Origin of the sequence: [Leptolyngbya] sp. PCC 7376, from assembly GCF_000316605.1 — a bacterium.
Classification (GTDB): Bacteria; Cyanobacteriota; Cyanobacteriia; order Cyanobacteriales; family MRBY01; genus MRBY01.
This window is the reverse complement of record NC_019683.1, coordinates 1,441,788-1,499,458: the sequence shown is the minus strand read 5'-3', so window position 1 is coordinate 1,499,458 and position 57,671 is coordinate 1,441,788. Positions and strand designations below refer to the sequence as shown.

General features: G+C 43.4%; 44 protein-coding genes and 1 tRNA gene (2 of these 45 cut by a window edge). 16 read left to right on the top strand and 29 right to left on the bottom strand.

Annotated features, from left to right (window positions below; translation table 11 throughout):
• A protein-coding gene (locus LEPTO7376_RS06695) for an NAD(P)H-quinone oxidoreductase subunit F (RefSeq protein WP_015133455.1) crosses the window boundary here: on the bottom strand, positions 1-374 show its 5' portion. It extends 1,489 nt beyond the left edge of the window; the window shows 374 of its 1,863 coding nt (coding positions 1-374); it begins with the start codon at positions 372-374; the stop codon falls past the left edge of the window.
• A 556-nt stretch (positions 375-930) separates the two neighbouring features.
• Here LEPTO7376_RS06695 and LEPTO7376_RS06690 point away from each other — a divergent pair.
• A complete protein-coding gene (locus LEPTO7376_RS06690; RefSeq protein ID WP_015133453.1) occupies positions 931-2,607 on the top strand; it encodes a DUF6798 domain-containing protein in 1,677 nt (558 codons plus the stop codon).
• A 25-nt stretch (positions 2,608-2,632) separates the two neighbouring features.
• Here LEPTO7376_RS06690 and LEPTO7376_RS06685 read toward each other — a convergent pair whose 3' ends face one another.
• Both LEPTO7376_RS06685 and LEPTO7376_RS06680 read right to left on the bottom strand, forming a co-directional pair.
• Positions 2,633-3,505, bottom strand: a complete 873-nt coding sequence (locus LEPTO7376_RS06685) for an SUMF1/EgtB/PvdO family nonheme iron enzyme (protein WP_225901182.1) — start codon at positions 3,503-3,505, stop codon at positions 2,633-2,635.
• Between the two features lie 75 nt (positions 3,506-3,580).
• Positions 3,581-4,366 (bottom strand): class I SAM-dependent methyltransferase, encoded by a 786-nt coding sequence (locus LEPTO7376_RS06680; RefSeq protein ID WP_015133451.1) that lies wholly within the window; start codon positions 4,364-4,366, stop codon positions 3,581-3,583.
• A 103-nt stretch (positions 4,367-4,469) separates the two neighbouring features.
• Here LEPTO7376_RS06680 and LEPTO7376_RS26255 point away from each other — a divergent pair, with 103 nt between their 5' ends.
• Positions 4,470-4,697, top strand: coding sequence for a hypothetical protein (locus tag LEPTO7376_RS26255; protein WP_160148399.1), 228 nt, complete (start codon positions 4,470-4,472; stop codon positions 4,695-4,697).
• A 186-nt stretch (positions 4,698-4,883) separates the two neighbouring features.
• Here LEPTO7376_RS26255 and LEPTO7376_RS06675 read toward each other — a convergent pair whose 3' ends face one another.
• Positions 4,884-7,193, bottom strand: coding sequence for a GUN4 domain-containing protein (locus LEPTO7376_RS06675; protein WP_015133449.1), 2,310 nt, complete (start codon positions 7,191-7,193; stop codon positions 4,884-4,886).
• 118 nt (positions 7,194-7,311) lie between these two features.
• Complete coding sequence (locus LEPTO7376_RS06670) at positions 7,312-8,331, bottom strand: NAD(P)H-binding protein (RefSeq protein ID WP_264308989.1); 1,020 nt, start codon at positions 8,329-8,331, stop codon at positions 7,312-7,314.
• Between the two features lie 197 nt (positions 8,332-8,528).
• Here LEPTO7376_RS06670 and LEPTO7376_RS06665 point away from each other — a divergent pair, with 197 nt between their 5' ends.
• Positions 8,529-10,919 carry an ATP-binding cassette domain-containing protein gene (locus LEPTO7376_RS06665; RefSeq protein WP_015133447.1) on the top strand — a complete coding sequence of 797 codons (2,391 nt, stop codon included), beginning with the start codon at positions 8,529-8,531 and terminating at the stop codon, positions 10,917-10,919.
• Between the two features lie 26 nt (positions 10,920-10,945).
• The gene (locus tag LEPTO7376_RS06660) at positions 10,946-11,731 is read left to right on the top strand and encodes a hypothetical protein (protein WP_015133446.1); all 786 of its coding nucleotides are present in this window, start codon (positions 10,946-10,948) and stop codon (positions 11,729-11,731) included.
• Between the two features lie 25 nt (positions 11,732-11,756).
• Here LEPTO7376_RS06660 and pdxA read toward each other — a convergent pair whose 3' ends face one another.
• The 4 genes from pdxA to LEPTO7376_RS06645 all read right to left on the bottom strand — a co-directional run bounded on the left by pdxA (position 11,757) and on the right by LEPTO7376_RS06645 (position 14,335).
• Positions 11,757-12,812, bottom strand: a complete 1,056-nt coding sequence (gene pdxA, locus LEPTO7376_RS06655) for a 4-hydroxythreonine-4-phosphate dehydrogenase PdxA (protein WP_015133445.1) — start codon at positions 12,810-12,812, stop codon at positions 11,757-11,759.
• Between the two features lie 99 nt (positions 12,813-12,911).
• Positions 12,912-13,313, bottom strand: a complete 402-nt coding sequence (gene msrB, locus LEPTO7376_RS06650) for a peptide-methionine (R)-S-oxide reductase MsrB (RefSeq protein ID WP_015133444.1) — start codon at positions 13,311-13,313, stop codon at positions 12,912-12,914.
• Between the two features lie 36 nt (positions 13,314-13,349).
• Positions 13,350-13,499 carry a hypothetical protein gene (locus LEPTO7376_RS26250; protein WP_160148398.1) on the bottom strand — a complete coding sequence of 50 codons (150 nt, stop codon included), beginning with the start codon at positions 13,497-13,499 and terminating at the stop codon, positions 13,350-13,352.
• A gap of 134 nt (positions 13,500-13,633) precedes the next feature.
• The gene (locus LEPTO7376_RS06645) at positions 13,634-14,335 is read right to left on the bottom strand and encodes a phycobilisome rod-core linker polypeptide (RefSeq protein ID WP_015133443.1); all 702 of its coding nucleotides are present in this window, start codon (positions 14,333-14,335) and stop codon (positions 13,634-13,636) included.
• A gap of 565 nt (positions 14,336-14,900) precedes the next feature.
• Here LEPTO7376_RS06645 and LEPTO7376_RS06640 point away from each other — a divergent pair.
• Positions 14,901-15,137 (top strand): hypothetical protein, encoded by a 237-nt coding sequence (locus LEPTO7376_RS06640; RefSeq protein WP_015133442.1) that lies wholly within the window; start codon positions 14,901-14,903, stop codon positions 15,135-15,137.
• Between the two features lie 31 nt (positions 15,138-15,168).
• On the opposite strand, the gene LEPTO7376_RS06635 is transcribed toward LEPTO7376_RS06640, so the two are convergent.
• On the bottom strand, positions 15,169-15,990 hold the full coding sequence (locus tag LEPTO7376_RS06635; RefSeq protein WP_015133441.1) for a TlyA family RNA methyltransferase: 822 nt from the start codon (positions 15,988-15,990) through the stop codon (positions 15,169-15,171).
• A 28-nt stretch (positions 15,991-16,018) separates the two neighbouring features.
• The gene (locus LEPTO7376_RS06630; RefSeq protein WP_015133440.1) at positions 16,019-16,234 is read right to left on the bottom strand and encodes a hypothetical protein; all 216 of its coding nucleotides are present in this window, start codon (positions 16,232-16,234) and stop codon (positions 16,019-16,021) included.
• Positions 16,235-16,462: 228 nt separating this feature from the next.
• Here LEPTO7376_RS06630 and LEPTO7376_RS06625 point away from each other — a divergent pair, with 228 nt between their 5' ends.
• A complete protein-coding gene (locus LEPTO7376_RS06625) occupies positions 16,463-18,064 on the top strand; it encodes an Hsp70 family protein (RefSeq protein WP_015133439.1) in 1,602 nt (533 codons plus the stop codon).
• 64 nt (positions 18,065-18,128) lie between these two features.
• Positions 18,129-18,809, top strand: coding sequence for a two-component system response regulator RppA (rppA, locus tag LEPTO7376_RS06620; protein ID WP_015133438.1), 681 nt, complete (start codon positions 18,129-18,131; stop codon positions 18,807-18,809).
• A gap of 46 nt (positions 18,810-18,855) precedes the next feature.
• Here the strand turns inward: rppA and LEPTO7376_RS06615 are convergent, their stop codons facing one another.
• The 6 genes from LEPTO7376_RS06615 to hemW all read right to left on the bottom strand — a co-directional run bounded on the left by LEPTO7376_RS06615 (position 18,856) and on the right by hemW (position 25,139).
• Positions 18,856-21,471: a transglycosylase domain-containing protein gene (locus LEPTO7376_RS06615; protein WP_015133437.1), complete on the bottom strand. Its 2,616-nt coding sequence runs from the start codon at positions 21,469-21,471 to the stop codon at positions 18,856-18,858.
• A 202-nt stretch (positions 21,472-21,673) separates the two neighbouring features.
• Positions 21,674-21,745, bottom strand: a tRNA-Gly gene (locus tag LEPTO7376_RS06610).
• Between the two features lie 99 nt (positions 21,746-21,844).
• Positions 21,845-22,324 carry a 6,7-dimethyl-8-ribityllumazine synthase gene (ribH, locus tag LEPTO7376_RS06605; protein WP_015133436.1) on the bottom strand — a complete coding sequence of 160 codons (480 nt, stop codon included), beginning with the start codon at positions 22,322-22,324 and terminating at the stop codon, positions 21,845-21,847.
• 131 nt (positions 22,325-22,455) lie between these two features.
• On the bottom strand, positions 22,456-22,644 hold the full coding sequence (gene psbZ / locus LEPTO7376_RS06600; RefSeq protein ID WP_015133435.1) for a photosystem II reaction center protein PsbZ: 189 nt from the start codon (positions 22,642-22,644) through the stop codon (positions 22,456-22,458).
• 248 nt (positions 22,645-22,892) lie between these two features.
• Positions 22,893-23,840: a GDP-L-fucose synthase gene (locus LEPTO7376_RS06595; protein WP_015133434.1), complete on the bottom strand. Its 948-nt coding sequence runs from the start codon at positions 23,838-23,840 to the stop codon at positions 22,893-22,895.
• A gap of 87 nt (positions 23,841-23,927) precedes the next feature.
• Positions 23,928-25,139: a radical SAM family heme chaperone HemW gene (gene hemW / locus LEPTO7376_RS06590; RefSeq protein WP_015133433.1), complete on the bottom strand. Its 1,212-nt coding sequence runs from the start codon at positions 25,137-25,139 to the stop codon at positions 23,928-23,930.
• A 185-nt stretch (positions 25,140-25,324) separates the two neighbouring features.
• Between hemW and LEPTO7376_RS06585 the strand changes: the two genes are divergently transcribed.
• Positions 25,325-26,404 (top strand): PIN/TRAM domain-containing protein, encoded by a 1,080-nt coding sequence (locus LEPTO7376_RS06585; RefSeq protein WP_015133432.1) that lies wholly within the window; start codon positions 25,325-25,327, stop codon positions 26,402-26,404.
• Between the two features lie 95 nt (positions 26,405-26,499).
• Positions 26,500-26,934 (top strand): hypothetical protein, encoded by a 435-nt coding sequence (locus LEPTO7376_RS06580; RefSeq protein ID WP_015133431.1) that lies wholly within the window; start codon positions 26,500-26,502, stop codon positions 26,932-26,934.
• On the opposite strand, the gene LEPTO7376_RS06575 is transcribed toward LEPTO7376_RS06580, so the two are convergent.
• The gene (locus tag LEPTO7376_RS06575; protein WP_015133430.1) at positions 26,911-28,023 is read right to left on the bottom strand and encodes a DUF3747 domain-containing protein; all 1,113 of its coding nucleotides are present in this window, start codon (positions 28,021-28,023) and stop codon (positions 26,911-26,913) included. The genes LEPTO7376_RS06580 and LEPTO7376_RS06575 overlap by 24 nt on opposite strands.
• A 393-nt stretch (positions 28,024-28,416) precedes the next feature.
• Between LEPTO7376_RS06575 and LEPTO7376_RS06570 the strand changes: the two genes are divergently transcribed.
• Both LEPTO7376_RS06570 and pcrA read left to right on the top strand, forming a co-directional pair.
• Positions 28,417-28,845 carry a TerB family tellurite resistance protein gene (locus LEPTO7376_RS06570; protein ID WP_015133429.1) on the top strand — a complete coding sequence of 143 codons (429 nt, stop codon included), beginning with the start codon at positions 28,417-28,419 and terminating at the stop codon, positions 28,843-28,845.
• A gap of 62 nt (positions 28,846-28,907) precedes the next feature.
• Positions 28,908-31,277, top strand: a complete 2,370-nt coding sequence (pcrA, locus tag LEPTO7376_RS06565; protein ID WP_015133428.1) for a DNA helicase PcrA — start codon at positions 28,908-28,910, stop codon at positions 31,275-31,277.
• A gap of 57 nt (positions 31,278-31,334) precedes the next feature.
• On the opposite strand, the gene LEPTO7376_RS06560 is transcribed toward pcrA, so the two are convergent.
• Both LEPTO7376_RS06560 and LEPTO7376_RS06550 read right to left on the bottom strand, forming a co-directional pair.
• Entirely contained in the window at positions 31,335-32,006 is a 672-nt protein-coding gene (locus tag LEPTO7376_RS06560) for a hypothetical protein (protein WP_160148397.1), read from the bottom strand.
• Positions 32,007-32,647: 641 nt separating this feature from the next.
• The gene (locus tag LEPTO7376_RS06550; RefSeq protein WP_015133426.1) at positions 32,648-33,847 is read right to left on the bottom strand and encodes an argininosuccinate synthase; all 1,200 of its coding nucleotides are present in this window, start codon (positions 33,845-33,847) and stop codon (positions 32,648-32,650) included.
• 231 nt (positions 33,848-34,078) lie between these two features.
• Here LEPTO7376_RS06550 and LEPTO7376_RS23285 point away from each other — a divergent pair, with 231 nt between their 5' ends.
• Together LEPTO7376_RS23285 and LEPTO7376_RS06540 are read left to right on the top strand one after the other, a co-directional pair.
• On the top strand, positions 34,079-34,870 hold the full coding sequence (locus tag LEPTO7376_RS23285; RefSeq protein ID WP_015133425.1) for a type IV pilin-like G/H family protein: 792 nt from the start codon (positions 34,079-34,081) through the stop codon (positions 34,868-34,870).
• A gap of 278 nt (positions 34,871-35,148) precedes the next feature.
• Entirely contained in the window at positions 35,149-37,893 is a 2,745-nt protein-coding gene (locus LEPTO7376_RS06540) for a CHAT domain-containing protein (RefSeq protein ID WP_015133424.1), read from the top strand.
• A gap of 51 nt (positions 37,894-37,944) precedes the next feature.
• Here LEPTO7376_RS06540 and LEPTO7376_RS24505 read toward each other — a convergent pair.
• The 5 genes from LEPTO7376_RS24505 to LEPTO7376_RS06515 all read right to left on the bottom strand — a co-directional run bounded on the left by LEPTO7376_RS24505 (position 37,945) and on the right by LEPTO7376_RS06515 (position 47,829).
• A protein-coding gene (locus LEPTO7376_RS24505) for an IS1 family transposase (RefSeq protein WP_015132314.1) occupies positions 37,945-38,639 on the bottom strand; the annotation gives its coding sequence in 2 pieces (ribosomal slippage) (positions 37,945-38,315 and positions 38,315-38,639; 696 coding nt in all).
• 45 nt (positions 38,640-38,684) lie between these two features.
• The gene (locus tag LEPTO7376_RS06530) at positions 38,685-40,391 is read right to left on the bottom strand and encodes a ShlB/FhaC/HecB family hemolysin secretion/activation protein (RefSeq protein ID WP_015133423.1); all 1,707 of its coding nucleotides are present in this window, start codon (positions 40,389-40,391) and stop codon (positions 38,685-38,687) included.
• Positions 40,392-40,458: 67 nt separating this feature from the next.
• A complete protein-coding gene (locus LEPTO7376_RS06525; RefSeq protein WP_015133422.1) occupies positions 40,459-43,773 on the bottom strand; it encodes a DUF4347 domain-containing protein in 3,315 nt (1,104 codons plus the stop codon).
• Positions 43,774-44,021: 248 nt separating this feature from the next.
• On the bottom strand, positions 44,022-44,177 hold the full coding sequence (locus tag LEPTO7376_RS06520) for a hypothetical protein (RefSeq protein WP_160148396.1): 156 nt from the start codon (positions 44,175-44,177) through the stop codon (positions 44,022-44,024).
• Positions 44,178-44,235: 58 nt separating this feature from the next.
• Positions 44,236-47,829, bottom strand: coding sequence for a DUF4347 domain-containing protein (locus LEPTO7376_RS06515; RefSeq protein WP_015133421.1), 3,594 nt, complete (start codon positions 47,827-47,829; stop codon positions 44,236-44,238).
• Between the two features lie 296 nt (positions 47,830-48,125).
• On the opposite strand from LEPTO7376_RS06515, the gene LEPTO7376_RS06510 reads away from it, so the two are divergent.
• Positions 48,126-49,736: an NAD(P)/FAD-dependent oxidoreductase gene (locus LEPTO7376_RS06510; RefSeq protein WP_015133420.1), complete on the top strand. Its 1,611-nt coding sequence runs from the start codon at positions 48,126-48,128 to the stop codon at positions 49,734-49,736.
• A gap of 38 nt (positions 49,737-49,774) precedes the next feature.
• Here LEPTO7376_RS06510 and LEPTO7376_RS23280 read toward each other — a convergent pair whose 3' ends face one another.
• Positions 49,775-51,562, bottom strand: coding sequence for an ATP-binding protein (locus LEPTO7376_RS23280; protein ID WP_160148395.1), 1,788 nt, complete (start codon positions 51,560-51,562; stop codon positions 49,775-49,777).
• 448 nt (positions 51,563-52,010) lie between these two features.
• Positions 52,011-53,303: a Glu/Leu/Phe/Val dehydrogenase gene (locus tag LEPTO7376_RS06500; RefSeq protein WP_015133417.1), complete on the bottom strand. Its 1,293-nt coding sequence runs from the start codon at positions 53,301-53,303 to the stop codon at positions 52,011-52,013.
• 186 nt (positions 53,304-53,489) lie between these two features.
• On the opposite strand from LEPTO7376_RS06500, the gene LEPTO7376_RS06495 reads away from it, so the two are divergent.
• Together LEPTO7376_RS06495 and glp are read left to right on the top strand one after the other, a co-directional pair.
• On the top strand, positions 53,490-54,110 hold the full coding sequence (locus tag LEPTO7376_RS06495) for a DUF4126 domain-containing protein (RefSeq protein WP_015133416.1): 621 nt from the start codon (positions 53,490-53,492) through the stop codon (positions 54,108-54,110).
• 2 nt (positions 54,111-54,112) lie between these two features.
• Positions 54,113-55,324: a gephyrin-like molybdotransferase Glp gene (gene glp, locus LEPTO7376_RS06490; protein ID WP_041765171.1), complete on the top strand. Its 1,212-nt coding sequence runs from the start codon at positions 54,113-54,115 to the stop codon at positions 55,322-55,324.
• Here the strand turns inward: glp and LEPTO7376_RS23275 are convergent.
• On the bottom strand, positions 55,321-57,036 hold the full coding sequence (locus LEPTO7376_RS23275; protein WP_015133414.1) for a sensor histidine kinase: 1,716 nt from the start codon (positions 57,034-57,036) through the stop codon (positions 55,321-55,323). The two genes, glp and LEPTO7376_RS23275, sit on opposite strands and share 4 nt — an antisense overlap.
• 279 nt (positions 57,037-57,315) lie before the next feature.
• Positions 57,316-57,671: the 3' portion of an Hsp70 family protein gene (locus LEPTO7376_RS06480; protein ID WP_015133413.1), read on the bottom strand. Its footprint extends 4,306 nt past the window's final position; only the last 356 of its 4,662 coding nucleotides appear in the window; its start codon lies beyond the right edge, outside the window; it ends in the stop codon at positions 57,316-57,318.

Genomic DNA, 57,671 nt, shown 5'->3' with positions numbered 1-57,671 from the left:
GTCGCAAAAAATCTTGCCCAGCCCCAGTCCATCTCCAGATAGGCGATCGCATAAATCTGCGCAAGAAAATTAATCCCCGTAATCAGCACTAAAGCGCCCACCGTAATACTCGACACATTGAAGTCGAGAGAGAGAGTCAAATCTGCCGCTTGTAACCAAACAAAGGATGGCTTTAAGGCTGGCTGCTTCCAAACTTCCAAGAAAGCAATACAACTATGGGTAAACGCGACAAACGTCAACACAATATTTTGGTAGCCTGCGGGACGCGGCCCAATTCTGCGATTAATACCTGGCATCCATAATGCCGATAGTCCCATTCCCAGCAAGGTGTAACAGGGAATAAGCCAGATGGACTGACTAAAAAAAGTGTTCATATTCTGGATGACGTTGGAATGATGATGGTTTTAAAACAGGTTTTATAAAAAAGATATTAGTGACAGAGTTCTTGTAGATACCCTGACCAAATTAAGGACTGGCTTTCTGTGAAATCTGTAAAGTTAGGTTAAGCTTATCAACCGCATAGACAATAGTCAATGAAAAAAGAATAGTCATAGCTTAAAGCCTATATAGGTAAAGTTAATCATTTGGCAATCATCCGGAAGGCCTATAATCTTGCGGAACAAACCTGGGTAACAGTCAGTGGCGATCGCCAAATCAAGTAAAGAAATCTAGCAGATTCATGAATCCAGAGCTTTGGCAATGAAGAAAACTTGGTGTTTAGCTAGGCTGATTTTTTTCTGATACAACAGATAATGGCATCGTAAAATCATGGAATTTAGTGGCGCCGATATGCCAAATATATTTGCCGTTAATCTCATCACGCTTCATAGTGCAACTCCCAGAAACAAAATCAAGGATTGGAAATAGCTAAATAATGCAGATGAAATAATGTTTTCCCAAACAAAATTTTCTATATAGTTCTTTCAATGTATGCATTCTAAAACCATTAATCCACCCTTAAAAAAAGAGAAGATAAAATATAATCAATCTCTTTTTTTAGAGTTTTTTATATTGCTAGCTTTGCTTGTTTTCAGCCATTTACTTACAGATAACATGGCAGAAAATGAAGTCGGAAAACTGATGCTAGCAAAACAGTTTATCTCTACTGACTGGTTACCCAATGACTGGTATCTTAGTCAACCTCAAAGTTATCAAGCTTTCTTTCAACTTATTTTTGGGAAGAGCATTTTAGCATGGGGTTTTTTAGCCACCTCTATTATCGGAAGAATCGTCTACTATAGTTTGATTTCTTCAAGTCTGATATTAATAGCGCGACAAATCAAGCTTCAGTTTTTACCATTACTGATCGCAATCACATTATTTCTCTACTCTCAACAAGGAATAGTGGTTGCAGGTGAGTGGATGATTGGTAGCTTGGAAACAAAAGGTTTTTCCTATGGGCTAGTTTTAATCGCTATTTGGCTATCAATGAAGAAAAGATATATTTGGACAATAGCCAGTTTAGGTTTAGCAACTTCTCTACATATTTTGGTAGGGGGATACGCGACTTTAACATTTCTCATGTGGGCAGGTTGGCTCGGTTATAAAAACAATTATTTTCAGAAATATTTTTCAAAAGAGCATTTTTCAATTATTGCGTTATCTTTATTTATTTATTTAGTAACGAGTATTTTTGCGACTTTCACTTTAGCCCATAGTCTCAGCCAAACGGTTTCTGTTCCAGATAGTGAGTTACAGGCAACTTATATCTATACATTCCTCCGAAACTCCCACCATTTAAATCCTTTTGTTTGGCAAAAAATAAGGTTTTTTATTGTTGCTATTTATTTATCTTGTTTGTATTGGTGTTGGAAAAAAACAAAGCAAGAAGTTGCTCAAGACTCTCACCTCTCTATACAAAGTCAGTCAAGTGCAGTTAATCGATTGCAATTACTAGAGCTTACATGTTTTAGTCTTGTGCCCTTCTTCTGTGGGTTTGCTATTGCCTTCTTTGATTCCCAAGGAGTATTTCTACAATATTATCCTTTTCGCTTTGGAAGCTTGATGCTTGCACTGAATGTACTTTTGATATCAGCTTATTTAATTCAAGATTTTTTTCAGAAATCTAAGTGTTTTGAATTTCTTAGAAATAAAGGCTTTCTTGTTTGTTTAATATTTTTGGCCACTATCCATACATTTACATTGACGACTTTCACAAAAGATTTAGTGAGTCTATCGAAGTTTCCTATTGGTGTCGAAAAAAACAATGAAAAGAGTCAGGATATATTTGACTGGATACAACAGAATACAGAACAAGATGCAGTCATCATTTCTCCACCAGGTCGCTATGTTGGCTTCAATTGGCTAACTAATAGAGCAACGATCGCCAAATTTAAATTAGTGCCGCCAACTGAGACAAAAATCTTAGAATGGTACGCAAGGCTTAACGATTTGTCTGGTCATCCTCCATCATATATTTGGCCAGAAATGGGATTTAAAATGGCAGCAGAACTGGATAAAGGTTATTCAAATCTCACAACATCACAGGTAATAGCTCTCATGGAAAAATATGACTCTCAATACTTTTTTGATAGTCGAGAGCACAAATTGAATTTACCGATCGCCTACGAAAATGATAGCTACCGTTTATATCGAGCTGAGAGCTGAGATATGGTGGCGATCGCCTCGCTTTTTACTCATAGGCCAACCGAAATCCGAAAAGGATATGGCGTGATGAAATGGGACGAGTATGGCGGTAAGCCGCGCGACAAAACCCGGGGAGATCATCCCAAGAACAGCCTTTCATCACCGAGACTTTTGTAAGTCCGCGTTGTTCTAAAGTACTTGTGTACTCGAAGACATTGCCAGCCATATCTTCAACACCTTCACTGGTAAGGCTCAACGGAAATTCGGCGATTGCACTTGTATGCCACAGACCACTTTGGGCAGCATTAGTTGCATCATCTTGCCACTCATTCCCCCAGGGAAAATAATCACCGTTCACTCCTCGTGCAGTTCTTTCCCATTCTGCTTCAGTGGGTAAACGATAAAGGCGATCACCACCAGAACTTTTCCAGTCAGCATAGGCCAATGCATCCTCATAGGAAATCAATACAACAGGATGATTCGCTTCGCCTTCGGGGTAATTATTGTCATCCCACAAATAGGGTTTTACATCTTCATAAGGATGCACCAAAAAGCCCTGTTTTTGATATTCTTCGGCGCTGATGCCTGGTGGACGATGACCCGTTGCTTCTATGAATTCTTGATACTCGCGGTTGGTAACTAAATTGCGAGCAATACAAAAATCGTCGATGCTCTGGGTTTGGCGATCGCCTTCCCAATCAAACCACTTCTTTTTGCGTAGAGAAGTGTCCCATTCATCAACTTCATCGGGAGTATCAGCTGCGGCCTCTGCTGAAATCCGATAGGCATAATCCCGTTCCATCTGGTCACTACCACCGATAAATTCGCCACCCGGAATCCGCATAAATTCGTCATCTGTTTCGCAGGTACTGGCATGCGCAGTTTCTGCACTAGGGGCGATCGCCTGGCAACTACTCAAAAAAAAGATTGAGGTCAATACAAGTCCTATTTTCAAAGATGATTTAGGTAACATAAATATCAATATTTAGATACTTTATTTGACACGACAAAAATAATATAGCCACAGATCAGGATGAGTTAATAGGTCTTTTTTATCAGAGATTTGCAAACCTGTTTGCCATGAATACACTTCAATATCTGTGAAATCTGTCTCTAATTGTTTTGTCTGTTCTTCTGCTCGGATATAGTAAGTTTGCAAACTAAAATTATGGGATTCATCTTTAAGAATTAGATAGCTGGATTCTGCAAGTTTTTGGCGAGTGATAGATACGTTACAAAGGAAAAGAATAATACACATCACTAAGTTGACATAAGTGCTGATGGGATTGAAACTTAGCTTCGATTTCCAGTCAAATTCTTTGAGCATAGCCTGAAGATTATGGCTGGAAAAAAAGACATAGCAGCCTGTTTTTCCAATACGATTTATCTCCTGCAAAATATTCAGGCGATCGCCATGGGAGACGTAATCGATGCCATTAAAACTAAACAAAATAAAATCGAAAGAATCATCAGCAAACTCTGCCATATCTCTCGCATCGCCGATTTGAAGCGTCATCGCATCAGATGTATTTTGAAAGCGTTTTTCGCAAGCTTCGATCATCCCACTAGAATAATCAATCCCTGTATAAAACTCGACTAATGGCGCAAAATGCTTCGTTGTGCGACCTCCACCAATGCCAATATCAAGCATGTTCATCGTAGGTAATTTGTCTCGAAGCCGATCAAGGATTGTTTGTTCTGCGGGCTGCAACAGTTGGAGTTGGGCGTAGTAATTGACAATATTGGCAGCACTGTAGGTTGCCTCGTTTTTCTCACTCATTCAGTCAAACAATCAAAAATTTATTAGCAGCCTCGTAGTCTAATCCTTTTTCTGCACAGATGGGTGATCACCAAACCATCTTTCATCCCAACGCAAATACCGAATGAGTCTTTTATTACTGCTGAGCCTATTTATGTTGTGTGTCGTTATCTTCGGTATTTGGCAGTTGATACACATCCTTCGCGCTGGCATTTTTCCCGGTAGACGTGGTGCTCCAGATATCCACCGCAAAGATTCTCCCGGTCAGTTCTGGGCGGCGATCGCCATCTACTGCTTTATCTTGTTAGTCATGATTCATTTCACAATACTCTTCCTACAAAATACTTTGTAATTGAAATCAATTTGTAGGGGCGTTTCTCGAAACGCCCACAGGGGAATATAAAACAAACCCATAAGAGTTGTACAAAGAGATAACCGGCTTCGCCAATGAATATTGTCTAGGGTAGAAATCTTATCAGATGAGGTTGAATGATTGTTGGTTGGTTGCGATGCTTATTGGACGTTTCCCGAAATGCTCCTACAATTCACAACGTGAGAAAAGAAATTGAAAGGCTCCAATACCACCAATCCTTACAAAATAGTGGTATGGCAAATGCCCTCTGATTCCTATCCGCCGTCCTTCTAATAACTCATCCCACGACAATTTAAACTCCCCATATTCTCGCCAAGCCACCGCCTCATAAAACTTCAGCAAAATTTTATCGCTTGGAATTATTTCATAGTCGAGTGAACCACCGCACTGCCTATAAATTTCTTTTTGCACGCCGAAACCATAAAAGCCATTACTGTACTTTACCCAGAGCCCGTCAATCACTCTTAACTCATCACAAGGGAACTCTTTTAAGTCATTTCCATAAAAACCCTGTCTTTCCTCTTTACCTCCTGCTGTAATCATCAGTCGATAGGTTTCCTTATCAGCCTCTCGCCATTTCTGCACATCCGTTTGTGCTTCGATAAGGAGTTGCTCTAGCTTCTGATACCGTTCCGCTGTGACTTGTTGCTGCTCATTTTGTAGATAAAGCAGTTCCTCCAAATCTTGTTTGAGATCATCATCGATTCGTTTTGTTGTTTCCTGCATACAGTCATAGGCAAGCTGTGTCGCCCCAGCCTGTCGCATCGCCCGAATAATTTGACTAGGCTTCTTCACTTTCCCCACGTAGAGCAGAATCGTTTGTTTCCACCAATCTGTCCCAAAATGCTCATACAGTAGCTCTTCTTTCCCTAACCGAATCACTTCCATCGCCGCTAGAAACTCTTGAAAACTCAAGTGCGCAAACTCATATTCTTCTTCCCGCCGCACCAGAAGCTCACTAATTTCTTCGACCTCCCCCAAAAACTGTCGCGGATTAACTGTCTCATCCTGTGACCTCAGATATTCTGTGAGTCGCTCTACCAGCAGATCCTTATCGAGACGTTCTTCCTTGCGTTGCATCATCTCCAATGCCAACATTTGCAAAATATCCTGCGCTTCGCAGTTCGGCAGCATCGACTCTAGCTTCCGGGCATTAGGGCGATCTTTGATTTGTAATGTGCAAATTTGTTGATAAAGTTCAGGGCGACGCTTTGGCAACTCTGCACTGGGATAACGCCGATGAAACCGAGCAATCATGGTTAATAGCAATGGATTACTTGCTAACTTCGCTAACTCATCCCGCGCTTCAATTTGTTCTAAGAGTTCTGTCGCTGCCCGTCTCGCCTTTGTCCGAATCGCCTCCGTATCTTGCTGCCCCGCATAATAAAACTCTTGGGATTTATACCACTTCCGCACAAAGGTTTCCCGCTGATCTTTGTTAAAGGGAAGCACAGAAACAACGGTCGGCAACCGCAATTGATTCACCCGTTCTTGGTCGACATCTTGATCGAAGTAAGCCTTTGGTCGAGATGTCAAAATAAACGTGGATTCAGGATAGCGTTTCATCTGACGGTTGAGCCATTTTGCCACTAGAGGACGCTGCTGTTTTGCTACCTCATCAAACCCATCCAACATCACCAGCATACTGCCTTTTTTCAGTTGTTTTTCTGCCCAACCCGTAGGCATATTAAGCGGTTGATCTCCCTCGATATTTTTTAGGTGATATTTCTCGATGAGCGTTTGTAAATCTTCTGGTTGCTCCGTAGTGAGAAGGTCTCGATATTTGCGTAACAGTAATAGGACAGGGAAAAACCGCCGAACCTTATCTCCTTGCTTATCCTTGCCTAGGATGTAAGCGATGTGTCGTAAGAGTGTTGTTTTACCGAAGCCGCCCCAAGCCGTGATAACAATTTGCCGAAAGTTTTTAGCTTGTTTGACCCGCGCCAATAGCTGCCAAATATCCAGCTCATTTTCCTTCCCTATTGGTCTCATAAAAGTCTCTTCATGACAAAAACCCGGAGAAACAAGACCTCGATCCAACGCCAGCGGTACAAACACATCCTCCATCATCAGCGTGTAAAGACCAGAAATATTGCCTGTCCCTTCCGTCTCATACAGCTCACAATCCGTCGCCTGTGCCCTGAAATATCGTTCATCCATAGAGAGAACTTGCGCCACAGCTTGTTCTTTCATCGAACCGAATGCTTTAGTCGTGGCTTCCCCAGCTTCTTCTAGACTTTTCTTTGCTCCTTTGTGAATAGGCTGAAAGAACGAACCAGCGTAGGTGATAGCAAGACCAATTACTGCTGAGGCGATCGCCCTAGGGATGTCATCTTCCTTCAGCAAAAACCAAAATGCACTGATGCCGCCACCGCCAGCCCCTAACACCATAAATCCCTTGCCCATGTAGTAGGTGATTTGGTTCTCTAGGGAGTCTTCTTGGGTCGTAGCGTCTGACTTCTTAGGTTTGGACATGATGGAAGATGTTGTCTATTAACCTTTATCTTGCCCTAAAAAATAAATGGCGATCGCCTTTCAAAATGGAAGCTCCAATCATCGGGCGATCGCTTCATATTTGATTTATGTCGAGAGGTTAATCAGAGAACATCGCGACATCAACACGTTCTGCTTTTTCCTTACCCTCTACCAAACGTTTGTAGTAGTCAAACAAAGTTTCAGAACCTGTTTCGGGTGTTGCATCAGCATCATATTCTTCCGCTTCAGCATCCCAGACCAACATTGATTCCGTCGCGTAGTAGTGACCAATTCGCGCCAGCTCTGCCTTCTCCGCTACAGGAGGAATGACTTTCCCGATAACGTCCATCACCTTTGAGATATTCATCAAAAGGTCAGCCGGAACACTCTTGAATTTAGGTTCACGATCCAAGAGTTTAAAGAGATATTCTCCTTGATTTTTTAGGGTGATAGCTGGGCCAGGGCCACCAATGGGCAAGATTTTATTCTGAAGAGAAACATCATCGAGACAGTCTGCAAGGTAGGCTCCCAAATCAGGATCACTGATGGGCTTACAAGCTGCTAGAGTGCCGTCACCAAACAGCAAAAAAGGCTTTCCTTTTTTCACGCGTTCTACCTGACCAGCCAAAGACTTGAAATAGGCCGTCGGGCGGACAATAGAGTAGGTCAAGCCAGATTCGGCTAACTCTTGTTCAAATTTGAGCTTGGCATGTTGGAAAACGAGTTTGGGTTTTTGCACACAGATTGCCGACAGCAGCACCATTTGTGTCACGCCAGATTCTTTCGCGAGGGCAAGAACATCTGCATGGGCCTGATAATCAACTGCCCAGGCATCTTTCGGTTCACCGGTACGTGAGGCCATACAGGAGTAGATCACATCAAAGGAACGATCGCCGAAAACATCTTTAGCAAGGAAATCTCGGTTTTTCACATCCCCGAAAATCACTTCAGTACCCTGCAATAGCTCTTGGGTTTTATCTTTGGTGAACTTACGGCCAATACCTGATTTTGGTCGAGCAATGCAAGTAACTTTGTGACCTCGGGATAATAGAGCGGCAACAGTTGCGCGACCAATGGTGCCTGTTCCACCTAACATCAGAATGGAGCGTGATCGCCCGGTGCCAGATGTCTGTTGCACAGTCTCCCCTACAGAACTATTCCCACGGCTTTCCAAATCAGTAACTCCCGACAGCTCAATACAGTTGTAATTAACAATCTCACAATTTTAATAGAAAACAAATTGCCTCCGACGACTTCCCAGGCGATCGCCCTGTATTCTTTCCGCACTAGACTTTTGACCTATGATTTCAGAAGACTGAATTATAAACAGTGAGCATGGCATCTCAACCCCGTAGCCAAACTATCTTCAGCGGTACTCCCTACCTCCAACTTGAATATCAGGGCAAACAGCTCACCCTCGATCTCCGCCAAGATCAACATATTCTCGGGCGTGATCCTCAGAAAGCCGATTTAATCGTGCCAGAAGATTGGCTCGTAGTCGGGCGATGTCAGGCCACTATCAAGAAACAAGGCTCCCAATACTTTATTTACGACGGTGATGGCATTACCCCCAGCACAAATCGTCTCTCCGTCAACAATGTCACTATTTCTCCAGACGGAGGCGATCGCCTCCAATGCGGTGTCGAATATCATATCGGCCAAAACCCTGAAAATTGGGTCACCCTTGAGTTTTGTTCGCCCCATGACCCCAGCTATGCCCAAACACCTCAGAAACGCTCTGTCCTCATTCAGAACAAAAAAATCACGATTGGCCGCGACGACAATGCCGATTTAATCCTAGATGCCCCCACCGTTTCCCGCACCCATGCCACCGTCACCCAGCTTTCTCCCAGCAAATTTGTCCTAGAAGATAAAAGCACCAACGGTGTTTTTGTGAATGGTCAAAAAGTTCAGAGCGCCACAACCCTCGACCCAAATTCCACCATTCGGATTGGCCCCTACACATTGGTTTTGCGAGGTAAGCAGATTTTCGTTGCGGATCAAGGCCAAAATATTCGCATCGATGCCAATCACGTCAAGCGCATCGTTAAAGGCAAGAATAATCGCTCTATCACGATTCTCAACAACATTTCATTGCCTATCGAACCGGGGCAATTTGTTGCATTGGTTGGTGGTAGCGGTGCAGGCAAATCAACCCTGATGCGCACCCTTTTAGGCATTGATCCGACCACAGAAGGCGTTGTTTTTCTGAATGGCGAAGACCTCCGCAAAAATTTCAATATCTATCGCACTCAAATTGGCTATGTCCCTCAACAGGATATTGTGCACCGCGATCTCCGAGTCAAAGATGTTCTCGTTTACGCGGCGAAACTTCGTCTTCCACCAGACATTGATATCAAAAAAGTAGTCGATGAGACCTTAGAGCAAATCGAGATGGATGATCGCCGCGATACTTTTGTGCGCAATCTCAGTGGCGGCCAGTTGAAACGGGTGAGTATCGGTGTAGAACTGTTGGCTGATCCGAAACTCTTTTTCCTTGATGAGCCAACCTCTGGACTGGATCCCGGCCTCGACAAAAAGATGATGCAACTTCTCCGTAAGCTTGCAAACCAAGGTCGAACTATTATTCTCGTGACCCATGCCACAAGCAATATCACCCAGTGTGATCGCATTGTCTTTTTAGGGCGTGGCGGTAACCTTTGCTATTTTGGCCCTCCCGACGAAGCAATGAATTTCTTTGATATTCAGTCGGGAGATTTCGCAGATATCTACATCAAACTCGAATCCATCCAGGCCGTCGAAACAGAATCTCACAACTTCCTTGCATCGCCTTATCATCAGCGTTACGTCAAAAATCGTCTTAGCGCGAGTAGCGTCAAAACCAAGAGCCAGCCTCCAGCCAAAGCAAAGCGATCATTTTTCCAGCAAATCAGTATTCTCAGTAGCCGCTACCTAAACCTCATCCTCGGTGACAAAGTGAATTTAGGATTAGCATTGCTCACTGCACCGATCGCGATTGTCCTGATTAACCTTGCCCTCAAAGATCAAGATCCTCTCATTCCAGATCCGGATATCAGTAACCTTGCCCCCTTGGCATTACGGGTACTATTCGTATTTACCTGTACAGCTTTGTGGGTCGGCTTCTCCAGCTCCCTTCAAGAAATAGTCAAAGAATCCGCCATCTATCTCCGTGAACGACTCGTAAACCTGGGACTTTTTGCTTACCTCGGCTCAAAAATCTTGGTGCTCGGGGGCTTGGCGATCGCCCAATCAGTATTGATGAGCATTGTGATCTTAGTCTGTTTTTCATCTCCCGAAAGCACACTTATCTCATGGCCATTGGGCGTGACAATAACCACTTTCCTCACTCTGTTCACCTGCAACAGTATGGGCCTAATGATGTCTGCGAGCGTCAAAAATAGCTCCCAAGCCAATAGCGCCCTCCCAATTTTGCTGTTGCCCCAAATCATCTTTTCAGGAGTACTCTTTAGTATGGAGGCTGGTTTAGGTAAAGTAGCGTCATGGCTAATGCTAAGCCGTTGGTCGGTGGGAGCATACGGTACTTTGGTCGATGTGAATCGTCTCTTACCTGTAATGGAGCCTTTACCCGATGGCACAATTCCAGATTTACCGTTTGATTGGGCAGAAGCTACCTACGATCCAACATGGGATAATCTTGGACTAAATTGGGGAATGCTTGCACTCCATAGTTTTATCTATTTGGCGATCACCTTCTGGCTCCAAAAGAAAAAAGATATTCTTTAAATCTCAATTAAATTAAACAATTTAAAATGACATCATTAAAAAAATTTGAGCATAAAATCTACTCACAAAATGGTGAAGATGGCATTATTGCTTTGCTTTTAGATTGTGTTGGTCGGGATAATAAATATTTCGTTGAATTTGGTGTGCAAGATGGGACAGAATGTAATACTCGTTATTTGAGAGAACATGCCAATTTCACAGGTTTAATGATGGATGGCGGCAATGAAAACCATGCCATCGGCCTCTACAAAGAAATGGTGACTGTTGAAAATATCAATCACTTATTTAACAAGTATAAAGTGCCTACAAAATTTGAGATTCTCTCCATTGATATTGATGGCAATGATCTCTGGGTGTGGCAAGCAATAGATGAAAAGTACCAGCCTAAAATTGTTGTGATGGAATACAATCCCCACCTTCCTCCTCCTATCAATGCAACAATTCCTTACTCTATTGAACATCGTTGGGATGGCACATGCTTCTATGGCGCATCTGTTGCAGCATTAAATCAATTAGCACAGGAAAAAAATTACACTTTAGTTTATTGTGACTCGAAGGGTGTAAATGCATTTTTTATCCATAATCAATATCTTAAGGATTTCACCAAATCTTTCACTTTACCAACACCAGAAACAGCTTTTATTCCCGCATATTGTTGTAATACAACTTATGGTGAAACTCATTATAAAGTTGGCAACTATCAAATGATTGGGCATGGTAGAGTTGACCAATCTCAGAGACAATTTGTCGAATATCCATCTGGTAAATCTATTGTGATTCCAGAAATTGACGTCAACTTCTCTAATTCATAGTTCTATATGGTTGAAATATTGATACTCAATACCCACTCAGTAGAGCAATCGATTCTGCATTGAGACGGTTCATACTAATTTTGCTCGCAAGGGCGATCGCCTCTTTAATGCTGGTGGAATTTGCAATACCCTGTCCAGCAATATCAAAGGCCGTGCCATGATCGGGAGAAGTGCGAATAAATGGTAAACCTACCGTGGTATTAATCGCATAATCGAATGCCATTAACTTCACAGGAATTAAGCCTTGGTCATGATAAAGCGCTAGATAGGCATCTGCAGCAGGCACAAATTTTGGTTTGCCATACCAAGCTTTGCCAGCTTTAATCCACATCGTGTCGGGCGGATATAGGCCACTCAATTGAGCATTGGGATATTTCGTTTGGGCTTGTTTGAGCCAGTCATTTAGCCAAGTCGTTTCTTCAGTGCCAAGTCTGCCGTTTTCACCGCTATGGGGATTTAAACCGGCGATCGCCACATGGGGATGCTCCAGACCAAAATCATTTTTTAAAGACTCTAAAAGTAGATCTAATTTGAGATCCATTAATTCAGGTGTCAAAGTTTTCGGTACATCGGCGAGGGGAATATGGGTCGTCGCTAGCAAGCTCCGCAACGTCCAACCTGTATACGGCGATCGCCCGATAAAAGCCATACCATAACGATCGGTATTTGTTTTTTGGGCAAGCACTTCCGTTTGACCCGGATAAAAATGCTCTGCTTCATGCCAGTGAATTTTGGCAATGGGTGCTGTCACAATGCCTGAAAATTTGCCTTCTAATGTCGCGTAAATCGCTGCATTTAAATATTTAAAGCTCAAATCCCCTGTTAAAGGCGACCCCTGACCCCATTCGATAGCCTCATCTGGATCACCAACTGGATCAAAAATATCGAGCGTTGCGGGATCAGCTAAAGGCTCTGTCGTTTTTAGCCGTAACTGCTCATAAGCCTGTTCCAGAAGTCGACGATTTCCAATAATTGTGAGCGAGCAAAGCTGTTGAATCTCTGTATCCGCTAAGGCTTTTAATAAAACTTCTGAACCAATACCTGCCGGATCACCGAGGGTTAACGCGAGATTGGGTTGCATAAAAGATTGCAAAAATTATTTTGAGGCCATCATTGTCACACAAAAAAAGTAGAGGCGATCGCCCCTACCCTTTATCTCACGATTCTAATTGCGTAAAACTTATTCAGACTTAGGCTCAAATTTTAGAGAAACAGAGTTAATGCAATAACGTTGTCCAGTGGGTGGGGGACCATCATTAAACACATGACCAAGGTGAGCATCACACTTAGAACAAAGGACTTCGGTACGCTTCATAAAAAAGCTAAAATCCGATTTCTCCGTGACATTAGTCTCATTCACTGGCTGCCAATAGCTAGGCCAACCTGTACCAGAGTTGAATTTAGTATCAGAAGTAAACAAAGGTGTGCCACAACATACACAGTTGTAGGTTCCTTCGCCTTTAAAATCGTGGTACTCCCCACTAAAAGCCCTTTCAGTACCATGTTTACGGGCTACTTTGTAAGCTTCGGGGGATAACTGTTCTTGCCATTCGGCATCGGTTTTAACAACTTTGTCTGTCATGGTGACAATGAAAATCTTAAATTTGTGGATTGCTATTTATCCTAACAAGATCTTTTTGACACCGACATGGGCGATCGCCGTAATCATCCACACAGCCAAAAGATGGATAGCTAAACAGAATTTCCAAAGATTGCCTGGGACAAAATGCGAATAATTATGAGTGATTTGATCCTCAGGAGATTTCATCACTGATTACAAATGCTGGCTAAAACAGAGACAAAAAATTCTTCTCTACAAAGATCCCAATCGTTGAGCGTTACAGAGAAGAATTTTTAATGTGACAGAGTAGATCGACAACAATCTACATCGATTCAAATTGATTAAATAGAACCTGTACCTAGAGCAGCCATCACAATAAGGATGAGAACTCTAGCAACTTCAATTGCCCCTGCAACGGTGAATACAGCACCTGCTTTACGAACAAGTGTAGGAGGCAACTTACCATCCCAAGGCAACATACTACTGCCACTACCGCCATACCATTGAGTCTCATTACCAGGGCCAGTGTAACGCTGAATACTTTGAAACTTAGGCAAAGCAGGGGTATTTTGATTGCTAGAAAATAGTTTGCCGGAACGCAATGCAGGGATTTTATCGTCACCGAATACGTCCATGTATTCGTTAGTAGACGTAAATTTATTGGCAAAGCTGATTAAACCCTCCGATGCCAACAAAGAACTCCACTTGAGTTTTTCTGCTTGGATAGGAGAACGTCCCAATACACGCTCAAAACAGATCGTGACAAAATGATAGTTACTGTTCGTCATGAGGATGTAGTCTTGATACATCTCAGAGCAGATCAATGAACAAACTGTTTGACGGGTACTAGTTTCTCCCGCAAGAAATTTAGAATCGATCTCTGCATTACGGAAAAATTCGAGATTTCGATTTTCTTTAAAAAGCTGCTTATAGATTGAATTAAGAGCTTGTTTGCGATCGCCGTTGTCTGGTGCTTTGGAATAAAGCAGATTTGGATCCGCAGTAGTTTCCAATAAATTCAGATTATTCGCAAGTGTTTGCATTGTGATGATTTTTTAAATTAAAGTATTTTTAAGTATTTCTTCCTAGGGGCCGAAGATTGCCCGGATTATATCTAGTCGAGAAAAGCAATCAAGCAAAAAAACTAGTGAAAGCAATAAAAAGTAAGCTTATTTTGTCGAAATATGACTTTTTATTACTCTTAGTAACTCACATTAAAAAAAAAGACTTTTTGGGCGCTGTAATCTGAATTCAAGCTCAACAAAAATTCATATCTTGAATACCTAAAATTTCAATTTTATTCCACTATTCTGTGACATATTTATCAACGTTGTTCTATGCAAAGTCTATATAAATCAAATATTCAGTGAGAAAAATAAAATTAGAAAGTAATTCACCAGACTAATTCATCTCTTCATTTTTATCTCCATAAGTCATCGAGATAATCCATCTGTACTAAAGAGCAGAGTTAACAAAATTCATGCTCTTAAGCAGATATTTTTATAGTGCATATTAGGAATCTCAAATTATCCATATCCCCAAAAGGTCAGGAAAACATAGGGTATACTCAACAAGCCTTTTGAGAACTTTCTAGGAGAAAAAATCAGCATGCGCTGTGCCATCATTAGTCGCGCCGGACAAACCTTAGCACGCGGAAAATTGGTCCTCACGACCATTGAACAAGAGCAGCTACGCTTGGATTTAGTCACAGATCGCGGCCGTTATCTAGAAGGTGGCTTAGTTAGCAATGATGGCGATATGACAGAAGCTAGCCTAGAACTTTCTCGTAAATTTTTTGATGTTTGGGGCATGAGCAATCTGCAATTGCATGTCACTCTACGGTAAAACTCTTTCGTTTAACCCACTCTGAAAAAACCTACTTTAGTGATGTTGTCGCTGACCGAGTTAAATCACCAATGTGTTTTTGAGTAAGTTCCAGTTCGGCGGGGATTTGTTGAAGCCAGAGTAAATATTCAATATTACCAGCAGGACCAGTAATCGGCGACCAAGTTAAACCATGGGCTTGCCAGCCAAGTTTTTCTGCAACGGCTAACACATCAAAAATTGCTTGGGCCTGAGCATCAGGATCACGCACAACACCTTTTTTACCCACTTGCTCCCGACCCACTTCAAATTGCGGTTTTACGAGTAAGAGTACTTCCCTCGGTTCAGCCAATAATGTCCACAGTGTTGGTAGAACTTTTCTCAAGGAAATAAAGGATAAATCCATCACACCAAGAGTTGGGCGATCACCTTCCGACACATTTTCATATAAATCTTCTGGGGTTAAATGCCGAAAATTGGTGCGTTCCCTCAGGACAAGGCGTGGATCTTGACGAATCTTCCAAGCGACCTGACCATATCCCACATCAATGCCATAAACCTGCTTTGCGCCAGCCTGAAATAAACAATCAGTAAAGCCACCTGTCGAAATACCACCATCAAGGCAAATGCGATCTTCCACTGAAATCTGAAACTGGGCGATCGCCTTCACAAGTTTTTCACCACCCCGAGAAACAAACGGAGGTCGAGCTTTAACTTCTATCTCTGCATCTATAGGCACCTGTGTGCCAGGCTTATCCACAATTCTTTGGCGAACTTTTACTTCCCCAGCTCGAATTAACCGTTGTGCTAACTGTCGCGACTCACAGAGTTCAAGTTCAACGAGGAGCGTATCTAGTCTTTGCTTCTTAGCCAAAATGAAAAGTGCTGAGGGGGTAATTACCCTAGTTTACTGCCTGTAACTGTCGCTTCATGGGGGCGAGTGATCCAGGTGCAACTTTAATATGGCCAGAATGAATGCGACGAGATACGAATGCAAGGGTCGCAACTTCTATTCCCAAAAGGTCACGACACCAAAGTGCTTTGCTGAGTTTTTTAACTAACTCGGAAGAAATAAAACCGGAAGAAACTGCCTCTTGGCAAATGTCGAGTACGTCCATGAACTTAGCTGAGCAACTGTGTCATTTAGTCTATAATGCTGGCCAAATATTCTATGTGACCCGATAAAGCACTCATCGTGAACTTTATCTCTATGACAAAGTGACAAAAGAAAGGTGATTAGCCAAGGCAGATCGAGCTGCTTTGTGATCTAAGTCACTCGCTTTGGTAAAGCTGAAGTCTGTACAATGTTCTGGTGATTTTTTACAGAAGGAACGGCTAGGGCGACTATGGCGATCGCAATTGATTTTGGGACAAGTAACACCCTCGTAACCCGTTGGAATGTGGCTAAAAATGAGCCTGAGGTTTTAGCTCTTGATCGCCTATCTCAACAGCTTGTCAATAATCCACCCCTCATCCCAAGTCAACTTTATGTTGCCGATGCCTCAAAGCCAGACATTATTCTTGGTCAAGCAGTGGGCGATCGCGGCCTAGATGGAGCAAAAGATCAACGACTCTATCGCAACTTTAAGCGCGGTATTGGCACATCAATGCAAGGCTTTTTACCAGAACTGGATGGCCAAAAGGTGACCTTTGAAAAGCTTGGAAACTGGTTTTTAAGCGAAATTTTTCAACAGTTACAACAACAAGAAAACATTGATAGTTTGGTAATGACAGTCCCTGTGGATAGTTTTGAGTCCTATCGCAGTTGGCTCACGGATGTCTGTGCAGACTTACCCAATATCGATAAAATTCAGCTTTTAGATGAGCCTACCGCTGCTGCTCTGGGTTATGGTGCTTTAGAACAAGAATTAAAGCAGGTTTTAGTTGTTGATTTTGGCGGAGGCACAGTCGATTTTTCATTAGTGGAACTGAATTTAACGCAAGGTCAGAGTAAACCGACAGGCTTCATTCTGCGTTGGGCACAAAAATCCTATGCCGACAGCACTGCCCAAAAAGCAAAAACGGCAAAAGTGATTGCTAAAGCAGGCAAAAATCTTGGTGGTTCCGATCTAGATAATTGGCTTTTCGATTATTTTCAGCAGCAGCAAAACCTACCGAAGGATGCGTTGAGTCTGCGGCTTATTGAACGCTTAAAAATTAAGCTCTCAGAAAAAAATCAAGCTACCGAAGTTTATTACAATGCCGAGACATTTGAGAGTATTGAGCTCAGTCTTGACCGCCCAGGGTTTGAAACTATTTTGCAAGAGCAGGGTTTCCTCGGTCAGCTTGATGAATTGATGTCCCAAGTGTTGCAACAGGCACGGCGCAATGGGGTCAATAAAGATGATATTGAGGCAGTGCTTTTAGTGGGTGGTACTAGCCAAATCCCAACAGTGCAGACTTGGCTCAAATCCTATTTCCCTGAAGAAAAAATCAAGAATGATAATCCTTTCGGGGCGATCGCCGCTGGTGCCTTGCAGTTAGCACAGGGATTTGAGCTGAAAGATTTTCTCTATCACAGCTATGGTATTCGCTATTGGAACCGCCGTAATAAATGCCATGATTGGCATCCGATTATTCCCCAAGGGCAACCCTACCCCATGTCGCAACCGATTGAACTCACCCTCGGTGCGTCGATCGAACAACAGCCCAACATCGAACTGATCATCGGAGAGTTAGGCGAAAAGAGCACAGGTACAGAAATCTATTTTGATGGCGATCGCCTCGTCACCAAAAATTTAGGGCAAGGACAAGCCAACGTTAAACCCCTCAATGATCGCGATGGCGCACGCACAGTAGCAAAGCTTGATCCGGTGGGTTATCCCGGCAGCGATCGCATTAAACTACAATTTCTCGTCGATGGCGATCGCTGTTTGCGCGTCACTGTTGAAGATTTACTACGTAATCTGACCCTCCTTGAAAATCAAAAGGTCGCGGAAATCAGTTAAGTACGAAAGCCTTGCCACAACTTCCTTCATAATGAAAAGCAAGAACAAGGGAGGAAAAAGTCTCATGCGCATTCTGTTAGTCGATGACGAAAAAGAACTACGGGAAGCCTTGAGCCAGATTTTAGTGCGGGAAGGCTACGCTATTGAAACAGCAGATAACGGTCAAGCAGGTCTACAACTCGCCCAAAGCCAAGATTACGATTTACTGATTTTGGACTGGATGCTACCCGAATATTCAGGCATCACCATTTGCAAACAAATACGTATCGCTGGTAAAGCCACACCTGTTCTAATTTTGACCGCCAAAGATACGATTGATGATCGTGTACAAGGTCTAGATGCAGGAGCCGATGATTATCTTGTTAAACCCTTTGAGCTGCGGGAATTATTAGCGAGGGTGCGGGCATTATTGCGGCGATCGCCAATTATCGAACCACCAGAACGTCTGAAAATTGCTGACTTAGACCTCGACAAAGAAAATCAAGTTGCCTACCGCAATGGCAAAATGATTCGTTTATCTGACCGCGAACTACAGCTGCTCACATATTTTATGGAAAATGCCGAGCAACTCCTCACCCACGAACAAATTTATCAGCATCTCTGGCAGGATGAAACGCCGCCCAGTAGTAATGTCCTAGCCGCTCTGATTCGTTTACTCCGCCGCAAAGTTGAAACAAAAGGCGATCGCCCCCTAATCCATACCATCTACGGCAAAGGTTATTATTTTGGCTTACAGGATACCTAAATCCTTAAGTTCAAAATAATAACTCTCATGAGAATTTCTCAGACTTTTACTCAGAACCACCATCCGCAGCAGGTGCTTTTTTCTGAGTAACTGGTGGTGCCGGGATATCAACTGCCGGAGCAGGTGCTGGTGCGGGTGCGGGTGCTGGTGCGGGTGCCGGTGTTGGCGCGGGAGCCGGAGCCGGGGTCGGAGCAGGTGCTGGAGTAGGTGCCGGAGCGGGTGCAGGTGCAGGTGTTGGTGTTGGTGTTGGTGTTGGTGTTGGCTCTTCTACAGGCACAAATGGTGGTAATGGATCTGGAGTAGGTGCTGGCGTAGACTGTTCAGGTGATGGAGACGGAGTTGGAGTTGGAGTTGGAGTTGGTTCTTCTATCGGTACAAATGGCGGTAATGGATCTGAATTATTAGTTGGTTCAGGCGATCGCCCACGAGAGGGTTGTGTCGGCGTTGGGTTGCCACTATTGCGACCCGTTGTGCGACGATTTTCTGTACTTCGACGCTCATCAGATGGCGAATTGGAATTATTATTGCCAGAATTCGTTCCAGATTGGCGATTAACCTTTTTCTGTTGATCTTGTGTTTTCTTCTTCGTCTCATTACGAGACAGCTCTTTCTTATCACTTTGACTGAGGGGCTGTGCTTCAATCGAGCCAACACGGTTTCTGAGATTAGGTAGCGGTGGGAAATCTTCAACCGCAATCGATCCAGTGATCTGGGACATTAAATTCCCCCACATTCGTGCAGCTGTACTACTAGCTCCCCAAGTCGGTTTATTATCATCATTACCCAGCCAAACACCGGTCACCATCTGGGGAATATAGCCGATAAACCAGAGATCACGCGCTTTATCTGACGTTCCTGTTTTTCCGGCTACTGGACGACCAATACTTGCTTGACGACCTGTACCACTCGATACCACTTTTGTGAGCATCGAAGTCATAATTGCCGCACTATTTTCATCAAGAGCAGTGCGAGGATTACTTTCTGCTTCGTAAATAACCTTACCGTCGCGATCAAGAATACGACTAATGCCATAGTTAGGCTGATGAACACCTTTATTCGCCAGAGTACCGTAAGCAGAAGTGATTTCTAGCAGATTAACTTCCCATGATCCAAGAGCAAGGGAATAGGTAGGTTGCATTTCAGAGCTAATGCCCATTTGCTGAGCCAGATTAATAATTGGATCCCAACCGACATCCAACATGACACTGAGAGCAATCGTATTAATCGATTGGGTCAATGCCTCTGTCAGAGTGAGGGATGCATTACTAAACGAACCTGAATAGTTCTTCGGTTTGTAATTGCCAACCTTAAATTCTTTATCAACATAAGTTGCATTCGGAGACATACCAGAGGCGATCGCCGCCGTATAGACAAATGTCTTAAATGTAGAGCCCGGTTGACGTTGTGCCTGGGTAACGCGGTTGTACTGATTATTTTCAAAATCTAGACCGCCAACCATCGTCTTAATCTGACCATTTCGAGGGTCAACACTAACAATTGCTGCCTGCTTAAAGTTTTGATAGCGACCGTATTTTTCGATGCCTTCTTCTAAAACTTCCTCTGCCCATTCCTGCCATTGGGGGTTAATTGTCGTCTCCACCACAACACCACCTTTAGCAAGTTGCTCCGGGGTGAGATACCGCTCTAATTCCGCCTGAATATAGTCACTGAAGTACGGATATTTCCGCAATAATCGTTTCGGTGTTTGGCGATTTGTTTCGAGAGGAGTGGCGATCGCCTGGTCTAGAGCAGCTTGGGAAATAAACCCATCTTCCCGCATTCGATATAAAACCTGATTACGTCGAGTAATAGCCTTCTGGCGATTTACAAATGGCGAATAGACACTTGGAGCAGGCGCTAAACCTGCAATCATTGCCGTTTCTGGCAATGTCAGTTCATCAAGAGTTTTTCCAAAATAAACCCAAGCCGCATCACCAATACCATAAGCACCTGAACCAAGGTAGACCAAATTCAAATAGCTTTCGAGGATTTGTTCTTTCGTAAACTGTTCCTCTAACTTTGTTGCCAGTCGCATCTCTCTGAGCTTACGAATCGCGGTCATCTCTTGATTAAGAAAGACAATCCGAGCAACTTGCTGGGTAATGCTACTACCACCTTCAACAATTTCACCAGCCTGAAAATTCACATAAGCAGCCCGTGCAACCCCCTGCATATCCACACCAAAGTGGTCATAGTAGCGACGATCTTCACTAGAAATAAATGCCTGGGAAACAACTTCGGGAACCTGCCAAATCTTGACCCTTTCGTGGGTAACAGGACCAACTTCTTCGATCACTGTACCGTCAGCTGCTTCCACCACCAACGTACCGGGGCGGGTATAGATCAATACTTCACTAACATTATCTGGAACAAGAGCCTCTAGCTCTTGCCAACCACGATATAAAAAATAGCCACTAGAACCAGCACCTGTAACAATTCCTGCCAGTACCCATAGAAGCCAACGAGACTTTTTCTTTCCTTGGGTCTTGTCCGGTTCAGGAGACGAGCCAGACGATTCCTGATCCATCAATGCAGATAACTTAGGATCGAGTGTTTGATTGGTCGTGTTCGATTCGTTCCAAGGCTGAATACCATCTGCATCTGGAGCTTCTTGATCCGCGACCTGTGGCTTACCTTTCGACTTTTTTGAGAAATTAAACACACCAAACTCCTGTGATTACTGCCCGATCATCAGGGCTAACCTGCGGTTATTAGCTACTAACATTCATGATAGAAAAATAGTAAACTGCAAAGTCTTCAGAAAATTTTAGCCTATAGCTCTACATTTCTTAAGAAAAACAGACTTCTCCAAGACTAAAACTGTTGGATACCAACCTTAAATATAAGATTTGCTTAAATAAATAAGCGGGTAACGCGATTCGAACGCGCGACATTCACCTTGGCAAGGTGACGCTCTACCGCTGAGCTATACCCGCATGTGTGCTGAGCACGTATAACAATATGCCAAATAAAAAAGAAAATGTCAAGGTTGATCGCCAACTTTTTTATTTTTGCTACAAGCACCCACTTGAGAACTAGGGAAGTTTTTTCAATAAACTGACCATTTCTAGAGCACTGAGACCATAACCCCAACCAAGATTACTCTTGATGCCAGCCCGCTCTAATGCCTGCTGCATCGTATCTGTCGTCAGAATTCCGAAGATGACAGGGACGCCTGTCTGGAAACCCGCCGCTGCTACACCCTTAGAAACCTCTGCCGAGACGTAATCAAAGTGAGGTGTATCACCACGAATGACTGCACCCAAACAAATAACAGCATCATAAGTTCCTGAAGCCGCAAGCCGTTTAGCTACTAGACCAATTTCAAAACTGCCTGGTACCCAAACGTAATCAACCTGTTCACCATCAGTACTGATATCAACGCCATGTCGCTTTAAACAATCTTGACAGCCAGCTAACAACTTGCTGGTTACTAGATCATTAAATCGTCCAATCACAATAGCCAACTTAAGCGTCTGTGTATGGTCGTTATAAGTACCTTCGAACGTGGTCATAGTGTGAACCCAAATCTAAAAAATAAATCAAAAATATAGAGGCACAATCTAGCCGGGACATTCCACAGGGACAATTGTGCCTCTTCAGTTGAAATAGCTAAAAGCTGTTTGAAACTAAGCAACTGAGCTTATTAGATAACAAAGAAATTTAGTATGCCAACAACGATAACCAACGCAATCCAAGCGAAAGAACCGACATAGATGAGGGACTTAGACTGTTCCCAGTTTGTGGGGGAAGCATAAGCAACTGGTACACCAATTACCATCAAAAAAGATAAGCCGACAAGAGCGACAAGAGCGAGTTGAAACAGAATAGACATTTTTTAAATTTCTCCCAAGACAGCAATCGAGTGGGGTCAGGACATCAAAAAGATTGAGAATCCTATGATTTTATTGTGTTTATAGTATCAATAGTTTGGTCAGTTTAAAACGCATCAGATCAGAAAGATACTGATTAAACAGGGTCAAAACAAGAAGACGACAAATTGAGACTAGCCAAGAGTTCTATGATTTCATCTTGTAGAAAATCATAGAACTCTTTCCAGATTCCCTCAAAATATTAAGGTATCTAGGCAACTGAGTCTGCGTTTTTACGATACCAATCGATAGTTGCTTTCATTCCATCACGTAAGGTCATCTTTGCCTCAAAACCGAATCGTTCTTTTGCACGTTGGGTATCAAGACAACGACGAGGCTGGCCATTAGGTTTGTCTGTTTCCCAAATCAATTCCCCTTTAAATTCCATCAGCTCACAAATCAACTCGACGAGATCTTTGATGGAGATTTCAAAGTTAGTACCGAGGTTAACGGGATCGGAACTATCGTAATCTTGAGCTGCCATCACAATTCCTCGGGCAGCATCAGTAGAATAAAGAAACTCACGAGTGGGACTTCCATCTCCCCATACTTTTAGCTCAGTTGCACCCACTTGCTGTGCTTCATGAACTTTACGAATTAATGCTGGGATAACGTGAGAGCTAGCAGGGTTGAAATTATCTTCAGGACCATAGAGGTTTACCGGAAGGAGGTAAACACCGTTAAAGCCATACTGCAATCGATAGGATTCAAGTTGAACGAGTAACGCTTTTTTAGCGATGCCATAGGGGGCATTCGTTTCTTCGGGATAGCCAATCCATAAGTCTTCTTCTTTAAAGGGAACTGGTGTGAATTTTGGGTAAGCACAAATAGTACCAACACAGACAAATTTTTCAACGCCTGATTCGTAAGCACTATGGATGAGTTGGACACCCATCATGAGGTTGTCATAGAAAAGCTCAGCAGGTTTTTCACGGTTGAGACCAATACCACCAACATGGGCAGCAAGGTGAATCACAATGTCTTGACCTTTAACAACCTCTTGGCAAGCGGCTAACTGACAAAGGTCATAATCTTTAGAACGAGGAATCGTAATATTTTCAGATTGCGCGCCTGCTTCAATAAGCTGTTGGACAACTTGTTTACCAAGAAAGCCTGCGCCGCCTGTAACAAGGATTTTTTTCTGTGAAAGGTCAATCATAGTGATCTGGGTAGGAGGAAATGCGTGCTTATTTTACCGAAAGAATTCTTCTCTCCTTACAAAGCTGTGATAAAGATTTCTGGAGGATTAGAGGTCTGCATCAAGATGTTGGAACAATCCAGACAAAATCGTGTTTGAAAAGAGAAGACCTTCTGGATCCGTTAAAGCAATATTTTGGCGATCGCCTGCTGCATTAGTTTTCACAGTGACCCAATTTTTAGCAATGGAAGGTTTGAGAATATCCATAATTTGATTAACGGTCGTCTGTCCGAATTCGGCGATCAGGTGGGAAAGTGGGATGCCTTCGGTTAAACGTAGTCCCAACATCAAGGTTTCTAGAAGGTGATCGCCCTGCGTGAGTTTTTCTACGTTGAGCTGACCTTGTAGTTGCTCATATTGTTCGACCCATTCGTAATACTCACGGCGCGTGCGAGGACGGGAGAATCTTTGACTGTTTGTGAAACTGGCAGCACCCATGCCAAAGGCGTAATAAGGACGATTTTCCCAGTAGACCCGATTGTGACGACATTGATAGCCAGGTTTTGCGTAGTTAGACACTTCGTAATGGTCATAGCCTGTATCACGGAGTGTTTGACTCGCAATTCGGTACATATCGGCGGTGTGTTGGTCAGAGGGGAGCGGTTTTTCGCCCGGTTCGTATTGTTTACCAAAGGGTGTTTGGGGCTCAACGACCAAATCGTAACTGGAAATATGGTGAGGATTGAAGGCGATCGCCTGTTGTAGAGAATCCTGCCAATTTTCGAGAGTCTGATCAGGCAATCCAGAAATTAGATCTAAGCTCCAGGCGATCGCACTCTGCCGAATATGATCACACGCACTCACTATATCTATTACCGTGTGCGATCGCCCACTATTTTTGAGTAGACAGTCTTGAAAAGCTTGCACACCTAGACTTACACGGTTTACACCAATATCTTTGTACCAGATCAATTGTTCTAAAGAAAAGGTGCCTGGATCAATTTCTAGAGATATTTCCACATCTGTACACATTCCAAATTTCTTATTGATTACACATAGAATTTCTTCCAATAGATCAATGGGTAGAAGTGAGGGTGTTCCACCACCAAAAAAAACAGTGTTTAGTTCTCCACCCAAAATCGGCGTCGCTGTGATCTCTCGGCAAAGCAACATAACATATTCCTCCATACGGGCGCGGATGCCATCTGAACGGCGATCGCCCACCACAGAAATTGGAAAATCACAGTAAAAACAACGCTGAATACAAAAAGGCAGATGGATATAAGCACTCGTCACTGGAGTTTGGGTGAACTCATTCATGTTGATTTAGCTTTTGGAGTGAGACGAACCATAAAAAATCTACTGAGCTTTCGGGAATTTTGTTATTTGTGAAGATGGTGACTAAATCAAAACGCCAGGAAACCTCATCGATATAATGAGGACATTATCCTTATTTTTTCCCGCTTTCCCGTAAAACATGGGATTTCGTAGATGGATCTAAGCCTATGTTTGATGTTTTTCTTGTCCTTATCTTTGTCGTGGCGATCGCCCTTGTAGGGTTTGATGTAATCGATTTACTTCCCGCTTCAGTGCGCGACCAAGCTTCCAATCTTGAAGCTCTCCGTTGGATTGGGGCAGGATTTGCATCACTTTTAGGATTATCCGTCGGCTTACTGGCCCAAAGTACCTACCGTCGTCTCGAATCACAATTTCGTCAGACACCCATCGAAATTATTGTGACCCGTGCCGTGGGCTTAGTTATTGGTTTGTTGGTTGCAAATTTGATGCTTGCGCCAATTTTCCTTTTACCAATTCCCATAGAATTTGGGTTCCTAAAACCAACGTTTGCAATCCTTGGCAGTATTAGCTTTGCCTATCTCGGCGTCAGTTTAGCAGATGTTCATGGCCGTAGTTTCTTGCGTTTAGTGAGCCCAAATAGTTTGGATACATTACTCGTTGCAGAAGGAACATTACGTCCAGCTCCCACAAAAATTGTAGATACCAGTTGCATAATTGATGGTCGTTTAGAGGAACTTTTAAAAACAGGTTTTATTGAAGGACAACTTTTAGTTCCAATGTTTGTTTTAAATGAACTTCAACAGTTAGCTGATGCGAGCAATGATCAAAAAAGAGCGAGAGGTCGTCGCGGTTTAGATATTCTTCAGAATATGCAAAATCGATTTCCAAAGCGGATTACTATTAATCCTGCTGACTATGATGATATTCCTACAGTTGACGCAAAATTAGTTCACCTTAGCCAAGAGATTAATGGGGTTTTATTAACCAATGACTATAATCTTCAAAAGGTGGCTAATCTCCAAAAGGTTGAAATTCTCAATATTAATGATCTAGCCCAAGCAATCCGACCAATCTATTTACCTGGTGATGGCCTTGATTTAAAAATCCTTAAGGAAGGACGAGAAGAAAAACAAGGTGTTGGCTATCTTGAAGATGGCACAATGGTTGTTGTTGAAGAAGGTCAAACTGTTATGGGAGAAGATGTGCAAGTTACAGTTACTTCTTCTTTACAAACTTCTGCTGGTCGTATGATTTTTGCGAAGCTTGCTTCTACTGCTGCCACATAAAGTGACTAGAGATAGTTTTGATTTTTTATTTTAGAAAATATTTATAATACATCTTCGTGAATTTTTTATTTGAGGTGATCGCCTTATCATGAGAAATGTTTGACTCAATACCTTTTGTATTTATCTTTATTCTTATCCTGGCGGTAAATCTTTTTCTGTTTATTAAGTTAAGTGGTTGGGATAAACTTGCACAAAAGTATGGCTATCACAGTAAATTTCAGGGGAAAACTGTGCGGATGACTACGGCCTATATTGGTATGGTTCGTTATCGTAACTGCGTTAGTATCGGAGTGAATGCACAGGGTTTGTATGTCAGCCCTTTTGAATTATTTCGGTTAGGCTATCCACCAATTTTTGTGCGTTGGGAAGAAATTAGTCGCTTTGAAAAGAAGCAAGGAATTCTTGGGTTGGGGCAATACTATGCCCTTGATGTTGGCAACCCAAGAATTAGAACGATTAAGCTTTCGCCAAGGATTTTTCGTGATTTTCCTGAGATTGTTGATCGCCTAGCGAATGGTCACAATTTCTGAGCTAAAGCCAGCTTCCCGTAGACGTTCCTGCAATTCTTGAGCTTCAATCTCATCAGCGAAAGCTCCTGCTTGCATCAGACGGCGATCGCCTACCCATGTATTAAACGCGTCAGGAACAATTTTCTTGAGGTTAGTCTTTTGCCAATTAGTTGTGGCATTAACAATGACTTTGTACTTCAGTCCGAGAGATTGGGCAAGGGAAATGGGTGGTGGTGGTGGCTGTAGATTGCCAGAATTTAAGCGGACATAACCAGATGAATCAGAATCATTGGTGGGAATAGATCGATTTGGCACAGGCACAGGAGCTAAACCATTGGTGCTGGTACTGACAGTTGAGAAATTAGTAGATTGTACTGTTGGAGCAGCTGGAATGTTTATCGCTGTTGCTTGCTGTGGAGGTGGCACAAAAATCTGAACGGTATTATCGGTATCTCGATTACTAAAATTCCGATTTGTTTGTGTTCCAATGTTGGTTGTTGGGGTTGTTTTTGGGCTAGAGACTGACGCATGGCTTGGAACATTGGCGACTAACTGATTAGCAGAATTTTCATTCACCATATAGATATGGCCTAATGTCTTGCCTTGATAAGTGCGTTTCCCAAGGGTCCAACCTGCGTTGAGATGAATTTTTAAAGTGCCTTTGGCTAATCCTCTTGTGCTGCCAACTTCAATAGGCGATCGCCATGGATTGCTAGAATTAAATGCTTTTAGTTTTAGTTCGTTACGCTCAAATACAAGGCGTAAATCATATTTCCAAGCCATATCTTCCCCACCAAGCCTCAGGGAATAGCCATTGGAATCTGTACTGCGTCCGCAAATTCCTGTGAAATCAAAACTGAGTAATAGTGGATCAATAACCGTTGGACTATCACCCTGTTCACGCCAACATTGTCGCTGTTGGTTGAGCTGCTCCAAAATTACGAGATTATAAGATTCCCCGTCATTGATCGGTACGGCGATCGCCACAGCCTCGGATTCATCAATCTGATTAGCGCCGAAGAGAGTGGCATTGGCTTGCGAGTGTCCCCACAGACCAAAATACATTGCAGTACTTGCCAAGAGTAAAGACAAAGGAAATCGAATTTTCATAGCTTTATTTCTGTCAGATACAACTATCTACCTTTGTTTCAGACAAATTACCAGATAAATAGTTGCCTATTTGCCCGAAATTTTAGCATCCCTAATGGGAGATGGCTGTAAAAAAAGTGAAATTTCACACAAATCCAGTACTCAGAATTTTGTTAGATATTGCTAATAGAAAAGCGAAAATTAGACAGATTTTTGAAGGGATAAATTGACCCAGTTTATTTTTTAAGATATCCAACGGAAAGCTGCCACTCGAAAGAAACCAGGTTTAGCCTAGAAATAGTCAAGAATGTGACAACAAACTTTTCTGCTCGAGGTGTTTTATTTTTCGCACCTTAAAGCGATCGCCGGGGTTGCCGATTTCTTGAACCGTAAATACCACCCCCGAAACCAACTATGAAAACCCTCGATAAAGACAAGCAACTTTTTAAAATTCTTTGTAGCGCTGCATGGATCGATGGTGAAATTCAGCAAGAAGAACGCCAATATCTCCATAAGATGGCTGAGCAAAATTCTTTAGCAGAAGACCCTGAAATTCGTTCTCTGCTCTCTGAAGCTGTGCAAACCAAGCCAGATGAATGCTATCGTCTCGTTGAAGAATATGTTGGCGATCAAGCAACCGAAGCAGAATATCAAGAAATGGTTGATGCGGTCAGTAAACTTGTCTATAGCGATAGCGTTATCGATACCGAAGAGGCAAAACTTCTCCACAAGATTCAATCTCTAGAAATAGAAGTTAAAAACGGCAAATCTCCTTTCCAACGTGCGCTTAAGTCTATTCAGAAAATGTATCGTGGGGCGATCGCCGAGCTAGATAAAGAATAAAAACAGCCATGATGGATGTTTTACAATGGGTAGTCATCAATTTTTCTAACTAACCCTGCCCCATGTCTGATTTGCTCGCACAACTCAACCCTTCCCAACGTCGTGCTGTGGAGCATTTTTGTGGCCCTTTGTTGGTGGTAGCGGGTGCAGGTTCTGGTAAAACTCGGGCATTAACTTTTCGCATTGCAAATCTGATCCGACAACATCGTGTTGATCCGGAGAATATTTTGGCAGTGACTTTTACAAATAAAGCTGCCCGTGAGATGAAAGAGCGAGTGGAACTACTCTACGCGCAACAGTTGGCAGAGCTCCACCACAATAAGCCTTTTAGTGCATTACCTGAATTTGAACAAAAGAAGCTGCGATCGCAGGTGTATAAGCAAGTCACCAAACATCTATGGATTGGGACATTCCACAGTTTGTGCTGTCGGATTTTGCGATTTGACATTAACAAATACCAGGATGAAAAAGGTAGAACTTGGAAGCGGAATTTTACAATTTTTGATGACAGTGATGTACAAACAATCATCAAAAAAATTGTTACCCAACAGCTCAATTTAGATGATAAAAAATTCAATCCCCGCAATATCCGTTATCAGATTAGTAATGCCAAAAATCTAGGTCTATCACCTAATGACTACATGCGGTCGGAAGGAGGTGGTTATAAAGCAAAGATTGTCGCGGAAGTTTATGAGGCATACCAAAATTCTTTAGCGGCAAATAATGCCCTAGATTTTGATGATCTAATTTTGATTCCTGTGCGATTGTTTCAGCAGAATGAATCGATTTTGGGTTATTGGCACAGTCAATTTCACCATATTCTTGTTGATGAATATCAGGATACAAACCGTATTCAGTATGATTTGATTCGTATGCTGAGTACCAACAATGAAACTGACCGCAGTGCTTGGACTTGGAAAAATCGGTCGCTGTTTGCGGTGGGAGATGCAGACCAGTCCATCTATTCATTCCGTATGGCAGATTACACTATTTTGCTGGAATTCCAAGAGAATTTCGGGGATGGTTTGCCCGATGAAGATACGCGCACGATGGTGAAGCTAGAGGAAAATTATCGTTCGCGGGAAAATATTCTCAAGGCGGCTAATGCGCTCATTGAGCAAAACAGTCAGCGGATTGATAAAGTCCTACGGGCAACGAGAGGTGCTGGGGAAGAAATCTATTGCCACAAAGCTGATAACGAAAATGATGAAGCTCGATTTGTTTTAGCGCAGATGATGGGATTGCGTCGTAATAATCCTGAATTAGATTGGGGTGATTTTGCGATTCTCTATCGTACAAATGCCCAATCCCGTCCTCTTGAAGAGTTATTGAATAGTCGAAATATTCCCTATCAAGTTGTTGGAGGATTTAAATTTTATGATCGTCAGGAAATAAAAGATGCATTGGCTTATTTGAAAATTGTTGAAAACTCTTTTGATTCAGTGAGTTTAACGAGAGTGATTAATACTCCTAAGCGCGGAATTGGAAAGACAACAGTGGATAGACTAAGCTCAGTTGCGCAAGAATTAGGTTGTTCTTTGTGGGAAATCATTAGTGATGAGACATCTGTTGCTACGATTGCAGGTCGTGCAGCAAAAAAGATTAATCAATTTGCTACTTTGATCAAAGAGATGCAAGAGCATAAAACTGAACTTAGCGCAGCTCAAATTCTAGATAGTCTCATGAAAGATTCTGGTTATATTAATGCTCTACAACAAAAAGGAACAGATGAAGCAGATAGCAGAATAGAAAATATTGGGCAGCTTTACAACAAAGCTATTTCGATAGCAGAAGAAAATGAAAATGATTCATTGGAAGTGTTTTTAGCTGATGCATCTCTTAATACTGACTCCGATAATAACGATGAAAATACGCAGAAAGTTTCTTTGATGAGTCTTCATGCAGCTAAAGGTTTAGAGTTTCCTGTAGTGTTTCTTGTAGGTTTGGAGCAAAAATTACTTCCTCATCAAAGATCGCTTAATGACCCTGTTGCTTTGGAAGAAGAACGTCGTCTTTGTTATGTCGGCATAACCCGCGCCCAAGAACAACTCTTCTTAAGCTATGTTCGCGAACGATTTATGTGGGGTTACCGCGAACCTGCTGTTGCGTCTCAGTTTTTAGCAGAACTCCCGAAGGATTTGGTTGTTTCTAACGTGCGATCACTGCAAAAAGAAGCTCCCAGCCAGGAACCGAAAACGATGTCCATTAGCCAAAAGCAACGGTCACAAAAACGGCGAGAGCGACAAACTGCAAGGGTACAAATCACTCAGCAGAAATGGGAGGTGGGCGATCGCGTGAATCACAACACTTTTGGAGAAGGGGAAGTCACCCATATTTTTGGCGATGGTAAGAAAACTAATCTTGCAATTCTTTTTCCAAACCTTGGCAAGAAAATTATTGATCCTCGCGTTGCTCCGATGAAGAAGATTTAGAAACTACAAATTTCAAGCTTATGGCTGCTTAGAATAACTACTCACTTATTGATGTTTTCAATAATTGAGACAGAATGTTTCTTTCTGATCTGATCTGATAGCTACATCTTTAATGATGTGGCTTTTTCGAAATTTTTTCAGAGTGCGCAGTTTACGTTTTGCTTGAGTCTGAGGATAGAGATTTCCAATAAAGTAATATAATGTCTTTTCTCTTAAATATCCGTAGGAAAGCATTAAGCCATAGAGATTTTCATTCGTCTGTTTTCTTCTTTTTAGGACGATTAAAGCCTGCTCACGTGAAATTAGATCGGCTTCGTAGAGACATTGGCCGAGTTTGATTTTTCTGCCATTTTTTCTGACTTCTACAATCAGTTTTGGCCAACGATAGACAAAAAAATCTAAGGTTTTTTGGGAAACCCAGCCTCTCAACGTGAAAATTTCACCCAACCTTAAATGGTTATAAATGGGCATGTGTTGATTAGCTAGAGCAAGATCTAACTGCGGTTGTGCGACTAAACCCGCATCAATCAGTATTTGCCCAATAAATTTTTGCTTAATATGAAAATAAGAAACGGGTGAGGATTGCGATAGCATAGATGCCCTCTCACAAAACTTTGGAATAAAGTATTGGTGATTTGCCCTGATCAATACAATACTGAGATGATGCTTTCCGGTTTTTAGAGGTCTTGATGATGTTAATGATTCTACTCTAAAAAACCGTCCGCGCAATAACGCTTAGATAGTTTTGGTATCTTATTTGGTTATATTATTCGGCTAAAAATATTATTGATGTTTTTGTATAGTTTCCGGATAATTTTTTTTTGTGCTGATGATGAACAAAATAGGTCGTTTAAGTGCCTAAAAATGGATAAATCACAGCATTTTTTCTGATTAACAACAGATCATTCTAATGAAGTGTTCTAGATAAATGGTTTTGTAAAAAGTTCTTGAAGTTTTTTGTGTATCCAAATTACTGGATTAGATTCTGTTGCAGTTGTCATGCTTAGTACTTGTGATTCTTTGCGATATCCTTCGGGCACTTCTTTTCGTAACGCCAATTCTTGGGAGATATCTTCGGCTAGGTATGGATAGATTTGTCGTAATTTTCGAAAACTAGTATTCGTTGAGAACAAATAAGTCTGTGTTACTGATCGCCCCCATTGTGGTTGGGTAAGGCACATCTAACATTAGCGGCAGTTTTTCAAAAAATTGGCCTGCTTTAAAGACAAAAAGCTGTTTTTCTTGATTGTGACTTTCATTGAGTGTGGCGATCGCCTCCTAAAAAAAGCTCTGACTTTCATACCAAAAGCCAGAGCCTAAAATCACAAACATCATTTATCCAGTAATTAAGTGCTGGAATTAATTGAAAATTATTTGTTTGTCTGTGCCCAAACGCGAGTAGGTAGACCCCAAATGTAGATGAATCCTTCCGCAGCCTTGTGGTCGAACTTGTCGTCCGCACCGTAAGTTGCCAGATCTGGAGTGTAGATAGATTTTTCAGAACGGCGACCCACAATTGTTGCATTGCCCTTAAAGAGTTTGATGCGAACTACACCAGAAACACGCTCTTGAGTCTGCTCAATAAATGCATCGATAGCTTGTTTGAGAGGAGAGAACCACAAACCACGATAGATCATGTGGGTGTAAGTTTCTTCCATGCCGCGCTTGTACTGAGTGACATCCGCAGTAAGCGTGAGACTTTCCAAATCACGGTGTGCCTTAATTAGCATTTCCATTGCTGGAGATTCGTAAATTTCGCGGGACTTAATGCCAACGACACGGTTTTCGATCATGTCCACACGACCAACACCATGGCCACCGACAATCTCATTAATCTTTTCAATCAACGCGATGGGAGCAAGACCATCACCATTAACTGTTACAGGAATGCCTTTTTCAAATCCAATCTCAAGATATTCAGGCTCATCCGGTGTGTCGGCGATCGCCTTGACCATCTCGAAAATTTCTTCTGGAGGCTCACACATAGGGTCTTCAAGAGGACCTGCTTCGATACTGCGGCCGAGCAAATTTTTATCAATACTATAAGGAGAAGACTTTTTCACCGGAGAAGGAATCCCAAATCGTTCACCATAGGCGATCGTTTCCTCTCGGCTCATACCCCATTCCCGCGCTGGAGCCAAAACTGTAATCTCAGGATTTTGCGCCAAGATTCCCAAATCAAAACGAACTTGGTCATTTCCCTTTGCCGTACAGCCGTGAGCAACAGCATCCGCACCATATTTCTCCGCAGCCCTGACCAGCATTTTGGCAATTAAAGGACGTGCCAAAGCCGTTGCTAGAGGATAACGATTTTCATAAAGAGCATTAGCCTTAATCGCAGGAAAAGCATAGTCCGTAATAAATTCCTCTCGGCCATCCTCGACCAGAGAAACAACTGCACCAGAGTCCAAAGCCTTTTGTTTTACTGGGCCAAGCTCTTCACCCTGACCCAAATCTGCCGCGAGGGTAATAATTTCTTTTACACCCCATTCCTCCATCATGTAAGGAATACAAACGGATGTATCAACACCACCGGAATAAGCCAAGACAACTTTATCTGCGCGACCCATAATTTTCACTACTACTCAATATTTAAGATGAATCAAGGCAGATTATAGCGTGTGGTTGTCGCGGAAAAACCTTGATAAAGCAGGACTTTTGGGGCTATCAATAAACGCTGACATGCTGAATTTTAAAGGAGAAAATTTTTTTTTTGGGAAAGTGATATGTATTTTGTGAGCGTGGGTAACTTAGGTCTAACACAGATAGAAAAGTCTAAATCACCCTGAATGGAGCCCCCAATGAAAAACTTTTACTACCAACTTCTTCAGCAACTAAATAGCAAGAAAGCTGAAAAAGGTTTCACCCTCATCGAACTTCTCGTTGTAATCATTATTATCGGTATTCTTTCGGCGATCGCTCTTCCTGCGTTCTTGAACCAAGCGAACAAAGCACGTCAATCTGAAGCAAAGCAAGCTCTCGGTGCAATCAACCGTGGTCAGCAAGCTTACTACCTAGAGAAGCAACTTTTCTCTACAAATATTTTCGGCCTTGGTCTTGGTTTGCAGCTTGCCACTGAGAACTATTCCTACGGTAATGCTGCAACTCAAGCAGATATGGAAGCTAACCGTGCTTTAGATACAGTAGGTGTTGGTAGAACTGCTGGTGGCGGTCTTGGTGTTCAGGAAGATGCTCCTGCTACTGCATGTGCAACCGCAAACTTTGGTTGTACTGATGACCGAAACGGTTTCGATGGTTATGCAAGTTTCAGTATGGCGTTTGCAGTATCTGAGAATCAGGAAGCCGTTCGTGACTATATGGGAGTTGCACTTCTAGTTCCTGGTGATTCTACTAATGAATCTACTACTCTTGCAGTTTTATGTGAAGAAGAAGATTTGAACGGAACTCCTGGGACTGCTATTTCCACTGCTAGTGGTAATACAATTGCTCCTAGTAGTGCTGGTGTTCTTGCTCCTACAGCTATTGCTGAGCTTTCAGGTCTTGCAGCTACCGATGAAGTCATTTGTCGCGGTGGAGGTGGTGCAGCTGGTGATACAGTTGTTGCTCAAAATGCACAGAACGTTGGTCAGTAATTATCTGAGTGTTTAGAGTCTTCGGTATGAAGTTTCTACACTTCTGAAATTCAAAGATGCCGCTACTGAAGTAGCGGCATCTTTTTTAGTGTGTATAGGTTCCAGATTTGGCCGAAAAGCTTAATATCTGTATATTCAGTGATACTTATGTGTGAAAGTCGTGTTGGGTAACAGTAGGATTTAAAGATTTTTGTGGGATGTCAGCGGAACAATATTGTCCGTAATTACAACTAAGGTAAGTAGAAGCCGTAGTTGTCTGATGGACTGGAGTAGGGTTGATGACAAAGTCAAAGTTGTGGATACGGTGGGCGATCGCCTCTTTCTCTCTAACTCTATCGTTGGGCATTACTGATTTACCGGTAGTGAATACAGCTTCTTCTGTACTGGCACAGGCCGCATCAGAAGGGTCATTCCAGCAGCAAGTTCAATCTCTCGAAAACCAAGCTCAGTCTTATACTCAGCAAGGTCAAGTCGCTTTAGCAGAACAAACTTATTCGGAAGCGGCGATTCTTGTCCGAGATACGGCACAAGATATTTTTAACGACATCATTCCAGTAATTGGCGAATTGCACCCAGCTTTAGCTTATGCTCAGCAATCTCTAGAGTTTGCACAGAAAAGTGGCGATCGCCTCCAGATTGCTGAGAGCTTAAATTTGGTGGGTGAAATTCAGTTTGCTAGTGGTGGTACGAGTGATGCTCGAACGAGCTATCAACAGGCGATCGCCCAGCTTGAATCTTCATCAAATAGCGAGTCAGCAAAACAGCTCAATATCGCCTATAGCAATCTTCATCTCGGCAAAGTTGAGCAAGCTCTAGTCAATACAACCAAAGCGAAAAGTTTTTATGAGCAGGCTCTTAGCTCATTCCAGACACTGGACCATCCAGAAGGTGAAATTCTGGTGCGGCAAAGTATGGCGGATCTTGCCCGTCAGCAACGGCAGTTTCCAGAGGCCATCAAAAATTATCGTTCAGCTCTTCAGTTGGCCCGCACGACCCAAAATAAGACAGCATCGACTGCTTCCCTACTAGCTATCGGTGATTTGCAAAAGCGGCAGCGTCAAAACAGCCTAGCGAAACAATCTTATCAAGAAGCCTTAGAGGCAGCGGGTAATGCTCCGAATTTGATACGGCAGCGCGGGCAAATTTTGAATCGGTTGGGTTCACTGGAGTTGCAGGAAGGGAATCATCAGGCTGCCGTAGATTTTTATAATGAGGCACTTGGGTTGGCGCAACAAGTGAGTGACCTGACTGAGCAAGGGTCAATTTTACGGAATTTAAGTATTAGTCACCAACGTCGTGGCAATTATGCGGAGTCTTTTGATTTTCTTCAGCAAGCTGCGGTTCTCTATAACCAAATGGGTTTGAGAGGTTTAGAGGCGGAAGCTTTGGCAGAGATGGGTGCGACTCAAAATGTTTTGGGTAACCGTGAGCTAGCTATTTTGTTTTATAAGCAAGCGGTGCAGGTTTTTGAGGCACGCCGAGAAGAATTGACAGCAATTCTGGGAGATTCAACTTTTTCAAAATCTCAGTTGTTTTCGCCTGTGTATCGACGGTTAAGCGATTTATTGTTGGAAGATAATCGCCCTGCTGAGGCGCAACAAGCAGTGGATTTGCTAAAGGTGCAGGAACTGGATGAATATCTCGGGAATGTCGAAGCGAATGAAATGACTGTTGAGGCTGTGACCACTTTGCCCTCGGAAGAAAAAGTATTGGCTGCTTACCGTCCTCTGAGGGATCAGGCGATCGCCCTCGGTAAGGAATTATTGGTATTACGCCGTACCCCTAAAGTTGAACTGACGCCAGCGCAGCAACAACGCATTGCACAAATCACGGCATTGCAACAGGACTTGACGCGGGAGTTTAGTGAATTTACTCGAAGCCCAGAGGTAAAGGCTGCCTTACAAAAGGTGAGCGAAACTGCCCGTGAACAGAACTTGAGTCTGAATACCTTGCGGCGAGTGGCAGATAATTTGCGGGGTTTGGAAGATCGTTCAGTGATTCTCTATCCATTGGTATTGGAAGATCGCTTGGAACTGATTTTAGCGAGTCCCTATGCGCCACCAATCCGTCATACGGTGAATGTGTCGAGGGATGAGCTTAATGCAACTATTGCAGAAATGCGTAAAGGGTTAACGACTGTGCGCTTCAACACAGTGGTTGAGCCAGCTCGTCAACTGTATAATTGGCTGATTGCACCTATCGAAGCAGATTTGCAAGCAGCTGGAGCCACAACGATTATTTATGCGCCGGATGATCAGTTGCGTTATGTGCCATTGGTGGCGCTCAATGATGGCGATCGCTGGTTAGTCGAAAAATTTCGGGTAAATAATATTACTGCGGCGAGTTTAACGGACTTCACGAGTCAGCCGCCGAATGTTCTCAATATTTTGGCTGGTGCTTTTACCCAAGGAGAATTCGATTTTCAGGCAGGGCAACGGGATTTTTCCTTTGCTGGTCTACCGTTTGCGGGAGTTGAGGTGAATAATATCGCGAGTGCGATTCCTGACACAACGACATTATTCGACAACAATTTCAGTAAGACTGAGACGGTTCCGCTGATGGACAATTTCAATATCGTGCATTTTGCGACCCATGCGGCATTCGTGCCTGGTGAGCCAAAAGATTCGTTTATTCTTATGGGTGATGGACAGCGCATTACCCTCCAAGAAGTTCAGGATTCATGGTTTTTGACCAATGTCGAATTGATTGTGCTGAGTGCCTGCCAAACGGCGGTGGGTGGAGAACTTGGTAATGGTGAGGAAATTTTGGGCTTTGGGTACTTGATGCAAGATGCTGGAGCAAAGGCGGCGATCGCCTCATTGTGGTCAGTATCTGATGGCGGCACTCAAGCTCTGATGAATGATTTTTATGGTCGTTTGCGCAATGGCGCGAGTAAATCAGAAGCACTTCGTCAAGCTCAAATCGGAATGATCAAAGGTAATCTTTCGGTCGATGATTCTATTCCTAATGCATCTCATCCCTACTATTGGTCACCGTTTATTTTGATTGGCAATGGCCTCTAAACTGACAGACCCAAACTAAAAACTAGGGCGTTGGTGAATTGAGGTATGAATCTATGAGGGTCGAGGGATAGGAACATCCCAGAACTTGAGATAGTGAATCAGCAATCGAATCGAATGCTCTAACATTTCCACAGACTTTGAATAACATAAGGTCTTTCGATGGAGTCGAGCGAGATAATGCCGCAATCGAGTGTTCTCTCCTTCGACTCGAGTCATATAGGTCTTACTGACAATCTGGTCCCCATCGGGTACAAAGATGGGATAAACTTTCCAGCCATCTGTGACGTAAAAGAAGCATCTCCAGAGACTAACGATTGCCCATAGTGGCTTGAATGTCTCTGCACTTCTGTCACCAATAGTCCAAGCAAGAATACCTGGTTGAAAGTGGTCTACTGCTGTCCAGAGCCAGACCTTGTTTTTTTAGCACCGACGAATGTTTGAAGTTCATCGAGTTCCCCGACCTGAGGCATCTCTTCCGGTTCATAAGCATCAGGCAGCAATGCACCGACTTGTTTGACCCAAGTGATGACGGTAGTGTGGTGCACTCCTTTCACCCGTTCAATGGCTCGAAAGCCCATACCGTTGACATACATTTTGAGGCATTCACGTTTGAAGGCATTTGAGTAGCCGAGCTGACTATAGTGGTCGATAAACTGACGACCGCAATCTACACAGATGTGATTCTGTTTGCCTTTTTTCTTTCCATTCTTACGGATATGAGTAGATTGGCATTCTGGACATTCCATTGAGTCAACAACCTCCATTCATACCTCTATTCTGCAACGCCAAAACTAGAAAGCATAATCAAGGCTAAAGTACATGCCGTCATCTTGGATGTTGTTTTGGCGATCGCCCGTATCCACTAAAGGAATTGCAAAATCTAGACGTAGGGTGAGATCCTGCACTGGCTTAATAATGAATGCCGTCCCCAAACCCGCAAGGGTATGTTCATTGGCAATCTGGCTCGTATTATCCGCGTTATTCCAGACAACACCATAGTCAAAGAAAGGGGCAATCTGTATTAATTGGCCTGTATCTTCATTTTGCGCCAAAGTAATACGATCCTCGATGGAAAAGCGCCAACCATTATCGGCATTGCGAGCTCCCTGTCGATAGCCTCGGAGAGTTTGAGCCCCCCCTAAACTAAAGCCCTCGGACGACAGCAAATTATCACCCGACAACTGTAAATCGCCGCGCACAATCAAAGTATGCCTATCATTTAGACGATGTACCCGCACCACTTGGCCTAACCATGACAAAAATTGCCCATCTGGAATCGGGTCACTGTTACTGGTGGCATTAAATAGTCCTGTACCCAAACTAAACTGCGATCGCAAACTCCAGGTGCCTTTCGTATCCCGCCTTGTGTAGTCCTGACCAAAGCGAAATACAGAAGTCCTTGTACTACCGTCAGCATCTGCACCAGCACTAAAAGCTTGGCCCACATTATCAAAAACAAAAGTTTGACCATCCCGGTAGTTAAACCCTAACGATAGGGCAAACTCTTCTCGTATAGTACGTTTCAACGGTTGCCGAAAACTCAGACGATAGGTTTCTGATTCCCCACGGATATTTAATGAATTAAAGGGTTCTGCCACAATTTCGTTGCGATCAATCGATGCACTGAAAGCCAATGTGCCATCCATCGCATTCAGCGGAATCCGATAACCAAACTCCCACAAATCTAAGCCATCCTCAAAGGTTTGGGTATAGCCCACGTTCAAGACATCCCCCACTCCAATTAAGTTGCGATAGCCGAGATTAATACCACCCCGCACATCACCAATACTGACAGGGGAATAGTTATCAACAAAAACATTCCCAAAGAAAGACTTTCGTTCCTCCACATCCAGCTGTAATGTACTCTCGCCAATGCCACTACCGCTTTGTAGGTTTACATCGAGATCTGTAAGGTTTTGATCAATCTGTAGGAGACGGAGTTGTTCTTCTAGATCATTGATATTGAGAGGCGTATCAACCCCAAGACCTACCCGAGAAGTCACATAGGATTCATTAAGATTATTGAGTCCATTGACCGTGATGCTCTCTAAAGTTCCCTCAATAACTTCGATGGTCACCACACCGTCATTAAGTTGTTGAGTTGGCAAAATAGCATTAGAAGTTAAATAGCCATTGCCGATGTAGAGCTGAGTGATTTGCTCTACAGCCTGATTTAGAGCACCAATGGTGCTGTCGCCAAGGATTGGATCTGTAATGACGGCGAAATCTGCATCAGTAAAAACGGTACTTCCTACCACCTTAATTTCAGACACAGTAATGGGAGTCTGATTTTCTGAAAGATTGTTATTTTCCGTAGCACTATCATCTGGAATTAATGAAGGAGCGTCTTCCTCCTCCAGCAACTCCGGCACTTCATTTTCAGGAGATTGTAAAAAACGATCTTGGTTTGGATTGGGTTCAGTTTGGGCGATCGCCACAAAGGGAGTAAAGGAGCCGTACAAAATAGCAGCTGTGAAGGCAATAGTCTTAAGTTGCATAAGAGATAGATGAGTCTTGTCGGTAAATAGTTGAGAAGTAAGTCATAGAAGAAAAATCACATAGCGATTAACAACCTTCTCCTGAGCCATCTACAGAACACTCTTCCTCGTTATCTGTTGTTTCATCACTTCCTGCTTCCGCTCCGCTCGCGGTATCCAAGAGCTGGGTGGTTGGGATAACTTGGGAGGCACTTTCCTCAAGGGACTGTTCTGCCAATCCGGTTGTTGTCGACTCATTTGAATCAAACAAATTTTGGATAGCTTCTCTTTGGGTCTCAGAAATTATGGGTTCTGGTTCCGGCTCTGGTTCAGGTTCAGGCTCTGGTGGGAGAGCGATATTTGTCAATGTAAAGAAGCCATCTTCTATATCGGAGCTACTGGCCGTTACTGTGAAGTCCCCAGCTTCTGCATTGGCCGTGATAACACTAGTTGATGTCGCTAAACCTGTGTTGTCTGTAACGACATTACTAATCGTTGGAGTGCCACTCGCACCACTTGCCCCTGTATTGGCAGTAAAGGTCACGTCAATATCTGCAATAGGTAATGGCGTATTAACGAAGTTCTCTACCAGTTGAACCGCTAATGCTGTGCCGAAAGCTGTTTCTACATCAGTACTTTGAGCATCACCAGTCGTTGGTATTAAGCTATAGCCTTGGGATTCGAACGCACCAATATCCACTGTGCCATTAAAACGATTTGCTCCTCGCTGATCTTTAGTCAGGCCTGCAGCAGTTGCCAAAGCATCACTACCTGCATTTAGGAGGGGACTATTAGAGCCAAAAGCAAAGGTTTGGGTCAGACCACCATAATCACCAAGAGGGAGCAGGTCTGGATCCAAGGGAGTAGTGATGCTGCCGATGAGGGTACTGACAGTAAATAATCCTTGCTCATCTATACCAATGAAGTTATGACCTTCATCGACAACTGGGGAGCTAACAAAAGGTACGTCGTGTCCTACATCTGGGGTTTGGGTCGCGGTATTTTGAGCGATGACGCTGTTGCCTACAATCAATCGCCCTGTATTAGGCCCCCCAAACACGCCAGTATTGTGAACGCCACCCGATTGGCCACCGATAAGTGTGGTTTCATTTTGGACAACCGTGCTATTGGTGATGATGAGAGTTGCTCCCTGACTAGAAGATTGTCCCCGATTGTAAAGGCCACCACCCGCGAAACTAGCTGTATTACCGGAAATGGTGCTGTTGTTCACCCTCATCACCGCACTATTGTCCGCATTTTGACCAAAGTTAGAAATACCGCCCCCGGTATTTGCCGAATTGTTAATAATAGTGCTGTTCTCAATCGTCATTACTGCAGCATTCGGAGTGTTGGTAGGACCACCAGTAAAGGCAGAGTTAGAAATGCCGCCGCCAGTGCTTCCTGCCGTATTGCCAGAAATCGTGCTACTAGTGATGGTGGCAAGCGCACCACCGGTAATACTACCAAAGCTGTAAATCCCCCCACCATCGGCGTCGGCCTCGTTACCAGAAACGATGCTATCATTCACGCTCAAGGTTCCCAGGTTGAAGACGGCCCCACCATTGTTCCCCGGTCCAAAGAAGCCGCCAGAGTTGGCTAGTCCGCCCGACAGGGTGGTCTCGTTTACCTCCAAATCGCCCCCTAGGGAAACATGCAACAGCCGGAAGCCAGGCGCACCCGCATCCCGTGAGATCGTGTTCCCCATGCCGTTAATCGTTAACCTCTCTGTTGCCGTAACTGAGGGTAAGCCATTGTCACCATTAGTCGCATTATCAATGGCGGTTAGGGTAATATCGTTTGCCAGGTTAATTGTGTCTGTAACTGCATTGCCATTGGCTGTATTAATTGCTGCAATCAAACTGGTGGCATCTGTGGCTGTAAAGACAACTAATGTGTCAGTAAAGTTCTCTATGACTGATGTTTCAAAGCCAATCCCTGTTTCGATTGAACCTGTTTGGTATTCTAAATTCCAGTCACCACCAAGGGCTGCGCTACCAGTCAGATTAGTCGATGCAGCAACATCCATGCCTGTTAGGTCGGCAAAGGTATTAACAAAATTTTCACCGCGTAAATCCGATGCTGTTAGACAACTGTAGAGTAATAAATCTGCTCCTTCTGCTAAAGCGCCAGACCAACTCGCAAGCTGGGATGAATAGTTATCGATTGTTTCTTCTGAGACCCAAGCATTACCGAGCCAGAAGTCTGCTTCATTACCTTCGCCGACGATGCGTAAGCCGTCTAGTTCACCGTTATCTGTGGCGATTGCCCCTAATTTTTCTGTGATGACTTCGATACCATTTTGGTCGGTGGTGACGATGGTGGAAATACTGCCCTGTTCACCGCCATACAAGAAACTTTCGGGATCTTCGATGAGGCTATCAATAAAGTTGTAGGTTAAGTCATTTCCCACCTTGGGATAGCGCACCACGGTAATGTCCCCCGTCACTAAGCCAGATTCAGTGGGTAGAACTTGTTCTGCGGCTAATAAATTGACAGCTTCTGCGGTGAGGCGATCGCCAATAATGACATCACCCTCTTCGATACGCATTTGGGAGCCAACGAGCCACAAATTACCATCCGCATCTACTTCAAGCTCTGACGCATTACCCAAACTATCAGTGCTATTGAGATAACTTGGCAAATCCACCGGACGGATACCATTAGCTGCATCTGTTGGCAGCGTATCAGAGGGAACGGCATCAAGGAGTAGGCTTAAAACCATACTGTCATGGCTGAGTTGAACCTGACTTTCCCCTGGCACGGCAGCAAGGGTAATGGTGCCATTGGGAGCAGTAAGACTTCCGGTACTGATGACAGAGCCACCGACCATCCAAAGACTACCATTGTCGATCTCTAAATTAGCCCCGTTAAAAATAGCGCCGGGTTGAGTGCTATCAAAAATCAGACTGGTTGGGTTTCCACTCAAAGCAGCGTAATCATTATCACCAGCGCTATTGAAAAAGCCATTACTGAAACCAATTCTGTTGGCTGTGGTTACACCAAAACTGCCTGAGACATCTACACCTGCGTCATCGGTAAAAATCCATCCCGCAGGATTCGTCAAAAATAGATTGGAGTTGCCACCGGATACTTGCAGCAGACCTTGGACAATACTCGGATCGCCGCCAGTAACCCGACCGAGAATATTATCGATGGAATCATCACTTAAAAAGTTAGCAACCTCGCTGGGTTCGAGACCAAAGTCTTGGAAGCTATGAAAAAGATTGAGGCCAGCTCTTGTTCCGCCATCAATCTGATAGGTATCACCGTTGTAATTAATAATTGTTCCTGTGCCATCAGGAGCCGAGGTGATGGATTGGCTAAGAACCTGTTGCGGCAGCCCGAGCACTAACCCTGTGATGAAGAGTAGTAAAAGTGGCTGCTTCGAATCTTGAATCGTCATGGCGGTGACTGCCTCAGGTCAGTTAATGCGGCAAATTCACTATCTCCCGAAATTTTGGTAGAAAAAATACCCAAAAAGTCACTTTTGGTCATGTCTTTTCAGACACGTTGAGTTTTAAGAGCGTAAAAACGGTCAGCTACAGACTCTTGGAACCCGACGGCTACAGAAACTAATTATTTTCTGATGCATTTTCTACATCTACTATTTTCGGTTTGATCATGTAGTTTCAGCATCTTGATCACGGAATCTTAAGGTTTTGGAGCTATCCCGGTATCCTCTGAGGCAAGGGTTAGTGACGGAAGAGTGAGGCTTTCCCTTGAGCATTCTGAGGAGGCGATCGCCACAAAGGGAGTAAAGACACTCCAGAGAATCAAAGTCGTGAGGGCAATCTGATTAATAGCCATAAAAAACTTACGCTTCTTGTAGAGAAATGATGCATTACTAGCAACAGAAAAAATCACACTAGCGTAGGCTCAAGCTACAATCTTGCTCAAGTTTACCCAAAGCATCATCCTGATCTTTTTTGATTTCTTCATCGAGTTGTTCATCGAGTTTTTCTGCTTCATCTGTAACCTCGACGGCAGGGATAGTTTGGCAGTCAGCTCCGATGAAATTATCAGTGATCTCTTCTGTTCTTTCGACAGGATCAGGCCAAATATTTTGCACATCAGGTACGTTTGGTTCACTCGGAGATTCAGGGGAATTTGGAGACTCAGGTATAGGGAGATTGGTTAAGTTGAATATTGCAGAACTTAAATTAGGGCTACTGGCTGTAACTGTAAAATCACCTGCGATCGCATTAGCTGTGAACATATTAGCCGCTGTCGCAAGACCATCCGCATCTGTCAAAACACTACCGCCCGGACTGCCTGATGCTCCAGTATTCCCATGATTTGCATTAAAAATGATAGGTACATTCTCAACTGGAATTGCAGTATGGACGAAGTTTTCTGTGATTTGGGCGGATAAGGCAGTGTCAAAAGTCTTATTGACTAGGGCGACTTGGCCATGTCCTGTCACAGTGGTCAGACTATAGCCTTGGGATTCAAATGCTCCGATATCAACAGTGCCATTGAAACGATTTGCTCCCCGTTGGTCTGTGACTAAAGCCGCAGCTAAGGCATCATTTCCTGCATTATGAACTGGACTGCCAAGATAGAAAGCATGGGTTTGTGTGTCGCCACCATAGTCACCTAAAGGAAGTAGTTGTGGATCAACATTTTTCAGGTTATTGAGATCCGTTGTGATCGTTGCACCGATAGGATCGCCAATTAAGCTGTCTTGGATACTCGTAAAAGTTCCAGATAAATCATTGCCGCTATTAGCCGCAGTGTTATTTGCAATGATCGTATTAGTAATATCAAATCCACCTCCATTTCTGAAGATGCCGCCTCCATTGTTGTCAGCTGTGTTGTGGGCGATCGTGCTATTACGAATGTTGATTGTTCCACCACCGCTACCTCGGGCAAAAATACCACCACCTCGGTTAGTACTGGAGTTTCCAGATATCGTACTATTCGTGATATTGACTGTTCCGCCGCCTCTAGAATAAATACCACCACCTCGATTGCTGGAATTGCCGGATAGGGTACTGTTGGTGATATCTAGGTTCTTTCTAAAGTAAATGCCGCCGCCTTTATTTGAACTAGAGTTGCCTGATATGGTGCTGTTCGTAATGGTTGCACTTCCCGTGGTGTAGAGTCCTCCTCCGAGATCACCACTGGTATTTCCAGAAACGAGACTATCTGTAACGATTAAAGTACTGGAATAAGTCCCTGCCGCTGACAGTCGACTAGAATTCCCCGATATAGTGCTATTCGTTATGGTGATATTTCTATTTCTAGCCCAAACACCACCACCATGCCTGTTACTTTGATTATCTGATACGGTGCTGTCGGTTACTGTGATGTTGCCTGAGCGGCTATATAGTCCTCCTCCATTGCGGCGACTAAAATTACCAGAAATAGTGCTATTCGTAACGCCAATTTGGCCCCTCGTATGAATGCCACCACCATATCGGTTACTGGAGTTACCGGATATGACACTGTCAGTCACTGTAATATTGCCTGAGCGATTATAGATTCCTCCGCCATTATCAGAACTGGTATTGCCAGAAATAGTGCTATCGATAATATTGACTGCGTGAGTGGTGTTATAAAGCCCTCCTCCTCTGTCGCTACTGGTATTTCCAGAAACAGTCGTATTGGTCAGGTTGACTTCGCCATTGGAATTGATGCCACCACCATTCCCTGTTGTTTCTCCATTGGTAATCGTTAGGTTGTCAAAGGTTGTCGTTACACCACCCGTTACATTAAAAATACGGAAGTCACCAGCTCCTGCATTACGCTGAACTGTGACATTACTGTTTCCTCCTGTCAGGGTTAATTCATCGGTAATGGTCAATTCTCCAGAGGTTAGATCGACTAATGGCACATTGCTAAAACGAATTTCATCGGCTCCAGCAGCTCCATTGGCATCACTAATCGCCTGTCTCAGGGAACCAGCTCCCGTATCTGCACCATCTGTGACTGTAAAGATGGCTAATTTGCCGAGATAGTTGGCTAAAGTACCTGTTGTAAATTGCGGTGATGTGCCGATCGCCCCGACACTTTTTTCTAAAATCCAATCTCCGCCTAGGGCTGTGCTTCCTGTTAAATCTGTTGAGGCTGCAACATCTGTTCCTGTGGTATCTGCAAGGTACTGAAGTAGGCGATCGCCTACTTCACCAAAGGCTGTCAGACAAGCATAAATCAGGAGATCAGCTGTAGTTGTGAGATGTGGTTGCCAACCTGCGAATTCCGCTTCATATTGTTCGATTGTGTCTTCGGAAATAAAGGTATTACCTAACCAAAAATTACCAACATCTCCTTCTGAAATGATTTGTATGGCATCTGCTTGGGTTCCTGTTCCTTCTAGGTTGGACAGGCGATCGCCAATTTTTGTGATGCCATTTTCATCGGGGTTGACGGTGAAGGAAATTGTTCCGCGATCGCCCCCAAAAAGAAATGTCTGATAATCTTCAACGGTGGTATCGATTGCTGTAAAGGTTAAGGGGTCAGAAGCTCCGGAGTAACGAACTACGGTGACATCGCCTGTGACTAAGTTTGGTTCAGTAGATAAGACTTGTTCTGCGGCGAGGAGATTGATAGTTTGAGCGGTGAGGCGATCGTCAATAATGACATCACCCTCTTCGATACGCATTTGGGAGCCAACGAGCCACAAATTACCATCCGCATCTACTTCAAGCTCTGACGCATTACCCAAACTATCAGTGCTATTGAGATAACTTGGCAAATCCACCGGACGGATACCATTAGCTGCATCTGTTGGCAGCGTATCAGAGGGAACGGCATCAAGGAGTAGGCTTAAAACCATACTGTCATGGCTGAGTTGAACCTGACTTTCCCCTGGCACGGCAGCAAGGGTAATGGTGCCATTGGGAGCAGTAAGACTTCCGGTACTGATGACAGAGCCACCGACCATCCAAAGACTACCATTGTCGATCTCTAAATTAGCCCCGTTAAAAATAGCGCCGGGTTGAGTGCTATCAAAAATCAGACTGGTTGGGTTTCCACTCAAAGCAGCGTAATCATTATCACCAGCGCTATTGAAAAAGCCATTACTGAAACCAATTCTGTTGGCTGTGGTTACACCAAAACTGCCTGAGACATCTACACCTGCGTCATCGGTAAAAATCCATCCCGCAGGATTCGTCAAAAATAGATTGGAGTTGCCACCGGATACTTGCAGCAGACCTTGGACAATACTCGGATCGCCGCCAGTAACCCGACCGAGAATATTATCGATGGAATCATCACTTAAAAAGTTAGCAACCTCGCTGGGTTCGAGACCAAAGTCTTGGAAGCTATGGAAAAGGTTGAGGCCAGCTCTTGTCCCGCCATTAATCTGATAGGTATCACCGTTATGGTTAATGACTGTCCCTGTGCCATCAGGAGCCGAGGTGATGGATTGGCTAAGAACTTGTTGTGGCAGCCCAAGCACTAGTCCTGTGAGGAGGAAGAGTACCAGTGGCTGCTTCGAATCTTGAATTGTCATAGTGGTGACGCCCTCGGGTCAGTTAATACAGAGGATCTAGCGGTCTTTTAGCAGGCACTACAATGCATTCTTTGTATCTAATATTTTCTTGCTTAATCATGTAGTTACAGCATCCTGAGCGCGAAATCTTAATGTTTTGGGGCAGTCTCAATATCTTTTTGGGTAAGGGTTAGGGACGTGAGAGCGGAGCTTTATACTAAAGCTGTTTAGGGTCGTGTCTAGTAAATTTCCTATAAAGATTGTGATGGGGAATCTTTATAATTTGAGAGGCCCATTGAAATGCGATACTTGCGATCATGATTCGACTTAACGAAATTAAGCTTCCCCTTGATCATTCTGAGGAGGCGATCGCCGAGGCTATTTGCAAGAAGCTGGAGCTAAAACCCCACGAGCTACTGGAATACACGATTTTTAAACGGAGTTTTGATGCTCGTAAAAAGCGCAATATTTTTCTGGTTTACGTCGTTGATATTAAAACCTACAAAGATAAATCGCTCTTAAAGCGTTTTCGCCGTGACCCCCATGTCATTGAAACTCCCGATATGGCTTACAAAATGGTGGGTCATGCGCCGGAAGGTTGTGAAGAGCGACCCATTGTGATTGGTATGGGGCCATGCGGCATGTTTGCGGGACTGATGTTGGCGCGGATGGGCTTTCGACCGATTATCTTAGAGCGGGGTAAACAGGTAGACGAACGCACAAAAGATACCTTTGCCTTCTGGAAAAAACGTGGCAAGTTCAATCCAGAATCCAATGCGCAATTTGGGGAAGGTGGAGCAGGGACATTTTCCGATGGCAAACTCTACAGTCAGGTGCGCGATCGCCAACATTACAAACGCAAAGTATTAGAAGAATTTGTGGAGGCAGGGTCAAATCCCGAAATTCTCTACATTGCTAAACCTCACATTGGCACATTTAAATTAGTCGGTGTGGTCAAAAAAATTCGTGCAACTATCGAATCCCTCGGTGGTGAAATTCGGTTTCAGAGCAAAGTCAAAACTGTCGAAATCGAAGACCGCAAAGTAAAAGGCGTAACCCTCGAAAACGGTGACTTTATTCCCAGTACCCATGTCGTGATGGCGATGGGACATAGCGCACGGGACACCTTCGAAATGCTATTTGATCAGGGCGTTTATATCGAACCCAAACCTTTTTCTATCGGTTTTCGCATCGAGCATCCCCAACCTCTCATCGATGAATGTCGTTATGGCGAATTTGCGGGTAATAAAACCCTTGGTGCGGCAGATTATAAACTAGTTCATCATTGCAAAAATGGGCGATCTGTTTACAGCTTTTGTATGTGTCCCGGCGGTTTAGTGATTGGTGCTGCATCAGAACCGGGAATGGTTGTGACCAATGGCATGAGTCAATATTCTCGCAATGAACGCAATGCCAATGCTGGAATTGTGGTGGGCATTACGCCCGAGGAAGATTATCCTGAGCATCCCCTTGCAGGCATCGAACTTCAGCGAAAAATTGAATCAAAAGCTTTTGAATTAGGCGGTGGAGATTATAGTGCACCGGGTCAATTAGTAGGGGATTTTCTGTCAGGGCGATCGTCTGAAGAACTGGGTAAAGTGAAACCTTCCTATGCACCGGGCGTAAAACTAACAGATCTCAGTGAAGTGCTACCAGATTTTGCGATTGAAGCGATTCGAGAAGCATTGCCCGCTTTTGACAAAAAAATCAAAGGTTTTGCGATGGATGAGGCGATGTTAACTGGGGTGGAAACGCGAACATCATCTCCAATTCGCATTAAACGTGGCAAGGATTATCAAAGTATTAATACTCAAGGTCTATATCCTGCTGGGGAAGGTGCTGGCTATGCAGGTGGTATTCTCTCCGCCGGAATTGATGGCGTAAAAGTAGCTGAGGCGATCGCCCTCAATATTCTTCAGGAGAGTTAGATCATCAACTCAAAACCAATGCAAGGGTGGCGATCGCCCTACCCTTTTTTCTCTTCGGACTCATGTCCTAGAGCTAGAGGAATTTCGATAATCATTTCAGTACCTTGACCGGGCTTAGACTCACAACGGAACTGACCTTGATGCTTTTCCGTTACCAGTTGATAGCTAATTGAGAGGCCCATTCCAGTCCCTTTACCAATTTCTTTTGTGGTAAAGAAAGGGTCAAAAATTCGGCTACGTACTTTGTCCGGTATTCCTAAACCATTGTCGGCGATCGCCACCTGAATCGATTTATTATCCTGCGTTAAACCTGTGCGAATTGTAATGTGAGGCGTTTCCTTTTGTTTCTCTTCTTCTGATTGTCCTTCAAGCTTTTCCTCTAATGCATCAATAGCATTCGCCAAAAGATTCATGAAAACCTGATTGAGGAGACCAGGATAACAATTGATTTGCGGTAACTCACTATATTTTTTCTCAATTTCAATTTTTGGACGCTTGCCTTTTGAATCTGTACGATGACGCAAAATCATTAAGGTATTTTCTATGCCTTCATGCACATCCATTTTTTTGAGTTTGGAGTCATCTGTTCGAGAAAAATTCCGTAATGCCAAAACAATGTCTGTAATACGGTTAGTGCCGACTCTCATCGCTTTAAGAATTTTGGGTAAATCCTCTCGCACAAATTCCATCTCTATATCTTCTAAAAAACTCTCAATCTCTTCTGGAGGCTCTGGATAAAACTGTTGATAAAACTCTGGAATTTCTAATAAATCATTGACGTAAGTTTCAACATGATAAATATTGCCCTGAACAAAGTTGACCGGATTATTGATTTCATGGGCAACTCCTGCAACTAATTGCCCGAGACTTGACATCTTTTCACTTTGAATGACTTGTATCTGGGCACTTTGGAGTTCTGTTAATGTCTGTTCTAATTTTTGATTTGCCGCCTGAGAAGAAAGCAAAAGCTCTTTTACGAAATCACTATATGCATTAAACGTGTGGGCTAGGGTTCCAATTTCATCTTGCATTGAGGTGTCGACTTTAAGATCAAAATTTTGGGAATTAATAGCCTTTTGAGTTTCCAACGTCATAGACTTGAGAGGAGACATTAACACTCGACTAGTCCAATACATTAGTAACAACCCACAAGTCCCGGACAAAAGAGCACTGAAAATAATGATTTGCAGCTGTCTGTTCGATGCCTGTTCAAGTAAGAAGTTTGCCTCTTCTTCTTCTTCTTCTGTTGCATCAGCTAGCTCTTGGATTTTTGTGAGAAAATCTCCAAATTTTTTGATGGCATCCCCTTGCTCGATCAGTCTAAGCTGCTGCTTTATCTGCTCCGATGAATAGATCTCAGAAGATTTTTGTAAAATGATTTCCCACGATTTCAAATATTGTTCAAATTCATCAGCATGGTCATCAACGATACTGAGAGCAACTAGAGATTCTGTTTCTGTAATCCTTTCAGAAGATTCTTCTCCTGCTTCCACCAACTCTTCAGAATTGATAAATATCAACCAGTCTTCTTGTAGTTTGGTGTGAGATATTTGTAATTTCTGTAAATCGGTTTGGGCAATATTAGAAGAGTTTAAAAATAGCTGTTTCCAATAGGAAAAATCGAGTAAAGAAGCTTGAAAATGGGTGATCGTTTCAATGTCTTCATGTGCTTCCGCTTGAATAGCGATCGCCCTCTGCTCAGTACGTCTAGCTATTTCCACACCAACGATGATGCCTAGTACCGCCATAATGAAAGTGAGGCTATAGGCGGCAAAAAGTTTGCTACTAATGGATTGATTTTTAAGCAGGGAAAATTTAATGTGCACTTTTGTCGTTGAATGGCTCTTCTTTGCGAAATGAGCGTAAATTGCATTTGTGAGGATGGAGAAGAGATTCATTGTACAAAGCTGAAAATTTTTCCAATATATTTAAATGCTTTGAAGTAGATATTTGAACTGTTGCTGTAAGGGCTAGAGTGCCCAATTTGCATCGGTTAGCTAGCTTTACCCAGATTTTGTGATGCAAAGCCCAACAAGGCTGATAGGGAAGTAAATGCTAAGATCCCAACCTTGCATAATATTATCCCTAAAACTCAGGGAATAAATGGGAATGTACTGATTGATTTAAACCACTTTAGTCAGGCATCTCAATGCATTTCTTAATATCGCTAAAGTCCAAAGAGTCAAAATCTTTTTTCCTTGGGGATGATGATCCCCGTAAGATTTTGCTGGTCTTAATCGAGGATCTGGCGATCGCCCTTTTGATGGCATTTTATTAGGATGAACTGCCCACAAAATAATTGCGTGTACCCTTCGCATCTAGAGCATCTCCCAAACGATTTAGAGCGTGAGTATAGGCAGCTGTTCGCATTGAAAGTTGTTTTGTTTGGGCAAGCTCCCAAACGTTTTCAGCCTCACGGATCATTTTTTCTTTGAGTTTTTGCTTGACTTCCGTTGCTGACCAGTAAAATCCATTGCGGTTTTGCACCCATTCAAAATGGCTTACGGTGACACCGCCAGCATTAGTCAAAATATCTGGGACAACCATAATGTCATTCTGCTCAAGGATTTTATCGGCCTCGGAAGTGATTGGCCCATTTGCCACCTCAAAGATTAGCTTTGCTTTAATTTGATGGGCGTTTTGAGCGGTAATCTGATTTTCAAGGGCAGCGGGTATCAAAATATCCACATCAAGGGTTAAAAGTTCTTCATTCGTCAAAACTTTATGCTCAACAATATTACAGAGCGTATTTTCGCAATAGACGGCTTTAATGCCACGATTTTCGACTTTATAATGCCGAATACTAGGGATATCTAAGCCTTGCTCTGCATAAATGCCACCACGAGAATCACTAACGGCAACAACTTTATATCCCATGTTGGCCAATTGTTGGGCGACTTCTGCGCCTGCATTTCCAAAGCCTTGTACGGCAACGGTCGTTTTTTCTGGCGATCGCCCTAATTTTTCGCAGACCGTATTGATAACGTGGAATGCACCGGTGGCTGTGGCTGTACTTCGTCCTTGGCTACCCCCCATCGAGAGCGGTTTGCCCGTGACGACACCAGGAACAATGCGGCGATGAATGATGCTGTATTGATCCATCATCCAGCCCATAATCATGGCATTGGTATAGACATCCGGCGCGAGGATATCTGTGTCTGGCCCAATCGAATCGGCGATCGCCTCAATATAGCCCCGACTTAATCTTTCTAGCTCTGCTTTCGATAAAGCCTTTGGATCCACCGTAATGCCCCCTTTCGCTCCACCAAATGGCAGATCCAACAGCGCACATTTAAATGTCATCCAAAACGCTAAAGATTGCACCTCATCCAACGAAACATTAGGGTGATAACGCACACCGCCTTTGCCCGGCCCCCGCGTATCGTCATACCGTACCCGATAGCCTCGAAACATTTTGAGCGAGCCATCATCCATCCGAATTGGGATCGATACCATTAAACTCGTTTTCGGATATTTCAATCTTTCAATGGCATCATCAGAGATATCAACATGTTTCAGTGCATTTTCTAGACGAATACTGGCATCTGCTAATAGTGATTTCGACATAGGTTCTATCCCCTCATTCGCTACATTGATTTAATGACGCTCCTACCTAAACTGTAGCAACCGTTACATTCGCTGGGTGTGATATCGGAACTAAATAGGAGAATGACAGTCATTGCAGAAACAAAACGATACACTCAATGCATCGACTCGTCAGGATTTGGAGTGTGCTATCTGTAACGGCTTTTTATGATTATTGGTTTTCTCGCAGTTTTATCAGCATCGGTCGCAGCAGGGATGAGAATTGCATTACCTCTACTGGTAATTTTGGTGCTATACAGCGAGCCATTACTCGAAAATCTGCCGTGGCTAAGATGGTTGCCACCGCAGGTGTTGATTAGTATTTTTGCGATCTGGGCGTTGTTTGAGTTATTCGGCTCAAAGAAGCTTTTAGGGCAACGCATTCTGCAAGTGGTACAGCTGTTTTTTTCACCGTTGGCTGGCTTGATTTTAAGTATGACGGCGGCACAGGTTTTGGAGGTTGAATTCGAGCCCTTCTGGTTAATTGGGGTAATTGGCGCATTGATCGCATTTGTCTTTAACTTGATTTTGACGGGCTGGTTTTTCCGGTTACGGGGATTGCCGATTTGGTGGTCTTTTACGGAGGATATTCTCTGTGTGGTGCTGGTATTGTTTGCATTTCGATCGCCACAACAGGGTGGTGTCCTCGCGATGATGTTACTTTGGCTAGCGGTACGTAGCTCAACGGAGTGGAAACGGTATTACGATGAAGGGCGATCGCCGCAACGATCCGAGCTAGCGGACGATATTGACGATATGAATGAGCAGGGTAATGGCGAGGGAGTGTAATGATGATTCCAGTAAATGAGGCTGAGGCAATAATTTTAGAGGCGATCGCCCCGCTGACCAAGACTGAGACAATCACGCTGGAGCAAGGTTATGGTCGGATTTTAGCAACTGATGTGACGGGTAACCTTGATATTCCCCATTGGGATAATTCAGCAATGGATGGCTACGCGATTCGGTCGGCAGATTTACAGAATGAGCCTGTCGAATTCGAGGTAATTGAAGAGATTCCAGCGGGTCAAACGCCTCAAAAAACATTGCAGTCTGGGCAAGCTGCCAGAATTTTTACAGGAGCGATGATGCCATCGGGCGCAGACACCGTAGTGATGCAGGAAAATACGGAGCGCCAAGACGATACTGTCAAAATCATTGAAAATCCAGCGCCCGGAAAATTTGTGCGATCGCAGGGAGATTATTACCGAGCTGGTGAACCTTTGCTTAAAGAAGGGATGCGTTTGGGTGCAGCAGATATCGCAGTCTTAGCGGCCTGCCAATGCCCAAAATTTCCAGTATTTCGTCGTCCCACTGTGGCGATTTTCTCCACCGGAGATGAGTTGCGATCGCCCCATGAAATGCTTCAGCCTGGCCAAATTGTCGATTCAAATCGCTATGCCCTCAGCGCTTTCGCCGAATCTCTTGGGGCGATCGCCAAGCCTTTACCCACTGTCCCTGATGATAAAAATGTGTTGCGAGAAACTATGCAAGCTGCATTAGCTCAGGCCGATATTGTGATGTCAACTGGCGGTGTTTCCGTTGGGGAGTATGATTTCGTTGAGAAATTAATGGAGAAGTTGGGTGGCGAAATTCTGATTCGGAAAGTTGCGATTCGTCCAGGTAAGCCCCTCACTGTCGCAAAATTTCCCGGCGGCAAATTGTATTTTGGCATCCCCGGTAATCCTGTCTCAGCCTTGGTGGGTTGTTGGCGATTTGTGCAGCCAGCAATTAAAAAACTGTCTGGTCAAAACGGCGATTGGCAGCCTCCTTTTGTTTGGGCAACTTCTCCCCAAACGCTCAAGGGGGCAGGTACTCGCGATGCCTATCTCTGGGGGAATCTAACCATGACGGAAACCGGTTATTCCTTCACTCGACCCAGTGGTGGCCATAGTTCTGCCAACCTCATTAACCTCGCCCAAACTAATGCTTTAGCCGTTGTGCCCTTAGGTGTTACTGAGATTCAAAAGGGCGATCACCTCAAGGTCATGCAAATTTCGACTTAAGGCTTATTCTTTTTTTCTTGCCAAGTGATAGGTAACCGAACGATTAATGTTGTTTCTTCCGATGTTGATTCAACAGAAAGCGTTCCGCCGTGATTCTGAATGATTTGATAGGAAACAGTTAATCCCATGCCTGTTCCTTTTCCTACTTTTTTCGTCGTAAAAAATGGATCAAACATATGTTTTTTGATGCGATCTGGGAGTGGTAAGCCGTTATTGGTCACAGAAATTTCCACCATATTTTCTGATACAACTTTTCCTCTAATGTGGATATACTTGTTTGGATTATCAAAAATTTCTAGGGCATCAATTGCATTACTCAGAAGATGAAAAAATACTTGATTGATTTCTGCTGCATCACATTCTACTTTCGGTAAATCACCGTAATGTTCAGAAAGTTCAATACCCAATGATTGCAATCGATAATTTAACAGATTCCAAATACTTGTGATATTTTCTTTTAAGCTAACTCGTTTAATCTTTGCTTCACCTAAACGAGAGAAAACCCTGAGACTGGCAACAATATTTTGGATGCGGACTGTGCCCTCACGCATCGATTTCATGCATTTTGGTAAATCATCGATGATAAATTCTAAATCCATCTCTTCTTGTTTCGCTTCGATGGATGGAGGCAGCTCAGAAACATGCTTTTCGTATAGATTTAATAAGTCGAAAAGATCTTCGATGTAGCCACCTGCATAGTTGATATTGCCACTAACAAATGCTATTGGATTATTGAGCTCATGGGCAAGCCCTGCAACCATTTGACTAAGCCCAAACATTTTTTCTTGTAAGATGAGTTGGGCCTGAGTCGTATTTAATTCGTCTAAAGTTTCTTCTAATTGCGCCGCTTGATCTTGGAAATTATCCCGAGCAGTTTGAATCTTATCTTGTTGGTTTTGAATGATTTTATCAGCACGACGAATAATCAAAAATAAACCAGCATAAAGAAAAATAAAACTGACTGCAATACTGGTAGAAATTCTGGCTTGGGAGCGGGCGATCGCCTGAGCATGGGGAGTGACATCACGATAAATCTCAAGGACACCGATAATCTTGCCTTGATCATTGATTATCGTATTATCTGCATTTCCAGATGGGGAAGCATAGAGAGGAATATAACTAGAATGGAGAACCTTATCTTGATTATTCCATCCTGCTAAATGTAATAAAGGATCATGATTTTTTAGAGAAGAAAAAACTTCTCCTTTAATTGCTTTTTGAAATCCTTCATATTTTGCTTTGTCTTGACCAACTTGTGTCGAATCTGTCGAAAAAATAGTTCTTCCTGATGCTTCAAAAAATTTGATTTTAGTAATGTCTAAAGCATTTAAATAAAAGTCTAAATCTTGAGCGATTTTTTGGGAGACTGGATCTATTAAAAGCTCTGTGTCGCTAAGGGATGTGGCGGCTTCAATAAAAGTAATAATATCTTCTTCATTCGCTTGATAGAGTGTCTTTGTGATTTCAACGTTTGCTGCTTCTCCAAATTGCTTAAGATCTTGCTTGGCACGGCTTTGGTAAATCCAGCTTAATAACCCTGCAGCTACCAAAAGCACAACAAAGCTTGTCATCGAAAAGTAGCGTGCTAACTGAAAGTTTTGCGGTGATTTGTCGATCTTATCTGTTTCCTGCGAGGTTATGAACCCTGCAATTGCAGGATTCGCATCAAGATAGCCAGCTACGACATCTCTATTGTTTGGAGGGAGAGACACAAATTTTTCTTAGTGATTGTTGTCAGATGATTCGCGTTTGAGACACTCTGATTCTTATTGTCTAATCCTATTGTAAGTTTGGATTTATGGTCTGAGAACCGCTAAAAGTATTATGTTTATTGCTCGATTTACATATTGTCTTTAGATTTGACCGAGCCATTGCAGTCGAAATTATAGAGATAGATGTGATCAGATCAGAAAATATTCTCGAAGGCGATCGCCTCAAGGTGATGCTTGTGAATAGTTAGGCGAGCATCGATGCGGTTGTCTACCAAACCTTCAATTAATTTCTCCATATAAACGGCGTAGTATCTGAACTGGAATGGCATACAACGATTGCTCATGATAAATTTGCCCACCAGTTGAGGTTCGCTGACGGTCTGTCCAGAAGGTTAGTAAGCCAATGACTTCACCCGCTTGATTTAGGACTGGAGCGCCACTAATACCGCCTTGCAAAGGAATACTGACTTCTAATATGCGTTCAGTGCAAAATTGGCTGGAACGAACCCGGTTCACTAATCCCGTATTGCAGTAGAGATTTTCGGTGAATTCTCCGCTTTCAGGCGATGGAAAGCCAATTGTCATAATGAGTTCCCCAACTTCTACTAGTTCTGAAAAGCCTAGCCGTAATGGTG

Coding starts and splice junctions, on each gene's coding strand:
- pdxA (WP_015133445.1), bottom strand. CDS start 12,812: ATGCAACCCAATCTCGCGTTAACCCTCGGTGATCCGGCAGGTATTGGT.
- LEPTO7376_RS06520 (WP_160148396.1), bottom strand. CDS start 44,177: ATGGCTATTAATCAGATTGCCCTCACGACTTTGATTCTCTGGAGTGTC.
- LEPTO7376_RS06585 (WP_015133432.1), top strand. CDS start 25,325: ATGTTTGATGTTTTTCTTGTCCTTATCTTTGTCGTGGCGATCGCCCTT.
- LEPTO7376_RS06665 (WP_015133447.1), top strand. CDS start 8,529: ATGGCATCTCAACCCCGTAGCCAAACTATCTTCAGCGGTACTCCCTAC.
- LEPTO7376_RS06570 (WP_015133429.1), top strand. CDS start 28,417: ATGAAAACCCTCGATAAAGACAAGCAACTTTTTAAAATTCTTTGTAGC.
- LEPTO7376_RS06580 (WP_015133431.1), top strand. CDS start 26,500: ATGTTTGACTCAATACCTTTTGTATTTATCTTTATTCTTATCCTGGCG.
- LEPTO7376_RS26255 (WP_160148399.1), top strand. CDS start 4,470: ATGAGTCTTTTATTACTGCTGAGCCTATTTATGTTGTGTGTCGTTATC.
- LEPTO7376_RS06675 (WP_015133449.1), bottom strand. CDS start 7,193: ATGTCCAAACCTAAGAAGTCAGACGCTACGACCCAAGAAGACTCCCTA.
- LEPTO7376_RS06630 (WP_015133440.1), bottom strand. CDS start 16,234: ATGGACGTACTCGACATTTGCCAAGAGGCAGTTTCTTCCGGTTTTATT.
- LEPTO7376_RS06530 (WP_015133423.1), bottom strand. CDS start 40,391: ATGCAACTTAAGACTATTGCCTTCACAGCTGCTATTTTGTACGGCTCC.
- LEPTO7376_RS06690 (WP_015133453.1), top strand. CDS start 931: ATGCATTCTAAAACCATTAATCCACCCTTAAAAAAAGAGAAGATAAAA.
- LEPTO7376_RS06595 (WP_015133434.1), bottom strand. CDS start 23,840: ATGATTGACCTTTCACAGAAAAAAATCCTTGTTACAGGCGGCGCAGGC.
- pcrA (WP_015133428.1), top strand. CDS start 28,908: ATGTCTGATTTGCTCGCACAACTCAACCCTTCCCAACGTCGTGCTGTG.
- hemW (WP_015133433.1), bottom strand. CDS start 25,139: ATGAATGAGTTCACCCAAACTCCAGTGACGAGTGCTTATATCCATCTG.
- LEPTO7376_RS06550 (WP_015133426.1), bottom strand. CDS start 33,847: ATGGGTCGCGCAGATAAAGTTGTCTTGGCTTATTCCGGTGGTGTTGAT.
- LEPTO7376_RS06680 (WP_015133451.1), bottom strand. CDS start 4,366: ATGAGTGAGAAAAACGAGGCAACCTACAGTGCTGCCAATATTGTCAAT.
- psbZ (WP_015133435.1), bottom strand. CDS start 22,644: ATGTCTATTCTGTTTCAACTCGCTCTTGTCGCTCTTGTCGGCTTATCT.
- ribH (WP_015133436.1), bottom strand. CDS start 22,324: ATGACCACGTTCGAAGGTACTTATAACGACCATACACAGACGCTTAAG.
- LEPTO7376_RS06575 (WP_015133430.1), bottom strand. CDS start 28,023: ATGAAAATTCGATTTCCTTTGTCTTTACTCTTGGCAAGTACTGCAATG.
- LEPTO7376_RS23285 (WP_015133425.1), top strand. CDS start 34,079: ATGAAAAACTTTTACTACCAACTTCTTCAGCAACTAAATAGCAAGAAA.
- LEPTO7376_RS06660 (WP_015133446.1), top strand. CDS start 10,946: ATGACATCATTAAAAAAATTTGAGCATAAAATCTACTCACAAAATGGT.
- LEPTO7376_RS06510 (WP_015133420.1), top strand. CDS start 48,126: ATGATTCGACTTAACGAAATTAAGCTTCCCCTTGATCATTCTGAGGAG.
- rppA (WP_015133438.1), top strand. CDS start 18,129: ATGCGCATTCTGTTAGTCGATGACGAAAAAGAACTACGGGAAGCCTTG.
- LEPTO7376_RS06640 (WP_015133442.1), top strand. CDS start 14,901: ATGCGCTGTGCCATCATTAGTCGCGCCGGACAAACCTTAGCACGCGGA.
- glp (WP_041765171.1), top strand. CDS start 54,113: ATGATTCCAGTAAATGAGGCTGAGGCAATAATTTTAGAGGCGATCGCC.
- LEPTO7376_RS06495 (WP_015133416.1), top strand. CDS start 53,490: ATGATTATTGGTTTTCTCGCAGTTTTATCAGCATCGGTCGCAGCAGGG.
- LEPTO7376_RS06500 (WP_015133417.1), bottom strand. CDS start 53,303: ATGTCGAAATCACTATTAGCAGATGCCAGTATTCGTCTAGAAAATGCA.
- LEPTO7376_RS06625 (WP_015133439.1), top strand. CDS start 16,463: ATGGCGATCGCAATTGATTTTGGGACAAGTAACACCCTCGTAACCCGT.
- LEPTO7376_RS26250 (WP_160148398.1), bottom strand. CDS start 13,499: ATGAAATCTCCTGAGGATCAAATCACTCATAATTATTCGCATTTTGTC.
- msrB (WP_015133444.1), bottom strand. CDS start 13,313: ATGACAGACAAAGTTGTTAAAACCGATGCCGAATGGCAAGAACAGTTA.
- LEPTO7376_RS06525 (WP_015133422.1), bottom strand. CDS start 43,773: ATGACGATTCAAGATTCGAAGCAGCCACTTTTACTACTCTTCATCACA.
- LEPTO7376_RS06515 (WP_015133421.1), bottom strand. CDS start 47,829: ATGACAATTCAAGATTCGAAGCAGCCACTGGTACTCTTCCTCCTCACA.
- LEPTO7376_RS06645 (WP_015133443.1), bottom strand. CDS start 14,335: ATGCAAACACTTGCGAATAATCTGAATTTATTGGAAACTACTGCGGAT.
- LEPTO7376_RS06540 (WP_015133424.1), top strand. CDS start 35,149: ATGACAAAGTCAAAGTTGTGGATACGGTGGGCGATCGCCTCTTTCTCT.